The following is a 56,918-nucleotide window of genomic DNA, read 5'->3' as shown; positions in this document are numbered from 1 at the left end:
CCGTCCGCGACAGCCCGCACGACCGCCGCCGTCTGCGCCGCCAGCGCCCTGTCGTCCGCGCCGTGCCAGGCGACGGCGCGTTCCTCGTGCCAGTGGACGAGACAGACGCTGCGCACTCCGTCGAGGCGGAGAACCTCCCGCATCTGCTGATCCAGGTCGATCACGGCGCTCCTTCGCACGCGCGGACGGGCGGAAGCGAAGACACGGGTGATTCCGTTCCTCGCACCACCGATGAGCATAAAGGGCGACACGTGATTCGCGCGGCTTTTCTGGCGATTCGCCGTTCCTAATCCGGCCACTCCGTGATCTTTCCGACCGAATGCGCCGATCCGCCGGATACGCAGTGCGAATACGAAAGACCAGCGAATCGCATTGGTCATGCCGATCGCCCGGATTCGATTTCCGTGCGCGATTAGGGACCTTGTTCGGCGATACCGGGCCCGAAGGCCCCGGTTTCGTCTGAGTCGGGCGGGGCATCGCGCACGCGTGCGCCGGAAGAGCGTTCGAGGGGCGCGCGGACCCGTGTGCGCGGGGGACGCCCGTGTGCGCGGGCGGGGACACAGGCGCGCATCCGCCGTGGAGCGGGGCCGACTCCCAGGAGATGCGGGACCCGCCGGCGCCCGCCGCTGCGGGAGGCAGGGGTCGGAGCCCGCCGCGGCGCCGGCGACCGGGCTGCCGGCAGCGGGGGCCGGGCAGCCTCGGCGCCTCACGGCTTCAGTGCTGCAGCACCTCAGGCCCTCCGGGCCTCCGTGCCTGAGCCCGGGTGAACCGGCACACAGCATGACGCGAGGGCCGCCTCCGTGTCCCCCCTCAAAATCACGGATGCGGCCCTCGCCTTGGGAACGGTCGCCGACTCCTCCCCCCTGGAGTCGCGACCTTGAAAGCTCTATGTTGTGGCGGGAGAGCGGCGCCGATCGGCTTCGCCTCTCGCTCTGTTCCACAGACTACCGATGATGACCTGCCGTAACAACCCTCTGTCACAGTGAACTACTTAAAGTAATCTCCATCTCCACTCAACCCGCGAACCAAGGCACGGCGCCCAAGGTCAAGTCGGCGCTGTTCCGGGGGCGCAGCGAGTCCGCCGCAAGGCGGACATAGCCTGGGGTCGTGCGCTCCGACTTGGTCAAACCCCGCTGGCTCGGCACCCATCTGCTGGCCCTGCTCGCCGTGGCCGTATGCCTCGGCGCGGGGTACTGGCAGTTCGAGCGAGCCCAGGAGCCTTCGCGCGAGGTCGTGGACAGCCCTATCGAGCGGCTGTCCCGGGCCCGACCGCTGGAGAGCGTGTTGCAGCCGGGCGCCTACATGTCCGAGGACGAGGGCAACCAGGCGGTGCGGGTCACCGGCGTCTACGCGCCCGAGCGGCAGCGACTGGCGCCGGCGCTCTCCCCTGAGGGGGAGAAGGGCTACTACGTCGTCGTGCCGCTGGTCACCGGCGAGGACACCGCCGTCGCCGTCAGCCGCGGGTGGATACCCGAAAGCGCCGCCGACTCCGCGGACCGGCCGGCCGACGTGCCCGAGGGCGAGGTCTCGGTGACGGGATGGCTGCAGCCCCCGGACAAGGCCGAGGACGGATACATCCCCGTCGACACGCCCGAGGGCCACGTGGCCCGGATCGCGCCCTCGCTACTGGTCAACGAATGGCCCTACCGGCTCTACGAGGGCTACATCATCCTCGGCGAGCAGCGGCCCGCCGACGCGGCCGCCGGTTCCGGCCCGGGGCTGCGGCAGATTCCGCCGCCGGAGCCGCCCAAGGGCATCGTGTGGAACTGGCGCAATGTGAGCTACGCCGCGCAGTGGGGGGTCTTCGGCAGCGCGGTGGTCGTCTTCTGGCTGTCACTCATGCGCCGTGAGCTGCGGGAAAGCGGCTCAGCAAGCGGACAGGGCGGCCAGGAGGGGCCTGAGGGCGAGAACGGGCGGCCGGAGCCGGGAGGCGGCGGGGCGCCCTCCGCCGACGCGGGCGGCGGCGATCAGGAATCGGTGGCGCGGACCTGACCGGCGCCGCGCCCGTCCGCCGACGGCGCGGCCCCGCCGGAACCCGCCTTCTCCGCTGCCGCCAGCCGGTGCTCGATGATAAGCCCGGCGAAGGGGATCGTCCCGGCCAGGGCCACCCCCACCGTCCGCGGGGCGCTCCAGCGCCGGTCCAGAGCCAGCCACAGCACGACGAGAACGTAGGCCATGTAGACGTAGCCGTGCGGGATGGCCACGAGCGGCATCAGCACCGACTCGTCACCGAACAGGCTCTCGGCCCCCGCGGGCGCTGCGGCCAGCGAGAAGCGCGCGGTCTCGCCGATGAGGTACTTGGCCGGCATCGCAACGAACGTGAGCAGCAGAAGCAGGACACCCGTCACATAGGCCAGGACGCGGTACAGGACGAACGACAGACGCTTCTTCTCCACGGGGCACCTCGTGCTGTCGGCGGCGGACGGCGACCCGGAGGGCGCCGCGCGAGCGGCCGCGGGGCCCGCGGCCGCGCTGGACTTTCTGTGGTTCCGGTCCCTGCGGAGCCTGACCGCGGTAGGGACCTGAACCGAGCCTAATCGCCGCCGCGGGCACCCCGGATGCGGGTCGCCGCACACCGGTGCCGCCCGTCACCGGGGCGCGGACGCGCAGGTCGCAGCGCTCGCCTACAGCCGCCCCGACGCGCGGGTGGGGCTCTGCCAGCGGCCGTCGGACCGGGTGGTCCACGCCTGGGGAACGGTGCGCAGGGTGAGGTAGGCGTCGAGGAGCCGCATCGGCAGGAAGAACACCCCGTAGACCAGGTAGCTGGGCCGGCGCCGGACGGTCGCCAGCACGCAGGTCAGGATGTAGTCGGGCACGAACAGCCCGATCAGGATCGTGGTGAGCGGCAGCACCGAGGTGACGGCGGCGTACCCCGTCGCATAGGCGTCCACGTCCAGCACCGCGCCGCCGGTGGCCAGCGGGACGAGCGTGAAAAGGCCCAGCGCGGCGGTGGCCAGCAGCAGCACCGAGACGACCACCACCTCCAGGATGTAGAAGAACAGCGCGAACCAGAACAGGCTGGGCCACACGCCGTGCCGGCGCACCGTCTGCCAGAACCCCAGGGTCCAGCGCCGCACCTGCTTGACGTAGTCGCCCAGGGTGAACGGGTCCTGGCAGTAGGCCTTGGTGTCGGGCCGCATCGAGATCCGCCCGAGGCGCTTGTGGTGCACCTCGAAGGTCATGTTGAAGTCCTCGATCACCAGGCCCTTGGGGTTGATGTCGATGCTCTTCAGCGCGCTTGTGCGGTACACGCTGGCGAAGCCGGGGACGATGAACGAGGTGCTGGTGTGCCGCCAGGTCTGGCCGAAGCGCAGCAGGTACTGCAGCAGCCAGTAGAGGCGGTCGCGGTAGGCCGAGATGGTCCGGCCGGTGATGGTGCGCTCCTTGGGCTTCCACTCGGCGACCACGAAGCCCGCCACGGCGGCGACGGAGGGATCGCCGAGCTGGCGGCGGGCGCCCTCGACGTAGCCGCTGTCGAGTTCGGTGTCGGCGTCGAGGATCACCACCCCGGCGTAGTTCTCGGCCAGCTCGAACTCCTCGATGACCGCCTCGATCGCGCCGGCCTTGCCGCGGTTGGTCAGCAGTTCGAGGACGTTGACTCCGGTCTCGGCGGCGATGTCGGCGGTGGCGTCGTGCGAGCTGTCGGAGACCACGTAGATGTCCCAGCGGTTGAACAGGCGCAGCGCCGAGGTGATGGCGCCGTCGATCACCGGCTCCTCGTTGTGGGCGGGAATGACCACCGCCAGGTCGAGCCGCTCGGGGGCCTCGGGGCCGCGGGCGGCCGGGTCCGCCGGCGCCGCACTCGCGGGAACCGGCTGCGCGGCGGTGGGCGCCGTGTCGTCGGGTCCCGGAGCGACCGGCACCGTGCCGGCGTCTGCGCCGGGCGCCGCGGCACGCGAGCGCACCAGCACCCGGTCGCCGTCCGCCTCCGCGGCACCGACCGGGGCGGCGGCCTCGGCGCCGCCGCCGGCGGCGAGGGCCCGGCGCCGGGCCGCGGCGACGCGCCGCTCGCGCACCGACCGCGCGGAGTCGTCGCCCAGGCGCGCGACGCCCACCAGGCTCCACACGAACAGGTTGACGCCGAACGCCATGCCGAGCAGGAGCGGTAGCGGGGTGGTCTCGGCCGCGGAGTCGAGCGCGAACCTGAGCCACTGTACGAAGAGCGTCACGGCGAGCGCGAGGGCGATCGCCCCGGCGAGCCAACTTCCGATGAAACGTGCCGTACGCACGGGTTGTCCTCCTGGCGAGGTTCGAGAGGTTCGACCGATGTCGGCGCAAGAACCGGCGATAAGTTGACGCTCCCAGGAGGCGAGAAGTTCACCTGGTCGCGCGTCCTATCTAGGCCACACGAATCCTATGTATGTACTTGCGGTCGGGGGTGCCCGTTGATGCAATACCTTAGGTAGCCGTGGCCCGCGCGGCCGACGGCAGCACGCCCGATGTCCGTAGATTCTTCGTAATTCTGCACGCTCGAATCAGTCGATATCAGTCTTCCGACCCACACCCATGACCGGACCGGCCCAGCATCCGTGAGCAGGGCCGACGCCGCGGAATCCGTGCTGGTCACCAGCACTCCACGTGCCCCAGCCGCCTCGGAGAGGAACCGCAGTGCGCGTCGCCATGCACCAGCCGCATTATCTGCCGTGGTTGGGACTCATCGACAAGGCAGACCGGAGCGACCTCTTTGTCGTACTTGATCATGTTCAATACGAGCGCCGCGGCTGGCAAAACCGTAACTACGTCGCCACGAAGAGCGGTCCCGTCCTACTGACCGTTCCGGTAATACAACGCAACCGCGACGAACGAATCCTGGACAAAGAGCTCGACAACTCCCGTACCTGGCGCGAAAAACACCGCAGGACGCTGGAGGAACACTGCTACCGCGGGGCTCCGTTCTGGGCAGAGCTCCGCGAGCGCTTTCTCGGCGTCTACGACCGGGATTGGAACAGTCTGGCCGACCTCGCCCTGGCCACGATGCGCGACGCCCTCGACGGTTTCGGCGTCGCGACCCCGGTGGTGCGCGCAAGCGAGCTCGGCGAGTTCCCCGGCCAGAAGAGCGAGCTGCTCGCCCAGCTCGCGGCCAAGGTCGGCGCCACCACGATGCTCTCGGGCGAGGGCGCGCGCGACTACATCGACACCGAGGTCTTCCGCCGCTACGGAATCGCGGTGGAGTGGCAGCGCTTCCGGCACCCCCGGTATCCGCAGCACAACCGGGCCGAGGAGGACTTCCTTCCTCGGATGGCCGCGCTCGACCTGCTCGCCAACGTCGGCCCGGCCGCCGCGCTGCGCGCGCTACGGAGCACCCGAGCCCGGGACTCGGGCGGCTGACCGCCCGCGCACGGCCGGCTCCGGCCGCGCCGGCCGGGCACCGGGCCTTCGGCTCCCGACTCGGCGGAGCATCCCAGCACAGCCGAACCAGACCGCCGGTCTGCGCCTCGCGACACACCCGCTGCCGTCCGCAGACGCGTCGGCCCGCGCTACCCGCGCACCATCCGGATCCCCCCGCGAAGGACGCCGCATCATGTTCGACTGGTCCCAGCAGCGCCTCCTGGTCATCGCCCCGCACCCCGACGACGAAGTCCTGGGCTGCGGCGGGCTTCTCCACAAAGCCAAGTCCGCCGGCGCCGAGGTGTACGTGCAGTTCCTGACCGTCGGCGACACCGCCGACGTCTCCGACAAGGGGTTCTCCACTGCGAGCGAGCGCGTAGGCGAGATCAAGGAGGTGGCCGACCACTACCGCTGGGACGACTGGCACATCGCGTTCCCCGGCGACGACTACCACCTGCGGCTCGACACCCTCCCGCGCTTCGAGGTCGCCAACATCATCGAGCGGCAGAGCCCGATCTCCGTCACGTCGGTCCGGCCCACCGCGGTGCTCGCGCCGCACCGCCTCAGCTACAACCAGGACCACCAGGTCGCGGCCGAAGCGGTGCACACCGCGCTGCGTCCGTCCGACGCGCGGCGGCGCCACCACCCCTGCCTCGTGCTCTCCTACGAGGAGGCCGCCGACCAGTGGCGCCAGGAGCCGGCGCCCGCACCGAACATGCTGGTCGAGCTCGACGAGGCCGCGATCGAAGCGAAGATCGCCGCAATGCGCCTGTACGGCAGCCAGTTCCACGATCACCCGCACACGCGGTCAGAGCTCACTCTGCAGAGCCTGGCCGTGCTGCGCGGGATGCAGGGCGGGGTTGCGTTCGCAGAGGGCTATCACGCGACACGCATGCTGGCCTGAGTACGTCCTCCGGCCGGCACCGCCCCCGCCACACGGAATACCGCGTATCCCAGACCCTGATAGAGGGGGAGGCACCTTGAAAGCCGTTGTGACCGGCGGAGCCGGATTCATCGGGTCGCACCTGTGCGACCACCTGATCGCCGAGGGGCACCAGGTCGTGGCCCTGGACGACTTGTCGACCGGTTCCGAGTCCAACCTGGAGCAGCTCAGCGGGCACCCCGACTTCGAGCTGGTGAAAGGCTCGGTGCTGGACGAAGTGCTCGTGGACGATGTCGTCGCCGCCGGCGACACCGTCTTCCACCTGGCCGCGGCGGTGGGTGTGCACACCATTGTGGACAAGCCGCTGGAGTCGCTGCGCACCAACCTGCACGGCACCGAGAACGTCGTCGAGGCCGCCGTCCGGCGGCGGGCACGCTACCTCGTCGCCTCCACGAGCGAGGTCTACGGCAAGAACGACGCCGAAGGACTCACCGAGGACGCGGACAGGATCCTCGGCTCGCCCCTGAAGAGCCGATGGTCCTACGCCGCCGCCAAGGGGCTCGACGAGCTCGTCGCCTACGTCCACGGCGGAGCCTCGGGCCTGCCCTGCGTCATCACGAGGTTCTTCAACATCGTCGGGCCCCGCCAGACGGGCCGCTACGGCATGGTCGTGCCGCGGTTCGTCGACCAGGCGCTGGCCGGCGAGCCGGTCACCGTCTACGGCGAGGGAACCCAGCGCCGGTGCTTCGGCTCGGTCTTCGACGTCGTTCCGGCAATGGTGCGCCTGCTGGAGACCCCCGCCGCCTACAACCGCGCCGTGAACCTCGGCGGCAAGGAGGAGGTCTCCATCTCCGAACTCGCCCAGCGGGTGATCGATCTCACCGGATCGGACAGCGCGGTGCGCCACGTGCCCTACGAGGAGGCCTACGGCGAAGGCTACGAGGACATGCGGCGGCGCATGCCCGACACCTCGCTGGCTGCGGGCCTGATCGACTACGAGCCCCGGTGGAGGCTCGACGACATCGTCACATCCGTCCTCGACGACAAGCGGGCGGGCTCACCGGCCGCGCACGCCGCCCTGGCGTCCTGATTCCCGGGCGCTGATCCCGATCCTGCTGGGCGAAGGGCCGGATTCCCGCTGTCCGGCCCCGGGGCGCCCACCGTGAGCGGGCACGCGCGTCACGCCACCAGACCACCCACGGCGACCGCGATCGCCAGAAGGCAGGAGGAGGCGCTGACCAGCACCAGCGCCCACGGCCGGGCCACCGGCGCGGGCGGGCGGCCGGTCCGGTCGTCGTGCAGCCCGTGCTCCGTGGCGCGCCAGCGCCGGCGCAGGTGCACGATGAGCACACCCAGTGCCGCCAGCACGCCCAGGACAGGGAACAGCCGGTACAGCGGGTCGCCGCCGTGCTGCGCTCCGCCCGGTTCCAGCGGGTCGCGCAGGTAGAGCATCGCCACGACGATGACCACGATCACGGTCCGCTGCCAGGCGAGCAGCGTGCGCTCGGCCTGCAGGCCGGCGGAGCGCGGCTCGCGCTCGGGCCGCGGCGGTCGGGGCGGTCGGGGCCCGGTTCCGGAGCCGCCCTCGGAAGGTGCGCTCACGACCAGTAGTTCCCGAACAGCACGACCGCACAGACCAGGGCGACCCCGACCGCGGTCAGCACGGGCAGTGCGCTCATGGGCAGCGGCTGGTCGCGGCGCATCGCCTTCTGCACGTGCAGCCAGCGCAGCGGCGCGTAGACGGTGATCACGACGGCCAGGCCGGTGAGCGCGAACCCGACCGCCAGCTTCACTCCGGAGTGCCAGTCCAGCGGGACCAGGTGCAGCACGGCCACCGCCCCGGCGATGAGCGCGAGGGCCGTGCGGATCCAGGCCAGGAAGGTGCGCTCGTTGGCCAGCGTGAAGCGGTAGTCCGGTTCGGCGCCCCGCGAACCGCCGGAACGCCCTCCGCTCGAACCCGCCTCCCCCTCGCCCGAGGGGTCTCTACCCGCGGCCATTCCCGCCCTTCCGTCGGCGACCGCCCTCCGGGCGGCCGGTGCCGTTCCGATCATCCTGTCGCAATGACCCTAGTGACCTCGGCATATTCCTCCCAAACCGGTATTGAACCGGTGTTTTGTAGGGATCTGCGAGGGTGAACGGGCGGACCTTCGCGGGTAGCGGGCAACACGCGGCGCCGGGCCCGGCCGCCGATATGACGGCCGGCAAGGGGAGGGCATAGCGTCGCCCCCGGGCCCTGGAGGCTCGACACCGCGGGTGTGCCCTGATCTGTGGCCACGGCGAGGCTTGTGGAACAAAACAGCGGGCACGACCGCTCTACGAGGCAGCACGTAACCGACCCGTCAGCAGGAGACTTCGTGGCCACGAAAGAACTCACCAAGGACAACTTCAACGAGACCCTGACGGAGAACGAGTTCGTTCTCATCGACTTCTGGGCGTCCTGGTGCGGACCGTGCAAGCAGTTCGCCCCGGTCTACGAAGAGGCCTCGGAGAAGCACGACGACCTGCTCTTCGCCAAGGTCGACACCGAGGACCAGCAGGAGTTGGCCGCCAGCTTCGACATCCAGTCCATCCCCACGCTGATGGTGGTCCGGGACAAGACCGTGATCTACGCCCAGCCGGGCGCGCTGCCGAAGGAGAGCCTGGAAGACCTCATCCGCCAGGCCCGCGAGCTCGACATGGAAGAGGTCCGCAAGGAGATCGAGAAGCAGCAGGCCGACGGCGAGGCACCGGCCGAGTGAACGCACGCCGTGCCAGGGGGCGTACCCGTACGGGTGCGCCTCCTTCGTCGTATGGTCAGGCCGCGGGCGCGGGCCCCGTCCGCGCGAGATAGACCACGTCGGGCTCCCCCGCCCGTGCGGGGACCTCGATGGTCTCGACCGCGCCGAACTCGCGTTCCAGCAGTCCGGCGAAGTCCGGCGCGCGCATGGCGCTCCAGAAGGCCACGGCGCCGCCCGGCCGGAGCAGCCTCCGCAGCCGCTCGAGCGCGGCGGGCTCGTACAGCCGACCGTTGCCCTCGACCACTGTCCAGTCCGGCCCGTTGTCGGTGTCCAGGCAGACCACGTCGACCCAGGGCCCGGCGTCTTCGGCCTCCTCGGCGGCAGCGGCGAGCCACGCGCCGAAGTCGGCGCAGACCACCGCGCACCGCGGATCGGCGAGGACACCGCCCGCGGCGTCGCCCAGCGGGCCGCGGTGCCATTCGACGACCGCGGGTTCCAGCTCGACCACCCGTACACGCTCCACGCGCGGGTCGTCCAGCGCCTCGCGGACCGAGAAGCCCACGCCCAGACCGGCGATCAGCACCCGCGCGCCCGGTGCGCCGCGGCCGCCGTCGGGCAGCGCCGCAAGGCAGGCCCGCACCATCTCCCGCTCGGACGCGCCGTCGCGGGTGTCCATCAGGAACACCCCGTTGCTGATGATCTCGAAGTGGTCCCCGGAGCGCCGCAGCACCAGCTCCCCGCCGGTGGCCCCGACGGTGCGTTCGACGACCGCCGGTTCGGGCCCGAAGCCCGCGGGCGGTGCCGTTGCGCGGTCCACCGGTCCTCCTCGGCGTCGGCTGCTCCCGGGGTCGGAGGATCCGCCCCGGCCGCCGAGTCGGATCCTACCCACCTCGCCGCGAGCCGCCCTAGCCGGCGGGCCGCCCCGTCAGGACGCGCGCGCGTCGATCGCGTCGAGGGTCGTCGAGTCCAGCGACGGCAGAGGCGCGGTGGAGGCGAAGTCCTCCGGCGGCCCCTTCCGCACGCCCGACGCCCCGATCTGGAAGTAGATCTGGGTGGTGTGGACGCCGTTGCCCCGCTCGTACATCAACAGCAGGGGCTCGTATGGAGCGGGGAGGTCGGGCAGCTGCGCCGCGGACGCCTTGAGCGCCTCGAAGTGCAACGCGTTCAGGCAGGAGTCGACGACCTCCTTCGACTGGTCGAGCGGGAGCGCCTCGTCCACCCGCCGTACCAGCGCGTCGTCCGCGCGCACGGACGGGGCCAGGGCGGCGGCGAGGTCGCCGAACGGCCATGCCGCCCCGGGAACGGCGCGGAACCACAGCGCGGAGCGGCGGAGGTACTCCTCGAACAGCGCGATCTGCGACCGCTGCTTGCGCGGGTCCTCCACGAACGTGAACCCCGCGATCCGCTCCGCGAGTGCGCCGACGGTGTCACTCATGGCCGATCTCCCGCAGCACGTGGTCGACAAGCTGGTCGAGGTTCGACAGGTCCTCGCTGATCTCGAAGTCCGGCCGCCGGACGCCGATCCTATCCGTCACCGCCCACATGTTCCCGTTCTCGCCCGGAGCCAGGTCGTGGGCGCCGAAGTGGTGGGGACCGGCGTTCGGGCGTCCGTCGTCGTAGTAGCCGGGATGGGTCGAACGGTAGGGGATGTCGCGCTCCATCAGCGCACTCTCCACACCTTCGTGGATCATCAGCCTGCGGAACCGCACCGCCTCGCGAGGCGACAGCTCCCCCGAAGCGGCCTTCTGCCAGAGGGTGCCGACGTGGTCGACGGGGCTGAACAGCCCGGACCGGTGCTGTCCGGGGTCGGTGGCGATCACGTGCTCGCGGGTGAACAGGTGCTCCTTGATGCGGTCGAGGACCGACCGGTCGAAGCCGGTGTTGTCGGCGATCTGCGCGGTGTCGCCGTCGGTGCCGCGGATCTCCTGGTATCTGCGCAGCGCATCCAGGGAGTCGGGGGGCTCCACATAGGTGTTGCCCTGGCCGTCGTGGTAGTAGCCGTTGTCGTCCGTCCAGCCCACCCGGTACATGTCGCCGGTGCTGGTTCCGAGGAACCCCTTGCTGCGGTCTCCCCCCGGAGGCTGGTACGTCTCATCGAGCGGCGGGTCCGGTTGCGGGTCGGGTCGAGGGGAGTCGTCGGGAGGCGGGGAGTCGGAGCCGTCGGGTTCCGCGTCGGCGTCACCGTCGAGCGGCGGCCCCTCGCTTCCGCCCAGGCGCGGGCGCTGGGGTGTCGAGGGGGCGTCCTCGGACGGGTCGGAGTCGGCGTCGCCCGCCGGTTCGGTGTCGGCCGGATCCTCGGGCGCGCGGGATTCGCCGTCGGGCACGCCGTCGCCGTCGGGCGTGGAGTCGCCGCCCGAGCCGCCGCCCGAACCGCCTCCGCCGCCACCGGGCGCGTCGCCGCCGGTGTCGATCGGGTCGCCGCCGCCGACGGGGGCCGGCTGGGACTCGAAGCCCCTGGCCTCGTCCAGCGCGTCGTCGATGCCATCCATCCGGCTCTCGTCGACGCCGACGCCGTCCAACCTGTCCTGCAGGGCCTGGGTGTTCCCGGGACGGTCGCCGACCTGCTGGAACCCCTCCATGTCGACGTCCTGCCGAGAGCCGTCGGAATCGCCGTTGGAGCCGTCCGAGCCGTCGCCGCCGACCTTGCGCGCCCCCTTGGCCAGGGCCTTGACGATCCCGACGCCGCCCACCGCCATGCTGCCGATGTTGAGAACGCTCTGCGTGATCACGTAGCCCGGCCGGTCGCCCCATTCACGCCAGGGCACGATCGCGTGGGCGAACTCCTTCCAGCCGTTGCCGAGGTTGCCGCCCCACTCGCTCCACGAGCTGACGCCCCAGCCGTCCTCGCCGTAGAGCCCGACCAGGCTGCCCAGGCCGGCGAGGGTGTCGCCCCAGTTGGTCTTGAGGTTGTCCCACCACGTGCCCCAGTCGTTGAGGCCTTCCCAGCCGTTCTCACCGTAGAACCCCGCCATAGCGCCGAGGTCCTCGACGATGCCGACGCCGAAGTCCTTCACGCCGTTCCAGGCGTCCTCGTACCAGGGCGCGTCGTACTCCTGCGGCTTCGCCCACGGGGTCTCCACGCCCTCGGGGACCTCGGTGTAGCCGTGGGCCTGCTCGTCGGGGCCGAGCGACCCCTCCTCGCCCGGTGCCGCGGCCACGAACGCGGTGCCGCCGAACAGCGCCGTGATCTTGTTGGCGCATTCCCGCTCGGCGGCCATGTACTCGTTGAGGGCGGCGAGCACGTCGTCGTTCATGCCGTTGTGCTCGTTGACCTTGCCCTCGTCCTCGCGCCAGTCGTCGTCGTCCTCGACGTCGGCGACGAACGCCTCCGCGTCGGCCTTCAGCCCCTGCAGCCTGCCCTTGATCCGCTCGGCTTCGTCGGCGAAGGTCTCCAGCGCGTCGGCGGCCGTGGCGACCGCCTCGTCCACCTCGTCGCCCTTGGTCGCCACCGGGTCGATGGCCGAGAGGAGGAGGTCGTCCTCGGGGGCGGTGTAGATGCCCTCCAGGCCCTTCCACGAGGACTTGATGTCCTGGCCGAACTGGGAGATGTCGCCGCCGTCGGTTCTGAGCGCCGAAGCGGCTGTGCGCAGGTCCTCGGGCTTGACCTGCGGAATCGGAATCGCGCTCGGGTCGATCAGGCCTTCGGTCGCCACGGCACCACCTGGGGTCGGTCAGCGGTCCCGCCCACGGCCTCGGGGAGGCGGACCGATGAAGTCGTGCTCTGCCGGCTCGCCGCGCCGGCCGCGGACACGGTCTCCGCGGGGGCGGAGCGGGACCGGGACCGGCGGCCGGACAGGTGATCCGGGTTCCATGATGCGCGCGACCGGGCCGCTCGGCGAGCGCTTCGGCCCGTCCGGAACCGGACGCGGAGCGAGGACGCAGATGGGAGGTGTGTGACCGGAAGCGGAGGGAACCGCGGGCGGAGCGGGGGCGTCCGAACCGGGGGATGCGGGCGCGCCCGCCCGCGGACTCACCCGGACTCACGCGGACGGTGCAGGGGCCGGGTACGCGGGATATCGGCCGCGGCCGGGGACGTCGGCCGCCGGCCCTCCTTACAGGCGGCAGGCGTAGATGTCGGTGACCAGGATCGCGCGGGCGCCGAGCTCCCAGAGGTCGTCCATGATCCGCTGGGCGGACGAGCGGGGGACCATCGCGCGCACGGCCACCCACCCCTCGCGGTGCAGCGGCGAGACGGTGGGCCCCTCCATGCCGGGAGTCAGCGCCACCGCGTCGTCGAGCTGCTCGGCGTGGACGTCGTAGTCCATCATCACGTAGTCGCGCGCCACCAGCACGCCCCGCAGCCGGCGCAGCAGCTGCTCGATCTTGGGGTCCTCCGCGGCGCCGCGCGGGCGGATGACCACGCCTTCGGAGGTCAGGATCGGATCGCCGAACAGCTCCAGCCCGGCGTTGCGCAGCGTCGTCCCGGTCGAGACGACGTCGGCGACCGCGTCGGCCACGCCGAGCTGGATCGAGCTCTCGACCGCGCCGTCGAGGTGGATGACGCGCGCCTCGATCCCCTTCCCTTCGAGGTACTGCTCCAGCAGCCCCTCGAAGGACGTGGCGATCCGCTTGCCCTTGAGGTCGTCGACCGTCATCGCCGCGCCGCCCGGCGCGGCGAAGCGGAAGGTGGAGCCGCCGAAGCCGAGGGCGAGCGCCTCCTCCACCGGTGCACCGGAGTCGAGCAGCATGTCGCGGCCGGTGATGCCGGCCTGCAGGATGCCCTCGCCGACGTAGACGGCGATGTCCTTGGGGCGCAGGAAGAAGAACTCGGCGTCGTTCTCAGGGTCGACCATGACGAGGTCGCGGGAGTCCTTGCGCTGGCGGTAGCCGGCCTCGCGGAGCATGGCGCTGGCGGGTTCGGCGAGCTGGCCCTTGTTGGGCACGGCGATTCGGAGCTGGTCAGCCATGGTGCGGGTGTCCTCGTTGAGCATCGACTTTCGAGCAGGGGCACGGAGTCGGCCGATCGGGGGATGGCGTACCGCCCGGACCGGCCTACAGATGCCGGTAGACGTCTTCGAGGCGCAGCCCGCGGGCCAGCATCAGCACCTGGAGGTGGTAGAGCAGCTGGGAGATCTCCTCGGCCGCGGCGTCGTCCGACTCGTACTCGGCGGCCATCCACACCTCGGCGGCCTCTTCGACGACCTTCTTGCCGATGCCGTGCACGCCGGCGTCCAGCGCCGCGACCGTGCCCGAGCCCTCGGGACGCGTGCGCGCCTTCTCGGACAGCTCGGTGAACAGCTCATCGAAGGTCTTCATGATCACTTTCCTCAGGCGGCGTGCCCTCCCAGCCTAGGCGCACGCCGCCCCCGCTCGTGACTGCGCACGGGCCAACAGCGGGTGAAGGCGGCCCCGCGGTGCGCGCGGCAGGCGGCGGACGCGGCACGCGGCGGACGCGGCCTCCGCCTCACTCCAGTTCGCGCTGGACCTCCCGGTAGGCGCTGCGGCGCGCGAACGTCTTGAACAGGCTGCGCGGGATGAGCCGCAGCAGCCCGTCGGCGGTCTTGTACTGCTGACCGGGCACGACCGACGTGCGGCCGGCGGCCCAGGCCCGCAGGGACTCGGAGACGATGCGCTCCTTGGCCACGAACGCGATGTCGGGCAGGCTCCTCCGCTGGACGCCGCGCGTCATCTCGGTGCGCACGAAGCCGGGAAGCACGGCGCTGACGTGCACCCCGTGCCCTGCGACCTCCAGGGCCACGCTCTCGCTCCACAGCCGGACGAAGGACTTCGTGGCACCGTAGACCGCGCCGCCGGGGTTGGCGGCCAGCTCTCCGGCCATCGAGGAGACGTTGATGACGCCCATGCGCGGAAGGTCGCCCTCCCCGAGCCCGGCGCGGCGGCGGCGCGCGATCTGCACGGGCAGCACCGCGCGGGCGAGCCGCACGACGGCGCGGATGTTCAGGTCGAGCATGGCGTCGACGCTGTCGGGGTCCTGGCGGACGAACTCGCCGCCCCCGCCCGTGCCCGCGTTGTTGACGAGCAGGTCGATCGGCGCAGCATCGCCGGTCCCGTCGGCGCGCAGCCGCTCCTCCAGGCGGGCGACGTCGCCGGAGTCGGACAGGTCGGCCGGCAGAGCGGCGGCGGACACTCCGCACTGCTCGGCCAGGTCGTCGGCCAGCTCCTCGATGAGCTGGGCACGGCGCGCGACCAGGACTAGGTCGTAGCCGCGGCGGGCCAGTTGGCGGGCGTACTCCTCGCCGATGCCGGAAGAGGCGCCGGTCACGAGCGCGGTGCGGCGCGAGTGACTGCGGGGAGCGGTTCGCGCGGATTCGGTCGAAGGCTCGGTCTCGCTCACGTCTGTTCCTCTCCACCGGGCGGCGCGGCCCGGGATTCGCTGGGCTCCAGGGGCGGCGGCCCTGCCGTGCCCCTACCCGCAGCGGCGGCCGCCTGACGGCTTCGCGCCGATCCCGTCCGAACGTGCGCGCAACCGACCCCCGGATACGGATCGAGTCGCATTCGCCCCGCTCAGCCGCGGAGAGCGTCCACGGAGACCGGCGCTGCGTCCCATCCTGTCCGTTGCACAGCGTGTCCGCCGCCACACACGCCCACCGGCTAACCTGCGGCTTACGGTGATAAGCACTACCGTTCAGGCATGGCAGCGCCACAGAAACCACTGCAGTCAACCGGAATCGATTCGCGGCTCCGCGACGCCGGGCTCTTCGTCCGCCAAGCGGTCCGCACTTTTCGCGCGACGGGGGCGGTGGCTCCCAGCAGCCGCGCTCTCGGACACGCGCTGGCACGGTTCGTCGACGAACGCGAGGACCCCACCGCCCCCCTGACCATCCTGGAGGCGGGCGCAGGCACAGGGGCCGTCTCGCGGGTGATCGCCCAGCACATGCGCGCGGGCGACACCATCGACCTGGTCGAGTCCAACCCGGAGTTCGCCGGCCGCCTGGCCGAGCAGCTCACCTCCGACCCCGATCTCAGCGGGATCGCCGACAGCGCGACGGTGCACCAGAAGCTGGTCACCGACATGGGGCCGGACGTCAGCTACGACGTCATCATCTCGGGGCTCCCCTTCGCCAACTTCACGGCCGAAGAGGTCCGCGAGATCATGGAGTACTACTTCTCCGTGCTCCGCCCCGGCGGCCGCCTGTCCCTCTTCGGCTACCTCTACACCAAGCAGGTCAAGGCGGTCATCGCCCCTCGCGAGGACTTCCTGCGCCAGGCGCGGTCCGGCTGGGTGGTCGAGGAGTGGGTCAACCGCTACGGGGTCGGCACCGAGCGCGTGCTGGCCAACCTGCCCCCGGCCTGGATCCAGCACCTGCGCAGGCCCACGGAGGACTGACGCCCTTGCGCACGCATCCGCAGTCGGCGGCCCGGTTCCGCGGTCATCCGCTCCCGGAGCCGCCGACCGCGGCGGAGAGCGCGTCGGCGCCGGCCGCGGGCGCCCGCACGGCCGCCGGCTCCACCGCGCCCGCGGCGGCCGCCAGCTCGTCCAGCATCGCCGCGACGGCCGGGGGCTGCGGCCCCGCCGACACCGCAGCGTAGATCCGGCGCGCACCGAGTTCGGGCAGCGCGATCCGGGCAACGCCGGGCTCGCTGTGGCAGGCGAACGCCAGGTCCGGCAGCGCCGACACGGCCAGACCGCGGGCCACCAGCCGCTGCACGGCCACGTACTGGTCGGTCGCGAAGTCGACACGGGGCTCGAAGCCCGCGACCCGGCATCGGAACTCCAGGTGGTCGCGGCACCGCCGGCATCCCGAGGCCCACGCTTCGCCGGACAGGTCGGCCAGGCGCGGCGGCTCGCCGCGTGCCGCCGGGTGGTCATCGGGGACCGCGAGCACGACGGGGTCGCGCGTGAGCGGCACGAAGCGCAGCCGTGTGTCGGTGTCGCCGGAGGTCTCGGCGTAGTCGAAGGCGACCGCGATGTCGGTCTCACCGGCCCGCAGCGCCGCGAGGGCCTCGGCGGGCTCGGCCTCGGAGAGCGCGCCGCGCACGTCGCCGGTCCGGCTGCGCAGAGCCGCCAGCGCATCGGGCACGAACGAGGAAACGGCGGTCGGGAACGCGGCCAGGCGCACCCGCCCGGCGCGAAGGCCGGCGATGGCGGCGACCTTCTCGTCGGCTTCGGCCAGCGCCGCGAGCGCGCTGTCGGCGTGCTCCGCCAGGATCCGGCCCGCCTCGGTGAGCCGCACCCCTCGCGCGTGCCGGGCGACCAGCGGGGTCCCGGCCTCGGCCTCCAGCCGCGAGATGTGGTGGGAGATCGCGGGCTGGCTATAGGAGAGGGACGCGGCGGCCGCACTCATCGAGCCGAGGCGGGCGACCTCGCGCAGCACGCGCAACCGGTGGAGTTCGAACATACGGGCAAGGTATCAACCTCTTCTTGGGCTCCTGCGGAAAACCTCTGATTGTCCTTGGGGTCCACCGGGACCAGGATCGGTGGCATGGACACACACGACGCCGCCGACCCGGGCGGCTCCGCTGAGGACCTCCTGCCCGCGCACATCGCCGAGCACTTCGGTACGGCCGGCACCGGGACCGCCTTTCTGAACACCGGCACCTACGGCCTGCCGCCGCTCGCCGCACACGAGGAGGTCCTTCGGGCCGAGCGCGACCGGGCCGCGGGGCGGCTGGACCTGTCCGTTCTGGACGAGGCGGTGAGCGCCTCGCGCTCCGCGTTCGCCGAGCTGATGGGACTGACGCCCGAGCGCGTAGCGGTGGGATCGCAGGCCTCCCAGTTCGTCGGCCTGGCCGCCGCCTCCCTGCCCGACGGCGCCGAGGTGGTCGCGGTGGAGGGGGACTTCTCGTCGCTGCTGTTCCCGCTGCTGGCCCAGCGGGAGCGCGGGGTCAGCGTGCGCCTGGTGCCGCTGGCGGACCTGGCCGCCGCGGTGCGGCCGACGACGGACCTGGTCGCGGTCTCGGCGGTGCAGTCGGCCGACGGCGCCGTCGCACCGCTGGAGGACGTCCTCGCCGCCGCCGCTGCCAACGGCGCCCGGGCCCTGGTCGACGCCACCCAGGCCGCCGGCTGGCTGCCGATGCCGGCCGACCGGATCGACCTGCTGGTCTCCTGCGGCTATAAGTGGCTGCTCGCGCCCCGCGGCACGTGCTTCCTCGCGGGCACCCCGGAAGCCCTGGCCGATCTTCCTCCGCTGGCGGCGGGCTGGTACGCCGGGGCCGAGGTCTGGGACTCGGTCTACGGCGGCCCCCTGCGCCTGGCCGCCGACGCGCGGCGGCTGGACGTCTCGCCGGTGTGGACGTCGTGGGTCGGGCAGGCGCCGGCGCTGGAGTTCATCGCCGAGGTCGGCGTCGCGGCCGTCCACCGCCACAACCTGGCACTGGCGGCGCGCTTCAGGGCCGGACTCGGTCTGGAACGCGGTGACTCGGCGATCGTCTCCCTGGCGCTGCCGCCCGGAAGCGCAGAGCGGCTCGCCCGCGCCGGCGTCATCACCTCCGAGCGGGCCGGGCGCGTGCGGTTCTGCTTCCACCTGTCCACCACGTCTGCCGACGTGGACAAGGCGGTGGAGGCCGTGGAGGAGGTGAAGGCCTCGGGGGATGCGGGGGCCGGGGAGGCTGACGAGTCCGCCGAGGCCGTTTAGGGGGTTGGGCGCTGTCGGCGGATCAGGCGCGCGGTGCGACGAGGGGCGCGGGAGGCGGGGCGAGAAACTTAGGAGCATCCGCTTGTCAACTTCCATTGACACCGCGGTGGCGTCAACGTATGTTGACAACCGGGCGGGCGACACGGCCCGCCGAACCACGGTGTTGGAAAGGCAGGCGGAGGAGATGTTCGAGCGCTTCACCCGAGACGCACGGGACGTCGTGATACAGAGCCAGGAAGAGGTCCGGGCGGCCGGTTGCGACCGCATCGGCACAGAGCACCTCCTGCTTGGGATCCTCGCCGAGCCCACCGGAGCCGGACACCGCGCCCTGCACGAGCACGGTGCCGACTCGGAGTCTCTGCGCGGCGCCGTCCGACTCCTCGCCACACCGAAAGCGGACGGCACGGCGGCGACGCCCGGGGCGGGTTCCGGCCGGCGCGGGCGGGGGCTGCTCCGACGGCTGCGCGACAGCGTGAGCGGCGGGCACCTGCCGCTCTCCCAGCGGGCGAAGCAGGCCCTGGAGCAGTCGCTGCGCGCCGCCTTGGAGAACGACGCCAAGTCCATCAACAGCGGCCACATCCTCCTCGGAGTCCTCCGCGTCCCCGACGCGACCGCCCACCGCGTCCTCGCCGACGCCGCTATAGACCCGGGAGCCCTGCGCACCACGGCAACCGCGTTCGCCAGCGGAAGCGACTCGACGTCCTGAGCGGGATGTGGGGCGCGGGGATGTGGGGAGCAGGCATGTGGGGCGCGGGGATGTGGGGAGTGTGGGGGACGTGGGGGTGGACGGCGGGGAAGTCTCGGCAAGGAGTACGACCACCCCAACGAGAGGTCGGCGGGGTTGCCGACGGCTGCACACACGACGGGGGCGGCGACAGCGGTGGGCGGGGAGGTCTGCAGATTTCGGACCCCGTGTCCGCCGGTGACCCTGAATAACGAGGGCAGCGACGGCAGCGGACGGCCGAGACCCGCGATCACCGGTTCGGGTGCTCGCCGGTGGGGCGTCCGACGGGGGCGGCGAGGGCGGCGGATGGCGGGGCCTGCGGTATCGGTTGGGGTGAGCGCTGGTCGGCCACCCGACGGGGGCGGCGACGGCGGTGGGCGGCCGGGCAAGCGGTCATCGGTTCGGGTGTCCGCCGGTGGGGCGGCGACGGCGGTGGGCGGCCGGGCAAGCGGTCATCGGTTCGGGTGTCCGCCGGTGGGGCGTCCGACGGGGGCGGCGAGGGCGGCGGATGGCGGGGCCTGCGGTATCGGTTGGGGTGAGCGCTGGTCGGCCACCCGACGGGGGCGGCGAGGGCGGCGGACGGCCGGGCAAGCGGTCACCGGTCCCGGCGCCCGCCGGTTGGCCGCCCCGACGAGGGCGGCGAGGGCGGCGGATGGCGGGGCGCGCGGTCATCGGTTCGGGTGCTCGCCGGTGGGGCGTCCGACGGGGGCGGCGAGGGCGGTGGATGGCGGGGCCTGCGGTATCGGTTGGGGTGAGCGCTGGTCGGCCACCCGACGAGGGCGGCGAAGGCAGCGGACGGCCGGGCCAGCGGTCACCGGTCCCGGCGCCTGGCGGTTGGCCGCCCTGACGATGGCGGCGAGGGCGGCGGACGGCCGGGCAAGCGGTCACCGGTCCCGGCGCCCGCCGGTTGGCCGCCCCGACGAGGGCGGCGAGGGCGGCGGATGGCGGGGCGCGCGGCCATCGGATCGGGTGCTCGCCGGTGGGGCGTCCGACGGGGGCGGCGAGGGCAGCGGGTGGCCGGGGTGGCGGTGATGAAGGGGGCGGTTGCCTGTGATCGCAGGGCCGTGAGGCGGAGAATCGGGTATTTCGGGCAGGTGTGGGGGTTAGGGGCGGTGACGAGACCGCCTGATGCATTCGGCGGCGCCGCCAAGTGCCGCACCACCTCTCCACGCGGGGCGATTCCTCCCCAACTGTCCGGATTGTGCCCGGGTTCGAGGGCCCTCGGGGGCGCCGGTGGCGACGAGACCCGCCGAATGCACCTCTGGGGCGGCTCTGGCTGCGGTTTTCGGCGGTCTCGTGGTCCCGGCGGCGATCACACCGCCCGAAGAAACGGGCAAACCGGGGCGAAGCAACCCCATGTCTTCCGTATGGCGAAAGCTAGATGGGGTGGCGGCTCCGTCGCGCTGGTTCAAGCGGGACTCGTGCTCCCGCAGTGGTTCCCGCAAGGACGATCTGCCCGAAATGCCCTCCTTTGGGACGGGCCAACCTGTGGGCAGCCGGACCGACCGGCGCGAACTCGGGTGTCCGCTGCTGTTGCTAGCCTCGTCGCAATGCGTAACCGGCGGGCACAAGATCCGATGGGCGCGGGCTCGGTCGCCTGCTGCCGTCGCCGCCCCGTCAGGGCGGCCAACCGACAGGCATCCGATCCGACATCCGCGGGCTCAACCATCCACCGCCGTTGCTGTCCTCGTCGGGTGCCGCACCGGCGGGCACCCGGACCGACATCCGGGGGCCCGGCCATCCGCCGTCCTTGCTGTCCTCGTCGGGTGCCGCACCGGCGGGCACCCGGACCGACATCCGCGGGTCCAACCACCCGCCGCCCTCGCCGCCCTCGTCGCGGGCGTAACCGGCGGGCACAAGATCCGACGTCCGCGGGATCCTGCCGGTGCTGTTCGCGTCGGCTCGGTTCAGCTCTCGGTGTGGCGGCCGCCACCCGGTGGTGCTGTTGCTGTCCCGCGGCGGTGCCGGGCTGCGCGCACGGGTGCGCTCGGCGCAGCGCGGCGCCGCTGGAACGAGTCTGCACCGACTCCTCGGGGACATGCATGCGGGTGGCGGCCGCCGGGCGGCGGCGTGGTCAGCCGGTCTCGACGCCCGGACGCACGGCGCCGGGCGGAGTCTCAGGCGACTCGGCGCGCTCCCACGAAGTGCCGGTTGTAGTAGCCGGCCATCTTGGTGATCTGGACCCTTTTACCGGAACCCGGAGCGTGGATCATACGGCCCTTTCCGAGGTACATTCCCACGTGTCCGGGGCCGGGATAGAAGAAGACGAGGTCTCCGGGCTGGAGGTTCGACCGGGAAACCGAGCGCCCTTGGTCGAACTGGCTGTAGGTGGTGCGGCTGATGCTCTTTCCGGCCTTCTTGTAGGCGTACTGAACGAGTCCGGAGCAGTCGAAGGCCCGTGGGCCTTCGGCGCCGTATCGGTAAGGCTTTCCTTTCTGGTCCTTTGCGTGCTGGACCGCTGACCTGGCGACACTCGACGCTTGGTGCACCCTTTCTTCGGCCACCGCCACCGCGGCGGAACCGAGACCGAATGCGGCGAGTACCGCCAGGGACGATAAGGTCAGCGCCGCCCGGGTCATCGTCCCCGGTCTGCTTCCGCGCTTCGCCGACTCGAATCCTGCTGTCGCGTTCATCGTTCCCCCGTATTCTCGCTTCCCCGAATCGTCTGATCCGGGGCACAGTTCCACAGGGAAACACAGGGATCATCCGGGTTTGCTCTTATCCGTGCATTGGCGTGTCGCTGCGAATTCGCCTGCGGTGCAAGCGGACAGGGCACTCGGCGCGGCCGTTCGAACAGCGATTCCGGGCGGTACGCGAAGTTTGGCGGTTGCTGTCAGGACAATTCCGGTTCGCAGCCCGCTCTCCCCTCTCCCCGCGCCCCGCTCTCCCCGCTCCCTCCGGCCTACGCCCCTGCGAACGTGTGGCGGGGCGGTGGCCGCGGCCACCGCCCCGCTGTGGGACGCCGGAATTATCGGAGTCCCCCCGCTCGCCGGGCCGGCGCGGACCAGCGGACCGGCTTACCGTGGGTGCCTGTAGAACAGGCAATATGCAATGAACAGGAAATATCTTCGGAAAGGGCGTACCTGCAGAGGGGATGAGCCCCTCCCGCACCGCCTCTACAGTGCGCCGCTGCCCCAGGGCCCGGTGACCGCGTAGGTGACGCCCGGGCTCTGCACGTTGAAGAACAGCACCCTGCCGTCCGGGCTGAAGGTGGCGCCCGCCAGCTCACTGGTGTTGCTGCTGTTCAGCGCCGCGAAGTCGAAGATCTCTCCGCGGTCGGTGACGCCGCGCAGCATGTCGCCGCCCGAGCCGTCCTCGCACAGCACCAGCCCGCCGCTGTTGGGCGAGACGCAGATGTTGTCGGGACTCTGGAGCAGGTCCGGGTCCACCGACTCGTACACCAGGATGAGCTGGCCGCCCGAGCGCCCGCGCGGCCGGTACTCCCACACCTGGCCCAGCCCGGCGTCGCCGCCGCTGGTGGAGTTGACGTAGATGGCGCCGTCGCCGTACCAGGCGCCCTCCAGGCGGGCGAAGACCGCGCCGCCCTTCGCGCGGCCCTGGTTGAACACGGCCAGCGAGTCGCCGCTGTCGGGGTCGGGGTCGTCGATGTCCACCCACTCGACGGCCAGGGGCCTGCCGGCGCGCTGACCGGTGCGGGTGTCGTAGCGGGGGCTGTCCTTGATCGCGAGCATCTGCAGCCTGCCGCCCTCGCCCAGGCGCCCGGGGGTTTGCGGGACGAACCGGTAGAGGCCGGAGCTGCCGCGGTCCTCGGTCTCGTAGACGATGCCGGTGGCGGGGTCGACCGCGACCGCCTCGTGGGTGAAGCGGCCCATCGCCTTGTACGGCACGGGCTCCACCGGTCCGTCGGCGTCGACGGGCACCTCGAAGATGTAGCCGTGGGGGTTCTCGGTGTCCAGCCCGGTGAAGGTCTCCTCGCAGGTCAGCCAGCTGCCCCAGGGGGTCGGCCCGCCTGCGCAGTTGCGGATGGTCCCCGCGAGGCTGGGGAAGGAGTCGACCAGGCGCATCGCCTCGGGGTCGAAGGCCATGGTCGTGGTGCCGCCGGCCGCCTGCGGGTCGTAGCTGGGCGCGGCGAACGCTTCGCCGCCGCTCTGCTCGTGGTTGCGGACCAGGCGCAGCGTGCCGTCCTCGTCCTCGAACGCCGCCATGCCGTCGTGGCGGCCGGGGGTCGGCGAACCGTCGCGCATGGGAGTTCCGGTCTGGCCGAACGCGGTGTAGGTGAAGCCGGCGGGCAGCAGCAGCTCCCCGTCGGGGCCGGCCGGCTGCAGCGGTCCGTAGCCCCCGTTGTCGGGGGCGACGGTGCCGCGGTTGTTGCCGCGGCCGGGGCCGGCGGCGTGGGCGGCGGTCTGGCCCATGAGTCCCTGAAGGGCGGTCGCGGCGCCCACCAGGCCGGTCCCGGCCAGGAAGCGCCTGCGGTTCACGCCGGGCGTAGGTGCATCGGTTCTGTCGGGCATCTGCCCCTCCTTCGACGAGCGTGCGGGCAGGCTGAGCCAACCCGGTCGAAGTGACCCGCGCGTGATGTCCGCATCTCCGGCGGTTGACCTGGCAGGCAATACGCGTTGCCTGCGGAGCCGGCACAGGCTCGGCGACCGCCGCCCGGCTGGTAACTCGTCGGTCACTCGTCCAGGCAGCGCTCGATGATGCCCGTGAGACGCCGGGTCAGCGCCTCCGGATCCTCCTCGATCAGGGAGTCGGCACCGCCCATTCGGCGGACGTTGCCGATGCCGATCACGAGGCCGGCCACGAGCGTGGCGCGGGTGCGGGCGTCGGCGCCGCCGATGCAGTCGGTCAGTGGACCGATGATGGCGCTCTGCAGCCGCTCCTCGAACACCGACCGCAGGTCCGGGTCGCCGATCGAATGCATCAGCGCACGCTGCAGCGGCGTGCCCTCGCCCAGGGTGCGGTGGACGACGTGTTCGGCGACGCGCCGCGGCAGGGTGGCGCGGTCGCCCTCGAAGACCCCGGGGAAGGCGGCGTCCTCGGCGACGATCTCGGCGAGCAGGCCGCGCTTGGCCCCGAAGTAGCGGTTGATCAGGGCGACGTTGACCCCGGCCTCGGCGGCGATGCGCCGCGAGGACACCTGCGCGTAGCCCTCCTGGGTGAACAGTTCGCGGGCGCTGTCGAGGATGCGCTGGCGCGTTGCCTCGCGGTCGCGCACCCGCCCCGGGCAGGTGCCGTCGGCGGCGTCCGTGCGGTTCATCGGGCTCCCCTGCTGTAGCCGCGGAGTCCCTGCTCAGCGCGGCTGCTCGTGCGCGGTTCACCGCACTATAACGTTTCCGCTTGACAAGTCAACACTGTTTACTTATACCTGTAAGGGATTCCCAGCGGACCGCCCCGAACCTGTAGGGCGGTCCGTCGTGTCCGGTCCCGGTCGGCTTACGCGCGCACCTCGGTTCCCACGCGCCTGCGCCGGGGCCGCCGCAGCAGCACAAAACGGGGCGACGGACAGGAGATCCCGAACGTGGAGCAACGCTTAGGCGCAGTGGACCGGCGAACCGCGGACGTGCCGGGGGAGCACGACGCGGATGAGGCCGCCGAGGAGGCGCCGGCTAATTACTCGCGGCGCCAGATCATCGAGATCCTCGTCGGCTTGATGCTGGCCATGCTCACGTCGATGCTCACCACCTCGATCGTGGGCACCGCGCTGCCCACCATCGTCGGCTAGCTCGGCGGCCAGGACCGGCTGTCCTGGGTGGCCAGCGCCACCCTGCTCACGATGACCGCCTCCACACCCGTCTGGGGCAAGCTCTCCGACGTCTGGGGCCGCAAGCTGCTGTTCCAGATCGCGCTGGTGATCTTCATCGGCTCATCGGTCGCGGCCGGGTTCGCCGACGGCATGACGTGGCTGCTCGTCGCGCGGTTCTTCCAGGGCATCGGCACGGGCGGACTGGCCGCGCTGCCCCAAATCATCCTCGGCGACGTGGTGGCCCCGCGCGAGCGCGGCCGCTACTCCGGCTTTCTGGGCTCGGTGTTCGGCGTGGCCACGGTCGGCGGCCCACTGCTCGGCGGGTTCCTTGTCGACAGCCCGCTGGGCTGGCGCTGGTGCTTCTTCATCACCGTGCCGCTGGCGGTGGTGGCGTTCATCGTCATCCAGCGCCTGCTCAAGCTGCCCGCGCGGCCCCGCTCGGAGAACCGCATCGACTGGTGGGGCGCCACCTGCATCGTCGGCGCCGCCAGCGCGGTCATGCTGCTGCTGAGCCTGGGCGGGCAGGAGTTCGAGTGGCTGTCGACGCCCTCCTACGTGCTGGTCGCCGCCGCGGCGGTGCTGTTCCTCGGGGCCGTGCTGGTCGAGCGGCGCGCGCAGGCCCCCATCCTGCCGCCGCACCTGTTCCGCAACGGCACGTTCGTCCTCGGCTCGCTCGCCTCCGCCGCGGTGGGCATGAGCATGTTCGGCGTGATGATCTACCTGCCGCAGTACCTGCAGATCGTGCAGGGTCTCAGCCCCACGGCCTCGGGCCTGATGACGCTGCCGATGGTGCTCGGCCTGCTGACGGCCTCGGTCACCTCGGGCTTCCTCGTCAGCCGCACCGGCAAGTGGAAGATCTTCCCCGTCACCGGCACCGTGCTGATCGGTACCGGGTTCTTCACCCTGACGTTCCTGGATACCGGGTCCAGCCTGGTCCTGGTCGGCGTCGGCGTCTGCCAGATCGGCCTGGGCCTGGGGATGTGCATGCAGATCCTGATCCTGGCGACGCAGAACGCGGTCAAGCGGGCCGACCTGGCCTCGGCCACCTCGGCGGTCTCCTTCTTCCGCAACCTCGGCGGCGCCATGGGCGTGGCCGCCTTCGGCGCGGTGATGACCAACCGGCTGCATGACGAGATCGCCGAGCGCGCCGGCGGCTCCTCCGGCTTGTCGGACCTGTCGAGCGGGGTCAGCGGTTCGCCCGAGGCGATCCACGCGCTCCCGCCCGCGGTGCAGGACGCGGTGATCACCGCCTTCAGCAACGCCATGCACACCGTGTTCACATTGGGGATGCCGATCGCGGTGGTGGCCTTCGTGACCGTGCTCTTCTTCAGGCAGATCCCGCTGCGCTCGGGCCGCTGAGCCGGGCTCGGGCGCCGGCCGGCCTTGGGACGCTGAGCCGGTCTCGGGGCGCTGAAACCCGGCCACGGGCCGAACGCGCCGCAGCGGACGGAGGGCCGCGCCGCCCCCGCTTTCCGGGTGGAGGCACGATCCGCTTGCCCTACCTTCGCCCGGCGGCGCGCCGCGCGGCCGCCTGCCGGACGATCCGAGCGGCCTCCGGCGGGCGACCAGGCAGCAAGAGGCGGGGTCAGCGGGGAGGGGACTCAGAGGTAGCGCCGGAAGCCCTCAGCCGAGTTCTCGAAGCCGATCGCGGAGTAGAACGCATGCGCGCCGGTGCGGCTCTCGTGGGAGAGCAGTTCGACCTTGTAGCAGCCGGCCCGGGCGGCGCGGTCCACCGCCTCGTCCATCAGCGCCCGCCCTACGCCGCCGCGGCGGCACGCCGGGTCCACCACCAGGTTGTCGGCCACCGCCCAGGACTGCGCGTCGTGCGTGAGGTTGGCGACCACCAGTAAGTCCACGGTCCCGATGATCTGGCCGCGGCGCTCGGCGACCAGGACCTGGCGGTCGGGGTCGTTCTCCATCCGGGTCCATGCGCGTACGGCTGCGGAGGACATGCGGACGGTGCTGCTCTGCGTGGCGGTCGTGTCGCCCAGTTCGCGTAGAAGCCGCAGAATCGCACCGAGGTCAGACCGGATGGCCGAGCGGATAATCATGGCTTCCGGCATCGTAGCCGACACTCGGTCGAAGACCGACGTCGCCCCTCAGGCCTGGACAAACGGCACGGAGCGGGACGCTCTGGGCGCCCCGCTCCGGTTACGACATGAGCGAGTCCAGTCCGGTCCGGCCGACGTCGCGGTCCGCGCGGGCCGCGTGCGCACGCGATGGACACTCCGCCGGGTGCGCGGACCGCACCGGGTCACGGCCTGATGATGCGCACGCCCTCAGTGCCATCGGCGTCGTCGGGCTGGGCCGGCGCCGCGTCGGACCGCTGGTGCATCGCCGTGATACCCGGGTCGTGGGCCGGCTGCACAGGCTGCGCCTGCTGGGGCTGGCCGCTCTGGTTCGGTTGCTGTTGCGGTGGCTGCTGCTGTTGCGGCGGCTGCTGCACCTGCGGCTGGTGCTGCTGAGGTGCGGGGCCCGCATAGGGCGCCCCCTGCGGCCGCGGGGCCTGGCGCACCGGCTGCGAGGCTGCCGCCTCGCCCTGCTTTCCGGCCGGGGGCCCCGGGTTGAGACGGACGGTTGACTCGTCGGCCACGTCCAGCTGCTGCACAGCCGGCTCGGACTTTGCGGTGGCGTCGTCCGGCGCGGCCTGCGCGGACCCGGAATAGGCGGCCTGGGGCCCCGAAACCGGGGCCTGGGCCCCGGAGTCGCTGCGGGCCTCCGCCGGAGGCTGCTGCGGCGATGCGGCCTTGGCCTGCTGGTCGGCGGGCTGGCGGCCCTGCTTCTGCTGACCCTGACCCTGCTGCCCGGCCTGGGCCTGCTGCGGCTGACGACCCTGCTGACCCTGCGAGGGCTGCTGCCCCTGCTGCGCCTGTTGCCCCTTCTGGGCCGGCTGGGCCGGTTGGCCCTGCCGGTTCGGCTGCCCCTGCTGCGACTGCTTCGCCGCCTCGGTCGCCTCCTGGTCGGCCGCGACCTCGGCCTGGGACAGCCCGGCCTCCAGCGGCCCCGACTTCTTCTCGGCGTCGAGGAGCTCGGCCAGTGTGCCGTGCATGTCGTTGAGCCTGCGGACCGCCTCGTTGTGCGTGGCCGTCAGCGTGGCCAGGCGGCGGTCGGCGGTGTCGTTGATCTTCTGTGCCCGGGCCTCGGCGTCGGTGACGCGGCGCTGGGTCTCGTCCTCGACCTGCGCCCGGAGCTGCTCGCTCTCCTGCTTGGCCGCGGCGACCATCTCCTGGGCCTCGGAGCGCGCGCTGGAGACCACGCGCTCGGCGTGCTCCTCGGCGTCCTTGACCCGCTTGGCCGCCTCTTCCTCGGCCTTGCCCCGGATGGCGTCGACCTCGCTGTCGACCTTGCTGCGCTTCTCCTTCGCCTCTTCCTCTGCTATGCGAAGGATCGTGGACATGCGTTCGCTGATCTGTTCGTGCTCGGGCTTGACCGCGGCCTGCTCCTTGGCCTCGGCCAGCTCGCGGCGGAGCTGCTCCAGCTCGTCGTGGGCGCGCGCCAGCCGCTCCTGCAGATCGCGGGTCTGGTTGTGAGTGCGCACCACGTAGTCGTCGACCTGGCGCTTGCTGTAGCCCCGCTTCTCGGTCGGGAAGGCTTCCTCGCGTAGGAAGTTCGGCAAGATCTCTGCGCTGTGCTCGTTCATGTCCTAATCAACCAGGTTGGCTGCCAATGGGATGGTGGCCGGACTCCCTGCCTATCATTCCCATAACACCCGGAAAACACGTCAATGACATTCATTCCTCAAGCTTGGCGGTGTGATGGGAAACCGCAACAGAGACCCGTTTCGCGTGCGAAGTGTGACGTAGTGAACACGAGGGGAGGCGACTACGGTAATGCCGAGTACACCTCCTGCTCAATAGCCTGGGCGGATCGTGCGCGTGGGGGCGTGCCGCTGCGGCCGCCGTGCTCACCGCACTACTAAGGTATGCCCGTTCACGGCGGCGCGGGGCCGGTGTCCGCCTTTTCCGGCGCGCCTCGCCGGTCGGCCCGCGTCCAGGGAGGTGCATGTGTCCGCTCCGCTCGTCGGAGACGCCCCGTTCGGTGAGCCCGACATCCATCCCGACTCCTGGATCGCGCCGGGCGCCGTCGTCGTCGGGCGCGTCCGCCTCGGAGCTCGAAGCAGCGTCTGGTACGGGTCGGTCGTCCGCGCCGACACCGAGGACATCGTCATCGGCCGGATGTGCAACATCCAGGACCAGTGCGGGCTGCACTCCGACCCCGGGGAGCCCGCGGTGCTGGCCGACCGTGTGAGCCTCGGGCACAAGGCCATGGTGCACGGCGCGGAGATCGGTGAGGGCGCGCTGATCGGCATCGGCGCGATCGTGCTGGGCGGCGCCCGCGTGGGCGAGGGGGCCCTGGTGGCGGCTGGAGCGCTGGTACCGCCGGGCAAGGAGGTCCCGGCGGGAACCCTGTGGGCCGGGTTGCCGGGCAAGGTCGTGCGCGAGCTCACCGACGAGGACCGCGCGGGCTTCGCCGAGACGCCCGAGAAGTACGCCCGCTACGCCGACCGCCACCGCGAGGTCACCTGGCTCAGCGCCCCCCAGGGCGGCAGACGGGCTTGAACCTCTGATGACCTGAGCCGCCCTCGTCCGAGCGTCCTGCTCCAAGCTCCCGCGCCGCACTCGTCACCGCCGCTCGTGACCGGAGTCCGACACCTCCGCGCGGCTCCGGCGGCGCCGCGGCCGGCCGGCTCCGCCGCGTGCCGCCGCGACCGGCGCGCACACGCGCGCCCGGATTCCTTGCGCAGAACGCACATGCGCGACCGCATTCGGGTTAAGGGCGGAGGGAGGAACGAAGGGGGCGAGGCGTGATGCGGCCGTCGGAGAGGTCCGGGAGGCGCCCCGCGCCGCAGGGGCGCTGGGCTCGTATGGGGCAGTGGCTGCGCCGCGCCCGCCATGAGGGCCACGAGCGCAACACCCTGCTGCTCATCGCCAAGAGCACCCTGGCCGCGACCGTCGCCTGGATCATCTCCCACAGCCTCCTGCAGGCGGCGGCTCCCGCGTTCGCGCCGTTCTCGGCCGTGCTGATGATCCAGGTGACGATCTACCAGTCGGTCGCCCAGTCGGTGCGCTACCTCGGCGCGGTGGGGGCGGGCGTGGCCGTGCAGGGGCTGATCGGGTTCCTGGCCGGTCCGGGCCTGGTGACGTTCGCGGTCGTCACGATGGTCGCGCTGGTCATCGGGCGCTGGCCCCGGCTGGGATCGCAGGGCTCCCAGGTGGTCACGGCGGCGTTCTTCGCCTTCGCCATGTACGTCACGGCGACGAGCACCCTCGAGCGCGCCTCCCAGCTCGGCTGGATCCTCCTGCTGGTCCTCATCGGCTGCACCATCGGTGTGCTGGTCAACCTGGTCGTCGTACCACCCATGCGGTTCCGCAGCGCCGAGCACGGCGTCCGCGCGCTGGCCCACGCGATGTGCGACCTGCTTTCGGACATGCACCCCCCGCTGCGCGAAGGCGACCTGGACCAGGAGCGGACCGGCCAGTGGCGCCGGCGCGCGAGCCGGCTGGACTCCACCGTCGCCCAGGCGCACAGCTCGGTGCGAACGGCCGAGGAGAGCACCTACTACAACCCGCGGCGCTTTCTCCTGCGTCGCGGGATCCCCACGTTCTCCGGCTATGCGGGCGCCGTGGAAGCCCTGGACCGCATCACCTACCAGCTGGCCGCCGTCACCCGCACCCTCGACAAGGCCGCGTCCTCGGACGGCGAGCGGCCGGGGAACTCCGAATTCCTCGGGCGCTACGCGGACTTCCTCGCCGCGCTCGCCGAGATCACCGCGAAGCTGAGCGAGCTCGACGAAAACAGCCTCGCCGAACAGACCGAGGAGCTGACCTCCCTGGCCCGGCAGTCCCGGGAGTACGCCAACCTGCTGACCGAGGACGCCGAGGGCCACGAGTCCGTCAGGGTCAGCGTCACCGGCCGTTCGAGTCCTTACGCCACCCTCCTGGTCGAGGCCTCCCGCCTCCAGGAGGAGTTCGAGCACGCGTGCGACCTCCTCAAGCGCTCCGTGGAGCAGGACCCGTCGCAGTGACCGGGGCCGCCAGCGAGCCACCGGCGCCGACCGCGGGTCCGGCACGGAGGGGCCCGCCCGCCGCCGGTGCGGCCGCCGGCGTGAACGGAACGGACGTCGGCCCCGCCGGGTTCAGCCCCGGCGTCCGCCGCCAGGCGACCGGTCGGGCGTCGCACGCAGATGGGTGCGCGCCCCTTGGGGACCGAACAGGATGAGAAGCTCCACCACGCCCCCGTCGGAGCTGCCAAGCCAGTGCGGCAGGGACGTGTCGAACTCGGCCGCCTCGCCCGGCGACAGCACGAGGTCGCGGTCGCCGAGCAGCAGCCGCAGGCGCCCGCTGAGCACATAGAGCCATTCGAAGCCCGCGTGAGTCCGCGGATCCGGTTCGAGCGGCTCGGGCCGAGCGGGGATGACCATCTTGAACGCCTGCATGCCGCCCGGCCACCGGGACAGCGGAACCAGGACCATCCCGAACCGCCGCATGGGCTTCAGGTGGATCCGCGGGTCGCCGGTGCGCGGGGCGCCGACGAGGTCGTCCAGCGGAACGTTGTAGGTGCGGGCCAGCGGCAGCAGCAGCTCCAGGGTCGCCCGGCGCTGCCCGCTCTCCAGCCGGGACAGGGTGCTCTCCGAGACCCCGGTCACCGCGGCGAGGTCGGCGAGGGTGATACCGCGCTCGCGACGCAGCGCACGCAGGCGGGGCCCCACCGAGTCGAGTACCTCTTCGGATTCGCGGTCCACTCGGGCATCTTGCCAGAACCGCAAGATCGCGTGCCGGAACGCGGGGGGCGGGCCATTATCGGACCCGTACCCCGGATGAACCCGGCCGAAGGAGCCCCTGATGAGCACCGCCGATGCGGCCGCGTTCTGGGACGGAGCCCGCACGGCCCCGATCCGCACCCGGCGATCCGCGGCGGCCGCCGGTCGTCGGCCACGGACCGACCGGACCCGGCGGCGTGGACGGCATAGCGGGCCGGCGCTCCGTGCCGGATCGCGACCGGGCGGGGCGGGCTCGCCGCCGAGGTCGCCGGCCACGTCCAGCTCATCCGCCGCGCCGCTCGGCCCGGCACCGCCGCGAGGGCGTGCCGGATGGGTCGCTGTCCCCCTGTGCAGCCTGTGCAGCGCCCCGGCACCACTCCCGCTGCTTTCCGTCAGTCTCGTCGGTCAGCAGGGGACCCGACCCCGACTCCTTCCCGGCCGTGCGCGAGCGGCACCGGTCCCTGCCGCAGCGCCCCGCGCCGGAAAGGCGGCGCTTCGCGCCTGGGGCGCGCGGAGCGTACCCGGGTGCAGCGCTACGGACGGACCCATCAGCACGCCTTAGGAGGCACCATGTCCACCGCGCCCCGCCGCAACCGTCGCGGCGACACCCCGCCGCCCAGGACCGGAGGCAGCGAGACGGAAGTTCTGCGCGGCTTCCTCGACTACCTCCGGGACTCGGTCTCCGCGAAGGTCGAGGGCGCTCCCGAACCGCAGGTCCGAACGGCCGGCGTGCCGTCGGGCACGAACCTGCTCGGCCTGCTCAACCACCTCGCCTTCGTCGAGCGAGCGGTCTTCCTCGGGGACCGCGTCGCCGACTGGCAGGCGACCTTCCGCGCCGAACCGGCCGACGCCGCGGCCGATGTCGTCGCCCGTTACCGGCAGGCGGTCGCCCAGGCCAACGACGTACTCGACGGGTGCGGCGACCTCGGCGCGCCGGTGCCCCGACCGCGGCCGGACAGCCCGGCGCCCAGCGTCCGCTGGGCGCTCACCCACATGATCGAGGAGACCGGCCGCCACGCCGGCCACGCGGACATCCTCCGCGAGCTGATCGACGGCGCGACCGGACGCTGACGCCACCGCGCGCTCCGCAAGCGGGCACGCAGCATCCCGCCGCCGCGGCGCTCGTCGCACCGCTTGCTCCGTCTGCTCCGTGCGAGGCGGCCGCCGCCCTCCGCCTTCCTTCCGGCCGAGCGGCTCTCGGCCGCGCACGGCCGCGGGGCAGCGCCGCCGATCGGCGCGCTAGCCGCGCGTGCCGTCGAGGGGGCAGGGAGCCTCGCGGTCCCATTCGTTGGGGGAGCAGGCGACGACCGAGACGAAGGCGCGCTCGTCGCCGCCGACCTGGTACTGCCAGGTGACGTCGCGGCCGTCGGCGATGTCGCGCAGGGCCGCCGCGTAGCGGCTGTCATCGGGCGTCCAGTGGGCGGCGGTGTCGTCGATCTCGCGGCTCACCCGCTCGTACTGCGCGAGCATCCACTTCGCGGCGCCTTCGGGGTCGTCCCAGGTGCCCGAGACCATGTCGGCCGGTTTGCGCAGCCACCAGCACATCTTGGCGGGGGGCACCTCGGCGGTGGCGAACCGGGGGCCGTCGACGTGGGCGTCACGCGCCCGGCGCGAGCGCTCGTCGTCGGACCCGCGCCAGAAGTAGCCGTGGTAGTGCACGTGCCGATGTTCGCACGCGGTGGTCGGCGTGACCAGCGGGACACTCTGCGGCGCGCTCATCCGAGCGCGGCGGCGGAGTGAGGGGCCGGTGGACCGCGCCGCCCACCCCGCCCGTGCGGTCCGCGCGGGCGGCCGGGATCGGGGTGCCGAAGTGCCGGTCCTAGTCCTCCCGGCGCCCGGGGAGCGTGCGTGTATACCGCCGGATGACTACTCGAACGTGGTTCTGAGAATGGCCCGTCTGGGTCATGCGGCGGCGGCCTACCCGGACGTAACCTTCATCCAGCGGGATGTCTCCGGCGGGATCCCACGTAGGTCGGCGGTCCGACCCGGGGATACGTGTCGCCGGACGGTCGCCTCCCGCGTTCCTCTTGTCCCGGGCGGGGCGCGCCCCTGCGGTGTTCTCGATGGAGGTGGGCGCGGATGGATCCCGACGTACGCCTCCATGACCACGTGGCGCTGGCGGAGATCGAACTCTATTCCGAGCTGCTCACCGCGGTCGCCGGTGCGGACCGGCGGCTGACCTATGAGGAGATCGACCTCGTGCTCGGCGTGCGCGCGCCGGTACCCGAGCAGGCCAGGCGCTGCGTGTGCGGGCCCGCCGCCGAACCGAACCGCGCGGGCTGATCCGAAGCCGTGCCCCGACCGCCGCGCCGGCGGTCCGGCCGGCGCAGCGGGGCCGCGCCCCGGGCGGCGGCCTGCCCGGAGCGCGGTCCGGCCGTTCCGGCGGACCCGCGGCGCGGCGGGGACGGTCGGGCGGTCAGGCCTTCTCCTTCTCCTCCTCGCCCGCCGGGGCGGTCCCGCCCTTGACGGAGCGCAGCAGCAGCTGGGAGACGTCGACGACCTCCAGCGTCTCCTTGGCCTCGCCCGCCGACTTCTTCTCGTTGATGGCGTCGCCCAGCATCACCTGGCAGAAGGGGCAGGCGGTCGAGACGGTGTCGGGGTCGGTGGTCAGCGCCTCGTCCACGCGCTCGGTGTTGATGCGCTTGCCGATGCGCTCCTCCATCCACATGCGCGCGCCGCCGGCGCCGCAGCAGAAGCCCCGCTCCTTGTGCCGGTGCATCTCCTTGGTGGTGATGCCGGGCACCTGCGCCATGATGTCGCGCGGCGGCGTGTAGACCTTGTTGTGCCGGCCGAGGAAGCACGGGTCGTGGTAGGTGATGTTCTCCTCGATCGGCTGAACGGGGGTGAGCCGGCCGTCCTCGACCAGCTGGGCCAGCAGCTGGCTGTGGTGGACCACGTCGTACTCGCCGCCCAGCTGGGGGTACTCGTTGCCCAGGGTGTTGAAGCAGTGCGGGCAGCTGGCCACGATCTTGGTGACCCCGGCCTCGTTGAGGGTCTCGACGTTCTGCTGGGCGAGCATCTGGAAGACGTACTCCATGCCCAGCCGCCGCGCGGGGTCGCCGGTGCAGGCCTCCATGCCGCCCAGGACCGCGAACTTCACGCCGGCGGTGTGCAGCAGCTCGGCGATGGCCTTGGTGGTCTTCTTCGCGCGGTCCTCCAGGGCCCCGGCGCAGCCGACCCAGAACAGGTACTCGGTGCCCTCGGGCAGCGTGTCCTCGACCACCGGGACCTCGAAGTCGAGCTCGCCGATCCAGTCCATGCGCCGGTCCTCGGCCATGCCCCACGGGTTGCCCTTGTTCTCCAGGTTCTTCAGCAGCGAGTTGGCCTCGGAGGGGAAGCTCGACTCGATCATCACCTGGTAGCGGCGCATGTCCATGATGTGGTCGATGTGCTCGATGTCGACCGGGCACTGCTCGACGCAGGCGCCGCAGTTGGTGCAGGACCACAGCACGTCGGGGTGGATGACGCCGCCCTCCTCCTCGGTGCCCACCAGCGGCCGCTGCAGGAGCGTGAGCACGTCGGTGTCGGCGTGCGCGGCGTCCTCCTTGGCCTTCTCCTCCAGCGTCTCGGCGGTCAGGCCCTGCATGAGGTAGGGCGCCTTGGCGTAGGCGTGCTCGCGCAGGTCCATGACCAGCTTCTTGGGCGAGAGCGGCTTGCCGGTGTTCCAGGCGGGGCACTGCGACTGGCAGCGGCCGCACTCCGTGCAGGTGGAGAAGTCGAGCAGGCCCTTCCAGGTGAAGTCCTCGACCTTGCCGACGCCGAAGGGGTCCTCGTCGGGGTCGGCCTCCTCGAAGTCCAGCGGCTGCTTGCCGGTCTTGTCCATCATCGGCTTGACGGCGCCCAGCGCCGGAGCGCCCTCGGGGTCGCGCTTGAAGTAGATGTTGAACGGCGCGGTGAAGCGGTGCCAGCCGATGCCCATGGTCAGCACCGCGGCCAGGACCATGAAGAACATCCAGGAGATGACCAGCTTGAACGCGGCGACCAGGGCGAGGGCCGGTTCGCTCGCCGGAAGCACTGCGCCCAGCGCGTGCGAGACCGGCGTCGCCCAGACCGGGAACGGGAAGTCGTCCATGGCGACCTTGATCCCGCGGATCACGAAGATGGCGGCCAGCAGCGCGATGATGTAGGCCTCGACGTAGTAGGCCGTCCAGTGCACGGAGTTGGCGAAGCGGGAGTCGCGCCCGATCCGGCGGGGGCTCTTGATCTGGCGGTAGACGGCCAGCCCCGCGATGGAGACCAGGCCCAGCGCCGCGATGAGCTCGATGGCCAGGCCGTAGACGGTCCAGTCGTGGATCAGCGGCAGGTGGAAGTGGGGGTCCCACACCTCGCCGTGCGCCTCGGCCACGGTGAACACCAGCAGGGGGAAGGACACCATCACGAACCAGTGGGCCACTCCCACCCAGGGCCGCTTGAGCATCCGGTTGTGCCCGAGCACCTCGATCAGCGTGGTCGTCAGTCGCCGGCCGAAGGGCCCGGTGCGCCCGCTCTCCACCGGGCGGCCCAGACGCACGGTCTGCACCATCCGGCGGATGCCGTAGGCGAACACGGCGACCCCGACCACGGCGACGAGGGTCGTGATGATCCCCAGAACGATGTAGAGCATCGCCTGCGGCCTCCCATCCTGCTGTCCTGCTCCGATGCGCCACACACCGGCGGTCCACCAAATGTTACTAGCCAGTAATGCCGGGCGGGTCCATCACCCCCGGCTCAGGCGCATCGACGGCCGCGGGCTCCAACGGTAGAGGCCCGCGCGCCGCCGCGAATCGGCGGGTTCGCCTGCGCCGCCGTGCCGAGCTGCGGTGGGGCCCTCGTTCCCATCATCGCCCGCGCGCGGGGGCCCGCGGCCCGGGCGCGCCGGTGCGTGATGCGCGCGGGCCGCCGCGCGGCCGCGTCCGTCCGCGTTCGCGGAGATGCTGCGCACACTCGGCGGTCGGCCGCCCCCGCTCGTCCCCGGTGCGCCCCTGACGCGCCCCTGAGACCTGCCCGGGGCCCGCCCGGACTTCCCTCGGCGAGGTCCCGCCGCGGGAACAAAGGGCGCGCCCCCAGCCGTTATAGGGGCGGAACCAAGGATTGAGTCCGAGCGACTCAAGTGATTTGACAGCAGACGAACCGCGAAGCAAACTTACGTCTGTAAGACTCAACTCTGACGGAGGAACGAACTCATGGCACGTGCGGTCGGTATCGACCTGGGGACGACGAACTCGGTCGTCTCGGTCTTGGAGGGCGGCGAGCCCACGGTCATCGCCAACGCCGAAGGCGCCCGGACCACCCCGTCCGTCGTTGCCTTCGCCAAGAACGGCGAGGTGCTCGTCGGCGAGGTCGCCAAGCGCCAGGCGGTCACCAACGTTGACCGGACCATCCGCTCGGTGAAGCGCCACATCGGCACCGACTGGAAGACCGAGATCGACGAGAAGACGTTCAACTCGCAGCAGATCAGCGCGTTCGTGCTGCAGAAGCTCAAGCGCGACGCCGAGGCCTACCTGGGCGAGGAGGTCACCGACGCCGTCATCACGGTGCCGGCCTACTTCAGCGACTCCCAGCGCCAGTCCACCAAGGAAGCGGGCACGATCGCGGGCCTCAACGTCCTGCGCATCATCAACGAGCCCACCTCCGCGGCGCTGGCCTACCACCTGGAGAAGGAGGACGAGGCCACCATCCTGGTCTACGACCTCGGCGGCGGCACCTTCGACGTGTCCCTGCTGGAGGTCGGCGACGGCGTGGTCGAGGTGAAGGCCACCAACGGCGACAACCACCTCGGCGGCGACGACTGGGACCAGGCCGTCGTCGACTGGCTGGTCGAGCGCTTCAAGAACTCCAACGGCGTCGACCTGTCCAAGGACAAGATGGCGCTGCAGCGTCTGCGCGAGGCCGCCGAGAAGGCCAAGATCGAGCTGTCCAGCTCCAGCGAGTCGGCCATCAACCTGCCCTACATCACCGCCTCGTCCGAGGGCCCTCTGCACCTGGACGAGAAGCTGAGCCGGGCCGAGTTCCAGCGCCTGACCTCCGACCTGCTGGACCGCACCAAGTCGCCCTTCCACCAGGTCATCAAGGACGCCGGTATCAGCGTCGACAAGATCGACCACGTGGTCATGGTCGGCGGTTCCACCCGCATGCCCGCGGTCGTGGAGCTGGTCAAGGAGCTCACCGGGGGCAAGGAGCCCAACAAGGGCGTCAACCCCGACGAGGTCGTGGCCATCGGTGCCGCGCTCCAGGCCGGCGTGCTCAAGGGCGAGGTCAAGGACGTCCTGCTGCTGGACGTCACCCCGCTGTCGCTGGGCATCGAGACCAAGGGCGGCGTGTTCACCAAGCTGATCGAGAAGAACACGACCATCCCGACCAAGCGCTCGGAGATCTTCACCACCGCCGACGACAACCAGCCCTCGGTGCAGATCCAGGTCTACCAGGGCGAGCGCGAGATCGCGCAGTACAACAAGAAGCTCGGCGTCTTCGACCTGAGCGGCATCCCGCCGGCGCCCCGCGGCGTGCCCCAGATCGAGGTCACCTTCGACATCGACGCCAACGGCATCGTGAACGTGACCGCGAAGGACATGGGCACGGGCAAGGAGCAGTCGGTCACCATCTCCGGCGGCTCGGCCATGAGCAAGGACGACATCGACAAGATGGTCCGCGAGGCCGAGGAGTACGCCGAGGAGGACCGCAAGCGCCGCGAGGAGGCCGAGGTCCGCAACAACGCGGAGTCCCTCGTCTACCAGACCGAGAAGGTCATCAAGGACAACGAGGACAAGATCCCCGACGACGTCAAGTCCGAGACCGAGGGTGCCGTCGGCGAGCTGAAGACGGCGCTGGAGGGCACCGACATCGAGGCCATCCGGCAGGCGAGCGAGAAGGTCGCGCTGGCCAGCCAGAAGATCGGCTCCTCCATCTACGGCCAGGGCCAGCAGGGCGGCGGTGAGGACGCCTCGGCCGACGCCCAGGACCGGTCCGACGACGATGGAGACGTCGTGGACGCCGAGATCGTCGACGAGGACAAGAAGGACGGCAACGCCTGATCGGCCGAGAGGCAAGGCAAGGGAGGCGCAGCCAATGGCGCTGCCGGAGAACGAGAACGGCGAGGAGCAGCAGGGGCCGGTGATCCGCGACAAGCGGCGCATAGATCCCGAAACAGGTGAGCTCCGTACGCCCGAGGGGGCCGAGGGTGCCGCTCCCGACTCCCCCGAGGCCGCGGTCGAGGCCGAAGAGGAGCCCGTCGTCATCGACGGGACCGTCGAGGGGGGCGAGCTTCTCAAGGCCCGCGAGCAGGTCGTGGAACTGACCAACGACCTCAAGCGGATCCAGGCGGAGTACGCCAACTACCGCAAGCGCGTCGAGCGCGACCGGGTGGCCTTGCGCGAGCAGGCGACCGCCCAGGTGGTGGGCGACCTGCTGCCGATCCTGGACGACATCGGCCGGGCGCGTGAGCACGACGAGCTCGCGGGCGGGTTCAAGTCCGTGGGTGAGGCGCTGGAGGCGCTGGTCACCAGGCTGGGGCTGCAGAAGTACGGCGAATCGGGCGAGGAGTTCGACCCGAACGTCCACGAGGCCCTGACCATGGTGCCGTCGCCCGACGCCGAGGTGCCCACGGTAATCGAGGTCTTCCAGCCCGGCTACCTCATCGGCGAACGGGTCCTGCGCCCGGCACGCGTGGTGGTGGCCGGTCCCGGGGAGGATGCCGCTGAGGCTCCGGAGTCCGCCGGAACCGAACAGGAGGCCGAGCCGGGCGCCTCCGCAGAGGAGCCCGGCCCCGAGTCCTCCGGCGGGGCCGGTGAGGACAGGCAGTAGACCGTCGAGCCCCGGGCGCCGCGCGGCGCCCGGGGCACGCGGCCACCGGGCCGCACCCCCGCCGAATGCGGGGAAGCGGTCCCGGGGACAATCCGACTCACAGCGCGAAGCGGGAGAAGGCAGACGTCGATGAGCACGAAGGACTACCTGGAGAAGGACTATTACAAGGTCCTCGGAGTCTCAAAGACCGCCTCGCAGGACGAGATCAAGCAGTCCTATCGCAAGCTCGCGCGCGAGAACCACCCCGACGCCAACACCGGCGACGCGCAGGCCGAGGAGCGCTTCAAGGAGATCTCCGAGGCCTACAACGTGCTCAGTGACGAGAAGCGGCGCAAGGAGTACGACGACGCCCGCTCCCTCTTCGGCGGTTCCTACCGCCCCGGCGGGAACACCGGCGCGGGCGGGTTCGACCTGGGCGACCTGTTCGGCCAGGGCGGCGGCACCCAGACCAGCGGGGGCGGCGAGCGGCTGAGCGACCTGTTCGGCGGCCTGTTCGGCGGGCGCGGCCGGACCACGACCCAGCCCCGGCGCGGGGCCGACATCGAGACCGAGACCCGGCTGACGTTCAGCGAGGCGTCCGCCGGACTGACCCGGTCCTTCCAGCTCAGCAGCGACGCCGCGTGCCCCACCTGCAAGGGCACCGGCGCCCGCGCCGGCACCGCTCCCCGCGTGTGCCCGAACTGCTCGGGCACCGGTCACGAGAACCGCAACCTGGGCGGATTCTCGCTTTCCGAGCCGTGCGGCGAGTGCAAGGGGCGCGGCCTGGTGGTCGACGACCCCTGCCTGACGTGCAGCGGCAGCGGGCGCGGCAAGAGCACCCGAACGATCCAGGCCCGGATCCCCGCGGGTGTCTCCGACGGCCAGCGGATCCGGCTCAAGGGCAAAGGCGCGCCGGGCGAGCACGGTGGACCGGCCGGAGACCTCTATGTGGTGGTACATGTGCAGCCGCACCCCGTGTTCGGCAAGTCCGGCGACAACCTGACGATCACCGTTCCGGTGACCTTCCCCGAGGCCGCGCTCGGCGCCGACGTGCGGGTGCCCACCCTCAACGGCCTGCCCGTCACGGTCAAGATCCCACCGGGCACGCCCAACGGCCGGACCTTCCGGGTCCGCGGCAAGGGCACGGCCCGGCGCGACGGGACCGCGGGCGACATGCTGGTCACCGTCGAAGTGGCGGTACCCGACCGCCTCAACGAGGAGGCGCGCGAGGCGCTTGAGAAGTTCCGCGCCGCGACCGCGGACCAGGACCCGCGCAGCGGTCTGGAGACTCGCGCGAAGGGGATGTGAATGTCATGACCGATCCCGGACTGGGCGACGACATCCCGGTCTATGTGATCTCGGTGGCCGCTGAGCTGTCCGGACTGCATCCGCAGACGCTGCGCCAGTACGACCGGCTGGGCCTGGTCTCGCCGGGCCGGGCCTCCGGCCGGGGCAGGCGCTACTCGATGCGCGACATCCGGACGCTGCGCGAGGTGCAGCGGCTCTCCCAGGAGGAGGGGATCAACCTCGCCGGGATCAAGCGCATCCTGGAACTGGAGATCGAGGTGGAGAAGCTGCGCGAGCACCTGTTCCACCTGCGCAACGAGCTGGACGCGGCCCGCTCTGCGGTGGCGCGGCGCTCGGCGGGCGAGACCGGCGGCGGCGAGCTGCTGCCGGTGCGGCGCGCCCGGGTGACGATCTTCAACACCTCCCCTCCGCCCGAGCAGGACCAGTAGCCGGTCCGGCCGGGCCGCGACGGCCGACCGGCACCGGGCGGGCGCCGAGGCGGCCGGCGGGGGCCGCCTGTGCCCGGAACGGGTGCGCGCCCCGCCGCTGATCCGGCGGGCCCACCACACACAACCGCATAGCGATCACGCGCGAAGGGGGCGGCGACGCATGAACTACAAACTCACCACGAAGAGCCAGGAAGCCGTGGCGGCGGCGATGCGGCGGGCCACCACGGACGGCAACCCGCAGGTCGAGCCGGTCCATCTGCTCGCCGCACTGCTCGACCAGGGCGAGGGGATCATCCGCCCGCTGCTCAAGGAGGTCGGTGCGGCGCCCGACGACCTCTCCGCCAAGCTCGGGCAGACGCTGACCGGCCTGCCCAAGGCCGCCGGCAGCACGGTGGGCGCTCCGCAGAGCTCCCGACAGCTGATCGTCTCGCTGAACACCGCGGCCCAGCGCGCCCAGAAGATGGAGGACGAGTTCGTCTCGACCGAGCACCTGCTGGTGGGGCTGGCCGCCGACGGCGGCGAGGCCAGTCGGCTGCTCAAGGACGCCGGCGCCACTCCCGAGGCGCTGCTCGAAGCGTTCGATCGGGTGCGCGGCCCCGGCCGGGTCACCACCGAGAACCCCGAGGACACCTACCAGGCGCTGGACAAGTACGGCGTCGACCTCACCGGCCGGGCGCGCTCGGGAGCGCTGGACCCGGTGATCGGCCGCGACTCCGAGATCCGCCGGGTGGTGCAGGTGCTCTCCCGGCGCACCAAGAACAACCCGGTGCTGATCGGCGAGCCCGGCGTCGGCAAGACCGCCGTGGTCGAAGGGCTCGCGCAGCGCATCGTGGCCGGCGACGTGCCCGAGTCCCTGCGCGACAAGCGGCTGATCGCCCTCGACCTGTCGTCGATGGTGGCCGGAGCCAAGTACCGCGGCGAGTTCGAGGAGCGCCTCAAAGCCGTGCTCACCGAGATCAAGGAGAGCGACGGCCAGATCATCACCTTCATCGACGAGCTGCACACCATGGTCGGCGCCGGCGCCGCCGAGGGCGCCATGGACGCGGGCAACATGCTCAAGCCGATGCTGGCCCGCGGCGAGCTGCGCATGGTCGGCGCCACCACGCTGGACGAGTACCGTGAGCGCATCGAGAAGGACCCGGCGCTGGAGCGCCGCTTCCAGCAGGTGCTGGTGGGCGAGCCGTCGGCCGCCGACACCATCGCGATCCTGCGCGGTCTCAAGGGCCGCTACGAGGCGCACCACAAGGTGCAGATCGCCGACGCGGCGCTGGTGGCCGCGGCCACGCTGTCGGACCGCTACATCACCGCCCGGTTCCTGCCGGACAAGGCCATCGACCTGATCGACGAGGCCGCCTCGCGCCTGCGCATGGAGATCGACTCCCGCCCGGTGGAGATCGACGAGCTGCAGCGCACCGTCGACCGGCTGAAGATGGAGGAGATGGCGCTGGAGAAGGAGTCCGACGCCGCCTCCCTGCAGCGGCTGGAGCGGCTGCGCGCCGACCTCGCCGACCGGCAGGAGGAGCTCAACGCGCTGGTAGCCCGCTGGGAGCAGGAGAAGGCCGGGCTGAACCGGGTCGGCGAGCTCAAGGAGCGCCTGGACGGGCTGCGCACGCAGGCCGAGCGCGCCCAGCGCGACGGGGACTTCACCGAGGCCTCCCGGCTCATGTACGGCGAGATTCCGCAGCTGGAGAAGCAGCTGGAGGAGGCGTCCCACGCCGAGGAGGAGCAGGGGTCGGCCTCCGCCGCGGAGCCGACGATGGTCAAGGAGGAGGTGGGCGCCGACGACGTCGCCGACGTGGTCTCCTCGTGGACGGGCATCCCCGTCGGTCGGCTGCTGGAGGGCGAGACCGCCAAGCTGCTGCGCATGGAGGAGGAGCTGGGCAAGCGGCTGGTCGGCCAGCACAAGGCGGTGGCCGCGGTCTCCGACGCGGTGCGCCGCGCGCGCACCGGCATCTCCGACCCGGACCGCCCCACCGGCTCGTTCCTGTTCCTGGGCCCCACGGGCGTCGGCAAGACCGAGCTGGCCAAGGCGCTGGCCGAGCTGCTGTTCGACGACGAGCGGGCGATCGTGCGCATCGACATGAGCGAGTACTCCGAGAAGCACTCGGTCTCGCGGCTGGTGGGCGCGCCCCCCGGCTACGTCGGCTACGAGGAGGGCGGCCAGCTCACCGAGGCGGTGCGCCGTCGGCCCTACACGGTGGTGCTGCTGGACGAGGTGGAGAAGGCGCACATCGAGGTCTTCGACACGCTGCTGCAGGTTCTCGACGACGGGCGGCTCACCGACGGCCAGGGGCGCAGCGTCGACTTCCGCAACACGCTGCTGGTCCTGACGTCCAACCTCGGCTCGCAGTTCCTCGTCGACCCCGCGCTGGCGAGCGAGGACCGGCGGGAGAAGGTGATGTCGGTCGTGCGCAGCACCTTCAAGCCGGAGTTCTTGAACCGGCTGGACGACCTGATCGTGTTCGAGGCGCTGTCCACCGACGAGCTGACCCGCATCGTCGACCTGCAGGTCGACCGCCTTGCCGCCCGGCTGAGCGAGCGGCGGCTGGAGCTGGAGGTCACACCGGCCGCCCGCGAGTGGCTGGCGCTGACCGGCTACGACCCGGTCTACGGTGCCCGGCCGCTGCGCCGGCTGGTGCAGGCCGCGATCGGCGACCCGCTGGCCAAGGCGATGCTGGCGGGGGAGCTCACCGAGGGCGACACGGTGGTCGTCGACCTCGACGAGGACGCCGACGCCCTCAGCGTCCGCCCCGCGGCCCGGCCCGAGCCCGCCTCGGCCTGACGCCGCGGCGCGGCGCCTCGACCCAAGCGCCGGCCCCGGCACCGTGTTCGCGGTGCCGGGGCCGTCGCCGTGTCAGGGGACGAGGGGGCGAGAGGCGCCGCCGCGCGGTGCCGCCGGGGGTGCCCGTTCGCGTCAGAGCACGTCGGAGTCGTCCTGGATCGACTGCCGGGTGCGGTCGCGGCGGACCATCATGAGGATGATGGTCAGGACGACCACCGCCACACCGGCGACCATGAAGATCATGCCGATGGCGTCCAGGTTGAGTCCGGCGATTTCCGCGGTGATGCCGTACGCGAGCACGGCCCCGATGACCACCAGGAAGATGCCGAGTCCGATTCCCATTCGCTGCCTCCGCGCCGCGTCTTTTGCGATCCCGTTGCCTACTACTACCCGTTCGTCGACGTGCCATCCCGCGCGCCCGGCCACGTATCGGCGGCGGTCGGGCGAGCGGGCAGCCGGCGGGGTGGCGCGGGTCGCGCGGCGCACGGCCCGGCGACGGGCGCTCAGCTGATCGCGGCCTTGCCGCGGCCGACCACGAGCCGGTATCCGGCCGCGCCGGCGGCGCTGAAGCCGGGGACGCCGATGCTCAGCAGGCCGCACGGGATGGCGGAGCACCGTGGGCCGTGGGCCGCGTGTCGGCGGGCTCCGGGCCGGGGGAGCCGAGGCTCTCGGCCCTAGCCGGTCGGGCGGCTCGCGGAGCCGGCGCGCCGCACCGGTCGGCGGTCGGCGGCGCTTCGGTGCGACCGCCGCAGGACGCGCGACGGCCCGGTGCGCAGGGGTCGTGCGCACCGGGCCCGAAGTCCGGGGCGGGCGTGCCGCTCCCGGGGCGGGTTCGGGGCGGGCCTCTAGAAGGCCGACTCCGGGAGCTCCATCAGGTCCAGGCCGACGTTCTCGGCCAGCGCGCGCTCGGTCGCCAGGCGCGGCAGCACCTGGTCGGCGAAGAAGCGGGCGGCGGCGACCTTGCCGGTGTAGAAGTCGCGGTCGGCCCCTTCGGCGCCGTCGAGGGCGGCCAGCGCCACCTCGGCCTGGCGCAGCAGCAACCAGCCGAGCACCAGATCGCCGGCGCTCATCAGCAGCCGGGTGGTGTTCAGCCCGACCTTGTAGAGCTCGTCGGTCTGCTCGGCGGAGCGCATCAGGTCGCCGACCATGGTCTCGACCATCTTCTCGACGTGCCCGGCGGCGTCGGCGAGCGCGCCGCGCTCCTCCTTGAGCCGGCCGTTGCCGGCCTCGCCCGCGGCGAACTCCTTGATCCCGCCGACGAGCCGGCCGAAGGCCTCGCCGTTGTTCTTGACGATCTTGCGGAAGAAGAAGTCCTGCGCCTGGATCGCGGTGGTGCCCTCGTAGAGGGTGTCGATCTTGGCGTCGCGGATGTACTGCTCGATCGGGTAGTCCTGCAGGTAGCCCGACCCGCCCAGGGTCTGCAGCGACTCGGCCAGCAGCGAGTAGGAGCGCTCGGAGCCCACGCCCTTGACGATGGGCAGCAGCAGGTCGTTGAGCGCGTCGGTCTCGCTGTAGTCGGCGCCCTCGTGCTGGGCGATCTGGACGGCGTCCTGCTGACTGGCGGTGTAGATGACCAGCGCGCGCAGCCCTTCGGCGTACGCCTTCTGGGTCATCAGGCTGCGCCGGACGTCGGGGTGGCGCGTGATGGGCACGCGCGGGGCGGTCTTGTCGGCCATCTGGGTGAGGTCGGCGCCCTGCTTGCGCTCCTTGGCGTACTCCAGCGCGTTGAGGTAGCCGGTCGAGAGCGTGGCGATGGCCTTGGTGCCCACCATCATCCGGGCGTGCTCGATGACGAGGAACATCTGCCGGATGCCGTCGTGCTTGTCGCCGACGAGGTAGCCCACGGCGGGGTGCTTGGCGCCGAAGGTCAGCTCGCAGGTGGTGGAGGCCTTCAGCCCCATCTTGTGCTCGACGTTGGTGGCGTAGACGCCGTTGCGCTCGCCGGGCGAGCCGTCCTCGTTGATGAGGAACTTGGGTACCAGGAACAGCGAGAGGCCCTTCGTGCCGGGCTTGGCGCCTTCGGGGCGCGCCAGGACCAGGTGGAAGATGTTCTCGGTCATGTCCTGCTCGCCGGAGGTGATGAAGCGCTTCACCCCGTCGATGTGCCAGGTGCCGTCGCCCTGGTCGACGGCCCGGGTGCGCCCGGCGCCGACGTCGGAGCCCGCGTCGGGCTCGGTGAGCACCATGGTGGCGCCCCAGCCCCGCTCGATCGCCTGGTGGGCGATGCGCTTCTGGGCGTCGTTGCCCTCCTGGTAGAGGACGTTGGCGAAGCCCGGGCCGGCGGCGTACATGTGCACGGCGGGGTTGGCGCCCAGGATCAGCTCGGAGGCGGCCCAGGCCAGCGAGCGGGGCGCGTTGAGGCCGCCGAGCTCCGGGGGCAGGTCGAGGTTGTACCAGCCGGCGTCGATGAAGGCCCGGTAGGACTTCTTCAGGCTCTCGGGCAGGGCGACGCTGTTGGTAGCCGGGTCGAACACCGGCGGGTTGCGGTCGGCGTCCTCGAAGGACTCGGCGACGACGCCGGTGGCGAGGCGGTTGACCTCGTCGAGGATGGTCCGGGCCGTGTCCTCGTCCAGCTCCTCGAACGGGCCGCCGCCCAGCACGTCCTGGCGCTTGAAGACCTCGAAGAGGTTGAACTCGAGGTCACGGAGATTGCTCTTGTAATGCGACATGGGCGCGCTCCGCTTGTCCGGGCCGCTGTGTGTCCACACGCGATCTACTGACTGGTAACAAATATAGGTTACTACCCAGTAGTAGAGATCTGCCAGCGGGAGGCCGCACTCGGCCGGAGAGAGTCCCGTCACCCCACCGAACCGCCGCCTCGGGACCTGCCGGATCCGCACGGCAACGGGGGCGCGGCGCTGTGCGCCGGGCCCCCGCCGAGCAGGAGGCCCGCCCTCAGCCGCCTCCGGCCCGCATGCGGTCGGCCGCGCGCTCGATGGCGGTCTCGACGGCCCCGACGCGGTCGGCCAGCAGGCCCATGGCGCCCACCGCCCGGTTCAGCGGGTCGTCGCCGTCACCGCCCAGCGCCTTGCCGCGCAGGGAAGGCTTTGACGCCCTCCCAGCGCCCGGCCTCCTCGGGCGTGAGCGTGCCGCGCAGCTCGCCCAGCTTGGGCAGGTCGGCCTCGGCCCCGAGGGGAGCGTCCGCGCCTCGCCCGGACAGGACGTTGCCTGTGCAGCGCCGGTGCCCCGCGGCACCCGGGCAGCGAGGGGACGGCGGCAGCCGTCGCAGGTCGTGGTTGTGGCCTGCGGCAGCGGTACCGCGGAGGCGGCGGTCGGATTCAGGCCTTCAGGCCGAGGACCCGTGGTCGGACGCGGAGTCGAACGGAGTGACGCGGTAGACGCCGGACTCGGAGTCGTAGTCGAAGATGAGCGCGGTGCTGCCCGCGCTCAGCCGCTCCTCGCCGATGGTGCGTACCTCGATCAGCGACGACGAGCCGTCGCCGCCGGAGATCTCGGCCTGGCCGAACGCGCTGTCGACCCTGCCGGTGCGCACGACGCAGGTCCGGCCGACGACGTCGGCGCCTCTGCTCCGCCGCTCCGCGGGCAGCAGCCTGCGCAGCCCCATGACGATCGCACTGGTTACACCCCAGGCGATGATCACCGCCGCCACCAGTATCACCAGTGCCAGGGCGATCATCAGGGGAGAGGAGCCGGCCGGCGAGCCGATCAGCACGGTTCCCACCAGGCTCACGAACCAGGCCACCGCGATCAGCAGCGACAGCGCCACGGTCACGGGCACGCCGCCGAGGCCGACGGCTCCGAGGGCGCCGCCGAACCCGCCGGCGGAGCGGGAGTCGGGACCGGCGGCGCCGTCGAGGACGTCGGCTTCGACAGCGCCGAGGATCACGAACAGCCAGTAGCCCGCGACCACCAGCAGCAGAACGCTGAACAGGACCGTGGGAAAGGACAGCGAGGCTTCGAGCAGACCACGCATAGCTCGCTGGAGCCCCCCGTCGCACACCGGACCGACCGCGCCAGCGGCATCCGGCACGTGCGCACCGACTTTACCGAAGGGGGTGCGCGCCCCTGCAGCCCCGGCCGGTGCATTGTCCTCAACCGGTCAGCAGGCCGCCCGCCCCGGCACCGGCGGTCGCGAAAGGGCCACCGGGCAGGGGGTTCGCCTGTCCCGCACGGCCGGGAGCCGGAGGCCGCCGACGCGCCGCTGCGGCCCCTCGGCGCCCCTCCCCGACCGCTTGCGTCGTCACCCGGGCCCGCCCCCTGGCGCGGTTCCCTCGCCAGTGGGCTCAGCCGTCGGCGACCGGGCGGGGCGGGCGCCTCCAGAGCATGGTCACGAGCGCGCCGCCCGCCAGTGCGGTGGTCACCGTCAGCGGCACGAACGCGGCCTGGAACCCGGCACCGGTCTCCAGCACCACGCCCGCCGCCACGGTCACCACGACCGTGGTGAGGAAGCCGCTCATGTTCACCAGCCCCGAGGCCACGCCGGTGCGCTCGGCGGGCAGGCCGTCGCGGGCGAAGTCGAACGACAGCGCGGGTGCCGCGACGGCCCCGGCCGCGCTGACCATGAGCACCGCCAGTACCACCCCGGTGGGCGGGAGGCCGCCGGGCCAGCCGACCACGGCCAGCCAGCCGACCGCGAACAGGCTCGCCAGGGTCGTGGCCAGCGGGCGCCGCACCCCCGGGTGGCGTCCGGCGAGCGCGCCGATGAGCGGGGAGACCCACAGCACGGCGGCGCCGATTCCGGAGAGCAGGGTGCCGGCCACGCCCGGGGCGAAGCCGACCCCCTCCACGAGGAAGGGGTAGCCCCACAGCACGCCGAGCGTCGTGTACGGAGGCATGATCGCGGCGTGGTGGACCATACCCAGCCGCGGTCCGCGGGTGCGCAGCGCCTCGGCGATGCTCTCCAGGGCGCGGACGCGGGGCCGCGTACCCGCGGGCAGCGGCCCGGTGGGGCGGTCGCGCACCACCAGCAGCACGAGCAGCGACATCACCAGGGTGACCGCGGAGAAGGCGAGGAAGGCGCCGGTCCAGCCCAGGCCGTGCAGCGCGAAGGACAGCGGGGCGACGCTGGCGGCCTGGCCGATGCCTCCGGCCACCCCGGTGAGCCCGCTGACGAGCGCGTAGCGGGAGCGGGGGAACCACAGCGCGGCGAGGCGGATGACGTTGAGGAAGGTGACGGCGTCGCCCATGCCGATCAGCACCCGGCCGGCAATGGCGGTTCCGAGGGAGGGCGCGACCGCGAAGAGCGCCACGCCCACCGCCATCAGCACCGCGCCCGCCGTAAGCGAGACCCGCGGGCCGACCCTGTCGGCGAGCAGGCCGGTGGGCACCTGCAGCACCACGTACACCAGCAGCTGCAGCATCGGGAGCATGGACAGCAGCGCCGGGCCCGCGTCGAAGCGCTCCTGGGCCTCCAGCGCGGCGGCGCCCAGCCCGTTGCGGTGGAACATCGCCAGGAAGTAGACGCTCACGCCGATTCCCCACACCAGCCAGGCGCGGGCGCCGCCGGCGGGTCCGGCGGGGACGGTGCGGGCCGCGGACGCGGCGGGGCCGGCCGGTGCGGTCGTGGTTGTCGCGGTGTGCGCGGCGGTTTCGGTCATGGCGGCAGCGGAGGCGGTCGACGGTGCGGAGGACGTCGCAGGTCGCGAGGACGAGGAGACGTCGGTCACCCGGTCACCGGATGAATCACGGCGCACCGGGCCCACCCGGCCCGGACGTCGCCCCCTCCGCGGGCCCGCCCTGCGGAAGGCGCCGCGAGTACCGGTGCCGGCGGAGGTGGAATCGCGCCCGGCGCCGCTCACGTTCGCGCCCCCAGCAGCTGTGCGGCCCCGTCCAGGTGGACCTGGACGGCGCGGCCCGCGGAAGGCGCGTCGCCCGCCTCGACGGCCGCGAGGATCGCGGCGTGCTCGTCGATGTTCCTGCACATCCGCGCCACGGTGCGGACCCCCTCTTCCATCATGCGCAGCTGCCGGTCCCGCAGTGAGTCGTACAGGCCGACCAGGATCGCGTTGCCTCCGGCGGTGACGATCTCGCGGTGGAAGCCGCGGTCGGCCAGGACGAACGCCTGGCGGTCGCCGTCGACCTCGGTGCGCATCCGGTCGAGCAGTTCGTTCAGCCGCACTGCGAGCGCGCCGCGTTCCCCGGCCTCGGCGGCGGCCGCCTTCTGCGCCGTGTGCCCTTCGACGAGCCGCCGCGTCTCGATCACGTCGTCGATCTCGTCCTGGGAGACGGGCACGACCAGGGCGCCCCGCTTGGGGTAGAGGCGCACGAGGCCTTCGGCCTCCAGGCGCAAGAGCGCTTCGCGGACGGGGGTGCGGGACACGCCCACCCCGGCGGCGATGTCGCCTTCGCTGATCAGATCGCCGCCGGCGTAGCGGCGGTCGAGGATCGCGTCCTTGGTGTGGCGGTAGGCGCGGTCGGTCGCCGAGGTCTTTGTATGCATCTTGTATCTATGCTAGCGGCGGCCTGCGGCTCTGTGGCGGCATACGCGGGAAGAAGAGGGGTGTGACCGGCCACGTCCGGCGGTGGCGCGGAGCACGCCGCGCCGGGGGCCCGGCGCAGCGGAAGCGGAGAAGGGGCGGGCCGCCGCAGTGAGCGGGCCGTAGCCTGAGCGGCTCCGCCGGCTCCGCGCGCGGATGAATGCGGATGAATGTAGGGACCGCGTGAGTCTCTGAGGGCCCCTCGCCCCCTCGCGCTCGCTCTCGCGTCCACGCGGGGGCTTGCAGGGAAGCGCGACGGCGTGCCGGACGGTGGGGAAGGCCTCTCGCACGCGCGCGAGGGGCGTCAGGAGGCGCACACCGGCGAGCGCGGGGCCGGCGCTCGGCCGCGGCTCCCGCGCCGCCCTGCGGGCGACCTGAGCGGCGCGGCGGGCCGGCCGCCCCGTCTTTCCCGGGCGCCGGGTGCACCGCCGGTGCGGAGGAGTCGAGTGGTCGCGAGGATCCTGTTGGTCCGGTTGGTCCCATGGGGGCGCAAAGACACGGTGATTCCGTCGCAAACCGGGGTCGAAACGCCGGGTCGGTACGAATGCGACGCGGCTCCAAGCACCTCTCCCGGATACCACGTTGGGTGACTGCTCGGGTACTCGGCGCCTACAGAACGGGGGGTGCGGCACCCGCTTCGCAGTCGACCGGCAGATTTGTACGGTTCAACAGGTTTTGAGCGGCGCGGAGCGCTCGAGGGGACCCCTTCCGGCCCCGGGATTGCCGCTCTTAGCTGGGATGACGCGATCGGTGCCCCTCCGTCGCGCCGGGTGACCCACCTGACGTCCCTGGGGGGTGGCGGGCGGCCAGCTGTGGCCACGAAACGCCGAAGAAGCTGTCGTGACCTGCAAAAACTTCCCGTCCACCCGCATGTCACCCCGTGCTTGCCTGTGGCATGGGTCACATTTTCGAGGGTCGACCCCTAGGGGGCGATTGCTGCTACTATCCGGAGCGCAAAGAATAACCAGGAGGTAACGACAGAGTTCGCTGCCTACCAACTTTGCGAAGATCGTGGATCTTTGACTGCCCGGCCCATGCTCGGACCGCGGTCGCGCCCCCTTGCGGATGGCGTTCCACGGCAACCGGACTGATCAGGAGACGTCGAAGTGAGTCACTGGCGGTTGAACAACCCGCGGGCCAACCGCGCGAAGGCGGCGCTGGCCAACCGCGTGAAGCACAGACCCCGGCACGCGTTCTGCGCCGAACGGGCCGTCACCGCACTCTGGGACGAACTCGTGGCGATCGCGGCAAGCCCGATGTACCGGGCCGGCACGTCGGAACTCGCGGTCATCTCGGTCATGCGCGGTATCAACGTCTGGTGCCGCGACGGCAAGTTCTTCTGGAACGACCTCTTCGGCAGCACCGTCACCCACCCGGCGAACGACCCCGCCGGCGCGGCGGCCCTGCTGAACTCCCTCTCCTTTCCCTTCACCAGCCCCTTCCAACGCGGCCGGCACCACGCTTCCTCCCTCTCGGCCGCTTGAAGAGGCGACGGCGTCGCTGAGCCTGCGTCAGAGCGCCCACTCGGCACCGGTCCGACGGTTCCCCCGCCCAGGTCGGCGAGTGCCGCTCCTACCCACTCAGACGCCGCATCGGCCCGTTGAGTTCCCCCCTTCCCGCGAAAATCTCGCACCATCCCGTCTGCTTCCCGACACTCCTGCGGCACAGGTGTGTCCGCATCACGCGCGGCGGCGCCCGCCGCCACCTCAGTCGGCGCCGCCGCGCTCCCTCATGAGGCCCTCGACGCCGTCGAGCATGCGCCGCAGGCCGAACTCGAAGACCTCGTCCGCACCCGGCGGCGCGCCGACGCCGAGCGCCGCGGCGAAATGCGGGTAGCGGCCGAAGTCCACATGCTCTTCCAGAAACGCGTCGCGCGTCGCACGCCAGGTCTTCGCGCTCTCGCCCGGCCCCTCGTCCGAGGCCGGATCGGTGGCGTTGCGCGCCATGCCGCGAACGAGGCCGTCGATCCCCTCGACCACGGTGAACCGCTCCGCGTCGGTGAGGCCGGTGCCTTCCAGCACGCTCAGCGCCGAGTCGAACCAGGCCATCAAGTTCGGTCCCGGCAGCGGGCGGTCCGAGGCGAGCTGCAGGATCCACGGGTGCCGGCGGAAGCCCTCCCAGTCTGAGCGGGCCGCGGCCTCCAGCTGCTCGCGCCATCCGCCCGGAAGGGTGTGCGGCAGCACGCCGTCGCCGATCATCGCGTCGAGCATGAGTGCGAGCAGTTCCGGCTTGCCCGGGACATAGGTGTACAGCGACGCCGTGCCCACCTCCAGGCGCTGGGCCACCCTGCGCATGGACAGCGCGGCAAGCCCCTCGGCCTCGGCGACCTCGATCGCGGCCTGTACCACCCGCTCGCGGGTGAGCCCCTGTCTCGGCCCGCGGCTGGGGTGCGGCTCGTCCACGCCCCACAGCAGCTTCAGCGCGGGCGTGGGGTCGTTGTCCGGCACGGCGGCGGCGTTGTCGTGAGTAGTCATCTTGCAGACAGCATAGAACTCCGTATACCGTTCGGAGAAATAATATCGAATGGTGTTCGGAGTTTCTGGCCATGGATGTCCGCACACGCCCCGCCGCGCGGGGCGGAGTACGCACCGGCGAGCGCGCTCTCGCCCCCGATCTGGCGCGCGGCGCCATGCTGCTGATGATCGTTCTGTCCAACACCGCCTTCTTCCTCTACGCCGCCGAGCACGGGCCGTCGGGCTGGCACCCCGTCGACGGCTCCGCGGCCGACCGGGCCGTGCAGTTCGCGATGATCACGGGCCTGGACCTGCGCGTGTTCCCGCTCTTCGCGTTCCTCTTCGGCTACGGCATGATGCAGGTCATGCAGCGGCAGACCGCCGCCGGCGGCACCGAGCGCGGCGCCGTCCGGGTGCTGCGCCGCCGCAGCCTGTGGCTGCTCGCCTTCGGCCTCCTGCACGGCGCGCTGCTGCTGGGCGGCGACATCCTCGGCGCCTACGGTGTGGCGAGCCTCGTGATCGGCGCGCTGTTCCTGCGCCGCCGCGACACCACCCTGCTGGTGTGGGCGGGGATCGCGGTCGCTCTCCTCGTGTTGGGCGAGGTCGGATCCGCGCTCGACGTCCTCGACGCCGGGAACGCCGCCGCCCGGGCTGTGGACCCCTCGACGCTCTACTACGCCTCCGGTGAGGAGAGCTATCCCGCCTCGGTCGCCACGCGGTTCTCCACGTGGCTGTTCGTCGCCTTCGGGGGCGGGCTGCTCGGCTTCTCCTTCCACGCGGCGATGCTGCTCGGGTTCTGGTGCGCTCGACGGCGCGTGCTGGAGGATCCGGGCCGGCACCTGCCGCTGCTGCGCACCACCGCGGTCGCCGGCCTGGCGATCGGATGGCTCGGCGGACTGCCCGCCGCCCTCGCCCACATCAACGCGGTGGACGCCCCGCCCGCGGTGCTGGCGGAGGCCGGGCCGCTGTACGCGGCGCAGTCGATCACGGGCCTGGCGGGCGGACTCGGCTACGTCGCGGTGTTCGCGCTCGTCGCCCGCGCCCTCTCCGCCCGTGCGCGGCGCAGCCTCCCGGTCGTCGCCGTGGCCGCGGTCGGCAGGCGGTCGCTGTCCTGCTACCTGGCGCACTCGCTGATCTTCGCCCCGCTGCTGGCGGCCTGGGGCCTGGGTTGGGGCGCGCATCTGACCAGCTGGAGCATGGCCCTCTTCGCGGTCGGCGTCTGGCTGGTCACCGTCGTCGGCGCCTGCGCCCTCGACCGCGCCCACCGCCGCGGCCCCGCGGAGGCGGTCCTACGACGGCTCATGTACGGCCGCCCCCCGGCGTCAGCGGAGGACAGGGAGGGCGGCACGCCCTGAGCCGGAGCCACCGGATCAGCGCTCCGGGCTGATTCCCCGGATGGCCAGGTCGAGCAGGCGGCGCAGTTGAGCCTCCCCAGTCGACTCAGTGGGAATGGTGGACGCACCGGGCGGCGTCGAAGGTCGTGTTCTCCACCGCGGTCAGTAGCGGTCGGGAATGCGTCCAATCGGGGTTGATCTGCCGCGCGAGCACGAGGACCGCGACCGTGGCCGCTCCTGCCTGCTTCAATCGATAGGCCGCCGACTGGGCCCGCGCGCCGGTCACCCAAGTGTCATCCACCAGCAGCACTGCAGGGGCCCCCGCGCCGCTCGCAGCCAGCGGGTCGGCGGTGAACCAATGGGGAGCGAATTCCCGGCTGTCAGGGGAGACACCGGCATTGACGCCTAAACGCACCAGAGAAAGCCTGGGAACCACTGGGGCGAGCAAGTCCTGCAGCGGATGGCTCTTCCTCGCGGTTTTCGTGCTGGGCACGAAGGCCACGTGGGTGAATCCGCCGACGCCCGCCTGCGCCTGCACGCATCGTGCGTGGTATTTGCTGAAGTGCCAGAAGAGGCAAAGCAGTCGCGTCTTGGCTGCTTCGGACGCATAGGCCGCTTTGTAGACCCGCAGATCATGGTCATGCTGATTACCGCGGACCCGATAAGTGACCGCTGTGACCACATCTGCGATTCCACCGTCCGCTGCAGCGCGGGTCTCTGCGCACTTGCTGCATTCTTCGCCGTCCGAATGCGGGACCGCGCCGAAGCAGACGTGACACATGCCCGGGACGCCGACACGGACAGGGCGGAGGTACCGGCTTTGGTTGGCGACTGTGCGCTCGACGAAATCCCAATCGGGTTTACCAGTCAACCTCGGCTGCCCTGGCCAGTTGGTCCGCCGAAGTCTCGGCTTCGCTGATGCGTTCGTTCACCACGTTCAGCAACTCGTCCATATGCGTGACGACGTATACACCCGGACGTCCGGCGAAGCCGCTGGCCCAGCCCGTGGTTTCGACCAGGCGGCCGAGCAGGATCAGGGGGCGACCATGCTCTAGAGCCATACGCGCCTGGATCCGGGCTCCGCTGTGCTCACCTGCCTCCACCACGACAGTGGCCGCGGCATACCCGCTCATCACCGCATTGCGCATCGGAAAGCTCTGTCGGGTGGGGGCGGAATCCGGCAAGAACTGGGAAAGCACCATGCCCCGATCGGCGATGGTCTCCTGCAGCTCATGATTCTGCGGCGGGTAGGTGCGGTTGATGCCTGTACCGAGCACCGCAACGGTACGCCCGCCGGCCTCTAGAGCCGCGGTGTGCGCTGCCGTGTCGATCCCGGAAGCCAAGCCGCTGACCACCGTGACGTGTTCTTTGGCGAGATTCGCCGCGATTTCGGAAGCGGCCGAGATACCCCGGTGAGAGGCGGAACGCGAGCCGACGACGGCGATTGCGCGCCGGTCGTGCGCCGATCGGCCTCGCGTCCACACCAGCAGCGGCATCTCGTGGATCTCTCGCAGCTGCTCCGGATACTCCTCGTCGAGGAAGCAGAACAGCCGACTGCCGCGCAGACCGCCCTCGGTGACGATAGCCCTCGCGTGTTCCACCTCGGACAGCTCATCGATCGTCTGCGGAAAAAGGGTGTCCTCACCGGCGGCCTGTCGCTGCAGGACGGTACGAGCGCTGCCCGCGTCCATCACGGCTTCTCTGATCGCGGACCGTTCAGCGCCGCTGCGCAGGACGAGAGCGAGCATGGCGGTCCGCTCGTCGATCGGCAGCATGCCCTCGATGGTAGGACCGGGGCCTCCGCCCGCCAACCCTGACATGACATCCCCCCTGCGGCGGTCGTCCTGCTCACACCCAGGATAGAACAAACGTTCGAACTAGGCTACCGTGGTGCAGCCGGATGCGAGGGTGCCCCTCTCGGCGCGCCTTCGAGCGTGAGCACGTACCGGCGTACGCGCGGGGGTCGGGAGGCTCGCGGCGTGCGGCGCTCACCGGGGAGGGGCGGCAGCCGCCACTGCTCGGCGAGCGGGTGTCCGCAGAAGCCGCAGATCCCGCCGAGGTTGGGACGGGTGCACAGGCGGCACGTCCATTTCCGTGTGGTCACCGGGCACCGCCTTCGTCGAGCGGGAAGCCGAACGGGTAGATGCAGGGGTCCCACGAGGCGCGGATGCGGTTGAACAGCCGGAGCTGGAAGTCCTCCGGATCGAGCGCCGCCGACCAGCAGCGTCGGCGGCAGCGGAGAGCGCGGCGCACGTAGACGTCGACGTGCTCGCCGCCGGGCGCCGTGCGCCACTCCATGACCACTGTCCCGGCCTCGGCGCCGACGGCGAAGACCGCACCGGAGCCGGGGATCTCCCGCCAGGACCGGGGGTGCTCGACGAGCCCCTTCGCGCCCCTCACGACGCCACCGGTCCCGGCTCGAACCGGACCCACCGGACCTGCGCGGCGTGCAGTCCGCGGGAAGGGCGTACCAATCGGGCGATAAGCGCCACGGGATCGAGCAGCGCCAGTTGGAAGATGAGGGATGAACTCTAATACCAAGTGGCACAAGAGCAGCTACAGTGGGAAGCGGGAGCCGAACTGCGTCGAGGTGGCTGAGTGACTGTTGGGTATGCGGGTAGCGGCGTTGGGTGACCAGCCATGCCGGATGCCCGAACATGACGCAGCCCCGGAATGATCGCGTGGTGTGTGCCAATGCAACGATTCCGGGGCCGCTGGTGCCCGATGCTACCCCTCCGACCTCTCCGACGCCGCCTGGGCGGTGAT

The 56,918-nt window shown here is 71.7% G+C and carries 49 protein-coding genes and 2 pseudogenes (1 of these 51 running past the window's edge); 21 read left to right on the top strand and 30 right to left on the bottom strand.

Features of this window, described 5'->3' with window-relative positions; genetic code table 11:
* A protein-coding gene (locus ABD284_RS23175) for a hypothetical protein (RefSeq protein ID WP_344147596.1) crosses the window boundary here: on the bottom strand, positions 1–164 show its 5' portion. The gene continues 322 nt to the left of window position 1, outside the view; 164 of the gene's 486 nt are visible here — the first part of the coding sequence; the start codon lies at positions 162–164; its stop codon lies off the left edge, out of view.
* Positions 165–1,107: 943 nt separating this feature from the next.
* Between ABD284_RS23175 and ABD284_RS23170 the strand changes: the two genes are divergently transcribed.
* The gene (locus ABD284_RS23170) at positions 1,108–1,992 is read left to right on the top strand and encodes an SURF1 family protein (protein ID WP_344147593.1); all 885 of its coding nucleotides are present in this window, start codon (positions 1,108–1,110) and stop codon (positions 1,990–1,992) included.
* Here ABD284_RS23170 and ABD284_RS23165 read toward each other — a convergent pair.
* Together ABD284_RS23165 and ABD284_RS23160 are read right to left on the bottom strand one after the other, a co-directional pair.
* Positions 1,968–2,396 carry a DUF3817 domain-containing protein gene (locus tag ABD284_RS23165; RefSeq protein ID WP_344147590.1) on the bottom strand — a complete coding sequence of 143 codons (429 nt, stop codon included), beginning with the start codon at positions 2,394–2,396 and terminating at the stop codon, positions 1,968–1,970. The genes ABD284_RS23170 and ABD284_RS23165 overlap by 25 nt on opposite strands.
* Positions 2,397–2,624: 228 nt before the next feature.
* Positions 2,625–4,229, bottom strand: coding sequence for a glycosyltransferase family 2 protein (locus ABD284_RS23160; protein ID WP_344147587.1), 1,605 nt, complete (start codon positions 4,227–4,229; stop codon positions 2,625–2,627).
* 379 nt (positions 4,230–4,608) lie between these two features.
* Here ABD284_RS23160 and ABD284_RS23155 point away from each other — a divergent pair, with 379 nt between their 5' ends.
* The 3 genes from ABD284_RS23155 to ABD284_RS23145 all read left to right on the top strand — a co-directional run bounded on the left by ABD284_RS23155 (position 4,609) and on the right by ABD284_RS23145 (position 7,301).
* Positions 4,609–5,328 carry a WbqC family protein gene (locus ABD284_RS23155; protein ID WP_344147584.1) on the top strand — a complete coding sequence of 240 codons (720 nt, stop codon included), beginning with the start codon at positions 4,609–4,611 and terminating at the stop codon, positions 5,326–5,328.
* Between the two features lie 190 nt (positions 5,329–5,518).
* Positions 5,519–6,232 carry a PIG-L deacetylase family protein gene (locus tag ABD284_RS23150; RefSeq protein WP_344147659.1) on the top strand — a complete coding sequence of 238 codons (714 nt, stop codon included), beginning with the start codon at positions 5,519–5,521 and terminating at the stop codon, positions 6,230–6,232.
* Positions 6,233–6,308: 76 nt separating this feature from the next.
* Positions 6,309–7,301 carry an NAD-dependent epimerase/dehydratase family protein gene (locus ABD284_RS23145; protein WP_344147581.1) on the top strand — a complete coding sequence of 331 codons (993 nt, stop codon included), beginning with the start codon at positions 6,309–6,311 and terminating at the stop codon, positions 7,299–7,301.
* 89 nt (positions 7,302–7,390) lie between these two features.
* On the opposite strand, the gene ABD284_RS23140 is transcribed toward ABD284_RS23145, so the two are convergent.
* Both ABD284_RS23140 and ABD284_RS23135 read right to left on the bottom strand, forming a co-directional pair.
* Entirely contained in the window at positions 7,391–7,813 is a 423-nt protein-coding gene (locus tag ABD284_RS23140) for a DUF202 domain-containing protein (RefSeq protein ID WP_344147578.1), read from the bottom strand.
* The gene (locus ABD284_RS23135) at positions 7,810–8,208 is read right to left on the bottom strand and encodes a YidH family protein (protein WP_344147575.1); all 399 of its coding nucleotides are present in this window, start codon (positions 8,206–8,208) and stop codon (positions 7,810–7,812) included. Before ABD284_RS23135 ends, ABD284_RS23140 begins: the two co-directional genes overlap by 4 nt.
* A gap of 357 nt (positions 8,209–8,565) precedes the next feature.
* Between ABD284_RS23135 and trxA the strand changes: the two genes are divergently transcribed.
* Positions 8,566–8,949, top strand: coding sequence for a thioredoxin (gene trxA / locus ABD284_RS23130; RefSeq protein WP_344147572.1), 384 nt, complete (start codon positions 8,566–8,568; stop codon positions 8,947–8,949).
* A gap of 55 nt (positions 8,950–9,004) precedes the next feature.
* Here trxA and ABD284_RS23125 read toward each other — a convergent pair whose 3' ends face one another.
* The 6 genes from ABD284_RS23125 to ABD284_RS23100 form a co-directional block, all read right to left on the bottom strand.
* Entirely contained in the window at positions 9,005–9,745 is a 741-nt protein-coding gene (locus ABD284_RS23125; RefSeq protein ID WP_344147569.1) for a spermine/spermidine synthase domain-containing protein, read from the bottom strand.
* Positions 9,746–9,853: 108 nt separating this feature from the next.
* Positions 9,854–10,363 carry a hypothetical protein gene (locus tag ABD284_RS23120; RefSeq protein WP_344147566.1) on the bottom strand — a complete coding sequence of 170 codons (510 nt, stop codon included), beginning with the start codon at positions 10,361–10,363 and terminating at the stop codon, positions 9,854–9,856.
* Positions 10,356–12,581, bottom strand: a complete 2,226-nt coding sequence (locus ABD284_RS23115; protein WP_344147564.1) for a hypothetical protein — start codon at positions 12,579–12,581, stop codon at positions 10,356–10,358. The genes ABD284_RS23120 and ABD284_RS23115 overlap by 8 nt, the downstream gene beginning before the upstream one ends.
* Before the next feature lie 399 nt (positions 12,582–12,980).
* Positions 12,981–13,835, bottom strand: a complete 855-nt coding sequence (gene hisG, locus ABD284_RS23110; protein ID WP_344147561.1) for an ATP phosphoribosyltransferase — start codon at positions 13,833–13,835, stop codon at positions 12,981–12,983.
* 85 nt (positions 13,836–13,920) lie between these two features.
* Positions 13,921–14,184 (bottom strand): phosphoribosyl-ATP diphosphatase, encoded by a 264-nt coding sequence (locus ABD284_RS23105; protein WP_425573292.1) that lies wholly within the window; start codon positions 14,182–14,184, stop codon positions 13,921–13,923.
* 148 nt (positions 14,185–14,332) lie between these two features.
* Positions 14,333–15,223, bottom strand: coding sequence for an SDR family NAD(P)-dependent oxidoreductase (locus ABD284_RS23100; RefSeq protein WP_344147555.1), 891 nt, complete (start codon positions 15,221–15,223; stop codon positions 14,333–14,335).
* A 297-nt stretch (positions 15,224–15,520) separates the two neighbouring features.
* Between ABD284_RS23100 and ABD284_RS23095 the strand changes: the two genes are divergently transcribed.
* Positions 15,521–16,216, top strand: a complete 696-nt coding sequence (locus ABD284_RS23095; protein ID WP_344147552.1) for a class I SAM-dependent methyltransferase — start codon at positions 15,521–15,523, stop codon at positions 16,214–16,216.
* A 43-nt stretch (positions 16,217–16,259) separates the two neighbouring features.
* On the opposite strand, the gene ABD284_RS23090 is transcribed toward ABD284_RS23095, so the two are convergent.
* Entirely contained in the window at positions 16,260–17,228 is a 969-nt protein-coding gene (locus ABD284_RS23090) for a LysR family transcriptional regulator (RefSeq protein WP_344147549.1), read from the bottom strand.
* 84 nt (positions 17,229–17,312) lie between these two features.
* On the opposite strand from ABD284_RS23090, the gene ABD284_RS23085 reads away from it, so the two are divergent.
* Positions 17,313–18,464, top strand: coding sequence for an aminotransferase class V-fold PLP-dependent enzyme (locus tag ABD284_RS23085; RefSeq protein ID WP_344147546.1), 1,152 nt, complete (start codon positions 17,313–17,315; stop codon positions 18,462–18,464).
* 82 nt (positions 18,465–18,546) lie between these two features.
* Positions 18,547–19,170, top strand: a complete 624-nt coding sequence (locus ABD284_RS23080) for a Clp protease N-terminal domain-containing protein (RefSeq protein ID WP_344147543.1) — start codon at positions 18,547–18,549, stop codon at positions 19,168–19,170.
* Positions 19,171–21,305: 2,135 nt separating this feature from the next.
* On the opposite strand, the gene ABD284_RS23075 is transcribed toward ABD284_RS23080, so the two are convergent.
* The 3 genes from ABD284_RS23075 to ABD284_RS23065 form a co-directional block, all read right to left on the bottom strand.
* On the bottom strand, positions 21,306–21,821 hold the full coding sequence (locus tag ABD284_RS23075; protein WP_344147540.1) for a C40 family peptidase: 516 nt from the start codon (positions 21,819–21,821) through the stop codon (positions 21,306–21,308).
* A gap of 483 nt (positions 21,822–22,304) precedes the next feature.
* Positions 22,305–23,660 (bottom strand): alkaline phosphatase PhoX, encoded by a 1,356-nt coding sequence (locus tag ABD284_RS23070; RefSeq protein WP_344147537.1) that lies wholly within the window; start codon positions 23,658–23,660, stop codon positions 22,305–22,307.
* Positions 23,661–23,821: 161 nt separating this feature from the next.
* Positions 23,822–24,406: a TetR/AcrR family transcriptional regulator gene (locus ABD284_RS23065; protein ID WP_344147534.1), complete on the bottom strand. Its 585-nt coding sequence runs from the start codon at positions 24,404–24,406 to the stop codon at positions 23,822–23,824.
* Positions 24,407–24,709: 303 nt separating this feature from the next.
* On the opposite strand from ABD284_RS23065, the pseudogene ABD284_RS23060 reads away from it, so the two are divergent.
* Positions 24,710–26,251: pseudogene (locus ABD284_RS23060) on the top strand (MDR family MFS transporter).
* A gap of 242 nt (positions 26,252–26,493) precedes the next feature.
* Here ABD284_RS23060 and ABD284_RS23055 read toward each other — a convergent pair.
* Positions 26,494–26,943: a GNAT family N-acetyltransferase gene (locus tag ABD284_RS23055; protein WP_344147531.1), complete on the bottom strand. Its 450-nt coding sequence runs from the start codon at positions 26,941–26,943 to the stop codon at positions 26,494–26,496.
* Positions 26,944–27,146: 203 nt separating this feature from the next.
* Positions 27,147–28,532 carry a hypothetical protein gene (locus tag ABD284_RS23050; RefSeq protein ID WP_344147528.1) on the bottom strand — a complete coding sequence of 462 codons (1,386 nt, stop codon included), beginning with the start codon at positions 28,530–28,532 and terminating at the stop codon, positions 27,147–27,149.
* A gap of 364 nt (positions 28,533–28,896) precedes the next feature.
* On the opposite strand from ABD284_RS23050, the gene ABD284_RS23045 reads away from it, so the two are divergent.
* Together ABD284_RS23045 and ABD284_RS23040 are read left to right on the top strand one after the other, a co-directional pair.
* The gene (locus ABD284_RS23045) at positions 28,897–29,451 is read left to right on the top strand and encodes a gamma carbonic anhydrase family protein (protein ID WP_344147525.1); all 555 of its coding nucleotides are present in this window, start codon (positions 28,897–28,899) and stop codon (positions 29,449–29,451) included.
* A 305-nt stretch (positions 29,452–29,756) separates the two neighbouring features.
* Positions 29,757–30,917, top strand: coding sequence for an aromatic acid exporter family protein (locus ABD284_RS23040; protein ID WP_344147522.1), 1,161 nt, complete (start codon positions 29,757–29,759; stop codon positions 30,915–30,917).
* A 111-nt stretch (positions 30,918–31,028) separates the two neighbouring features.
* Here the strand turns inward: ABD284_RS23040 and ABD284_RS23035 are convergent, their stop codons facing one another.
* Complete coding sequence (locus ABD284_RS23035; RefSeq protein ID WP_344147519.1) at positions 31,029–31,634, bottom strand: helix-turn-helix domain-containing protein; 606 nt, start codon at positions 31,632–31,634, stop codon at positions 31,029–31,031.
* Positions 31,635–32,222: 588 nt separating this feature from the next.
* Between ABD284_RS23035 and ABD284_RS23030 the strand changes: the two genes are divergently transcribed.
* A complete protein-coding gene (locus ABD284_RS23030; protein WP_344147516.1) occupies positions 32,223–32,723 on the top strand; it encodes a DinB family protein in 501 nt (166 codons plus the stop codon).
* Positions 32,724–32,891: 168 nt separating this feature from the next.
* Here ABD284_RS23030 and ABD284_RS23025 read toward each other — a convergent pair whose 3' ends face one another.
* Entirely contained in the window at positions 32,892–33,311 is a 420-nt protein-coding gene (locus ABD284_RS23025) for a hypothetical protein (protein ID WP_344147512.1), read from the bottom strand.
* A gap of 420 nt (positions 33,312–33,731) precedes the next feature.
* On the opposite strand from ABD284_RS23025, the gene ABD284_RS23020 reads away from it, so the two are divergent.
* The gene (locus ABD284_RS23020; RefSeq protein ID WP_344147509.1) at positions 33,732–33,935 is read left to right on the top strand and encodes a hypothetical protein; all 204 of its coding nucleotides are present in this window, start codon (positions 33,732–33,734) and stop codon (positions 33,933–33,935) included.
* 133 nt (positions 33,936–34,068) lie between these two features.
* Here ABD284_RS23020 and ABD284_RS23015 read toward each other — a convergent pair whose 3' ends face one another.
* Entirely contained in the window at positions 34,069–36,255 is a 2,187-nt protein-coding gene (locus ABD284_RS23015; protein WP_344147506.1) for a (Fe-S)-binding protein, read from the bottom strand.
* Between the two features lie 559 nt (positions 36,256–36,814).
* On the opposite strand from ABD284_RS23015, the gene dnaK reads away from it, so the two are divergent.
* The 5 genes from dnaK to clpB all read left to right on the top strand — a co-directional run bounded on the left by dnaK (position 36,815) and on the right by clpB (position 43,928).
* Entirely contained in the window at positions 36,815–38,662 is a 1,848-nt protein-coding gene (gene dnaK, locus ABD284_RS23010; protein WP_344147503.1) for a molecular chaperone DnaK, read from the top strand.
* 34 nt (positions 38,663–38,696) lie between these two features.
* Positions 38,697–39,431 (top strand): nucleotide exchange factor GrpE, encoded by a 735-nt coding sequence (gene grpE / locus ABD284_RS23005; RefSeq protein WP_344147500.1) that lies wholly within the window; start codon positions 38,697–38,699, stop codon positions 39,429–39,431.
* A gap of 129 nt (positions 39,432–39,560) precedes the next feature.
* Positions 39,561–40,718: a molecular chaperone DnaJ gene (gene dnaJ / locus ABD284_RS23000; RefSeq protein ID WP_344147497.1), complete on the top strand. Its 1,158-nt coding sequence runs from the start codon at positions 39,561–39,563 to the stop codon at positions 40,716–40,718.
* Between the two features lie 5 nt (positions 40,719–40,723).
* Positions 40,724–41,146, top strand: coding sequence for a heat shock protein transcriptional repressor HspR (locus ABD284_RS22995; protein ID WP_344147494.1), 423 nt, complete (start codon positions 40,724–40,726; stop codon positions 41,144–41,146).
* Between the two features lie 160 nt (positions 41,147–41,306).
* Positions 41,307–43,928 (top strand): ATP-dependent chaperone ClpB, encoded by a 2,622-nt coding sequence (gene clpB / locus ABD284_RS22990; protein ID WP_344147491.1) that lies wholly within the window; start codon positions 41,307–41,309, stop codon positions 43,926–43,928.
* 132 nt (positions 43,929–44,060) lie between these two features.
* On the opposite strand, the gene ABD284_RS22985 is transcribed toward clpB, so the two are convergent.
* The 6 genes and pseudogenes from ABD284_RS22985 to ABD284_RS22965 form a co-directional block, all read right to left on the bottom strand.
* Positions 44,061–44,270 (bottom strand): DUF6458 family protein, encoded by a 210-nt coding sequence (locus ABD284_RS22985; protein ID WP_344147488.1) that lies wholly within the window; start codon positions 44,268–44,270, stop codon positions 44,061–44,063.
* 503 nt (positions 44,271–44,773) lie between these two features.
* Positions 44,774–46,597 (bottom strand): acyl-CoA dehydrogenase, encoded by a 1,824-nt coding sequence (locus ABD284_RS22980; RefSeq protein WP_344147485.1) that lies wholly within the window; start codon positions 46,595–46,597, stop codon positions 44,774–44,776.
* Positions 46,598–46,823: 226 nt separating this feature from the next.
* Positions 46,824–47,081 (bottom strand): annotated as a pseudogene (locus ABD284_RS25850) (hypothetical protein); the annotation flags it as partial.
* 133 nt (positions 47,082–47,214) lie between these two features.
* Positions 47,215–47,862, bottom strand: coding sequence for a DUF1449 domain-containing protein (locus tag ABD284_RS22975; RefSeq protein WP_344147482.1), 648 nt, complete (start codon positions 47,860–47,862; stop codon positions 47,215–47,217).
* Positions 47,863–48,172: 310 nt separating this feature from the next.
* Positions 48,173–49,486, bottom strand: coding sequence for an MFS transporter (locus ABD284_RS22970; RefSeq protein ID WP_344147479.1), 1,314 nt, complete (start codon positions 49,484–49,486; stop codon positions 48,173–48,175).
* A 197-nt stretch (positions 49,487–49,683) separates the two neighbouring features.
* Entirely contained in the window at positions 49,684–50,328 is a 645-nt protein-coding gene (locus ABD284_RS22965) for a GntR family transcriptional regulator (protein WP_344147476.1), read from the bottom strand.
* A 1,143-nt stretch (positions 50,329–51,471) separates the two neighbouring features.
* Here ABD284_RS22965 and ABD284_RS22960 point away from each other — a divergent pair.
* On the top strand, positions 51,472–51,849 hold the full coding sequence (locus ABD284_RS22960; RefSeq protein WP_344147473.1) for a hypothetical protein: 378 nt from the start codon (positions 51,472–51,474) through the stop codon (positions 51,847–51,849).
* A gap of 222 nt (positions 51,850–52,071) precedes the next feature.
* Here the strand turns inward: ABD284_RS22960 and ABD284_RS22955 are convergent, their stop codons facing one another.
* Positions 52,072–52,839 carry a TetR/AcrR family transcriptional regulator gene (locus tag ABD284_RS22955; RefSeq protein ID WP_344147470.1) on the bottom strand — a complete coding sequence of 256 codons (768 nt, stop codon included), beginning with the start codon at positions 52,837–52,839 and terminating at the stop codon, positions 52,072–52,074.
* Positions 52,840–52,910: 71 nt separating this feature from the next.
* Here ABD284_RS22955 and ABD284_RS22950 point away from each other — a divergent pair, with 71 nt between their 5' ends.
* On the top strand, positions 52,911–54,173 hold the full coding sequence (locus ABD284_RS22950; protein ID WP_344147467.1) for a DUF418 domain-containing protein: 1,263 nt from the start codon (positions 52,911–52,913) through the stop codon (positions 54,171–54,173).
* Positions 54,174–54,258: 85 nt separating this feature from the next.
* Here ABD284_RS22950 and ABD284_RS22945 read toward each other — a convergent pair whose 3' ends face one another.
* From ABD284_RS22945 to ABD284_RS22935, 3 genes are all read right to left on the bottom strand, one after another.
* Complete coding sequence (locus ABD284_RS22945; protein ID WP_344147464.1) at positions 54,259–54,834, bottom strand: hypothetical protein; 576 nt, start codon at positions 54,832–54,834, stop codon at positions 54,259–54,261.
* Positions 54,835–55,012: 178 nt separating this feature from the next.
* Positions 55,013–55,927, bottom strand: coding sequence for a DNA-processing protein DprA (locus tag ABD284_RS22940; protein WP_344147461.1), 915 nt, complete (start codon positions 55,925–55,927; stop codon positions 55,013–55,015).
* A 325-nt stretch (positions 55,928–56,252) separates the two neighbouring features.
* Positions 56,253–56,552 (bottom strand): hypothetical protein, encoded by a 300-nt coding sequence (locus ABD284_RS22935; protein ID WP_344147457.1) that lies wholly within the window; start codon positions 56,550–56,552, stop codon positions 56,253–56,255.
* A 124-nt stretch (positions 56,553–56,676) separates the two neighbouring features.
* On the opposite strand from ABD284_RS22935, the gene ABD284_RS25845 reads away from it, so the two are divergent.
* Positions 56,677–56,754, top strand: a complete 78-nt coding sequence (locus ABD284_RS25845) for a DUF397 domain-containing protein (protein ID WP_386699707.1) — start codon at positions 56,677–56,679, stop codon at positions 56,752–56,754.
* The last annotated feature ends 164 nt before the right edge of the window (positions 56,755–56,918 follow it).

Origin of the sequence: Streptomonospora arabica, assembly GCF_039531585.1 — a bacterium.
GTDB lineage: Bacteria > Actinomycetota > Actinomycetes > Streptosporangiales > Streptosporangiaceae > Streptomonospora > Streptomonospora halophila.
The sequence above is the reverse complement of the archived record's forward strand: the minus strand, read 5'-3'. Positions and strand labels throughout refer to the sequence as shown.

What these genes read in the sequence shown, in the direction of transcription:
- ABD284_RS23135 (WP_344147575.1), bottom strand. Translation starts at nt 8,208, where the DNA reads ATGGCCGCGGGTAGAGACCCCTCGGGCGAGGGGGAGGCGGGTTCGAGC.
- hisG (WP_344147561.1), bottom strand. Translation starts at nt 13,835, where the DNA reads ATGGCTGACCAGCTCCGAATCGCCGTGCCCAACAAGGGCCAGCTCGCC.
- ABD284_RS25845 (WP_386699707.1), top strand. Translation starts at nt 56,677, where the DNA reads ATGAACTCTAATACCAAGTGGCACAAGAGCAGCTACAGTGGGAAGCGG.
- ABD284_RS23030 (WP_344147516.1), top strand. Translation starts at nt 32,223, where the DNA reads ATGTCCACCGCGCCCCGCCGCAACCGTCGCGGCGACACCCCGCCGCCC.
- ABD284_RS22985 (WP_344147488.1), bottom strand. Translation starts at nt 44,270, where the DNA reads ATGGGAATCGGACTCGGCATCTTCCTGGTGGTCATCGGGGCCGTGCTC.
- ABD284_RS23050 (WP_344147528.1), bottom strand. Translation starts at nt 28,532, where the DNA reads ATGAACGAGCACAGCGCAGAGATCTTGCCGAACTTCCTACGCGAGGAA.
- ABD284_RS22950 (WP_344147467.1), top strand. Translation starts at nt 52,911, where the DNA reads ATGGATGTCCGCACACGCCCCGCCGCGCGGGGCGGAGTACGCACCGGC.
- ABD284_RS22975 (WP_344147482.1), bottom strand. Translation starts at nt 47,862, where the DNA reads ATGCGTGGTCTGCTCGAAGCCTCGCTGTCCTTTCCCACGGTCCTGTTC.
- ABD284_RS23020 (WP_344147509.1), top strand. Translation starts at nt 33,732, where the DNA reads ATGGATCCCGACGTACGCCTCCATGACCACGTGGCGCTGGCGGAGATC.
- ABD284_RS23040 (WP_344147522.1), top strand. Translation starts at nt 29,757, where the DNA reads ATGGGGCAGTGGCTGCGCCGCGCCCGCCATGAGGGCCACGAGCGCAAC.
- ABD284_RS23085 (WP_344147546.1), top strand. Translation starts at nt 17,313, where the DNA reads ATGGACACACACGACGCCGCCGACCCGGGCGGCTCCGCTGAGGACCTC.
- dnaK (WP_344147503.1), top strand. Translation starts at nt 36,815, where the DNA reads ATGGCACGTGCGGTCGGTATCGACCTGGGGACGACGAACTCGGTCGTC.
- ABD284_RS22965 (WP_344147476.1), bottom strand. Translation starts at nt 50,328, where the DNA reads ATGCATACAAAGACCTCGGCGACCGACCGCGCCTACCGCCACACCAAG.
- ABD284_RS23075 (WP_344147540.1), bottom strand. Translation starts at nt 21,821, where the DNA reads ATGAACGCGACAGCAGGATTCGAGTCGGCGAAGCGCGGAAGCAGACCG.
- ABD284_RS23065 (WP_344147534.1), bottom strand. Translation starts at nt 24,406, where the DNA reads ATGAACCGCACGGACGCCGCCGACGGCACCTGCCCGGGGCGGGTGCGC.
- ABD284_RS23015 (WP_344147506.1), bottom strand. Translation starts at nt 36,255, where the DNA reads ATGCTCTACATCGTTCTGGGGATCATCACGACCCTCGTCGCCGTGGTC.
- ABD284_RS23105 (WP_425573292.1), bottom strand. Translation starts at nt 14,184, where the DNA reads ATGAAGACCTTCGATGAGCTGTTCACCGAGCTGTCCGAGAAGGCGCGC.
- ABD284_RS22940 (WP_344147461.1), bottom strand. Translation starts at nt 55,927, where the DNA reads ATGCTGCCGATCGACGAGCGGACCGCCATGCTCGCTCTCGTCCTGCGC.
- ABD284_RS22980 (WP_344147485.1), bottom strand. Translation starts at nt 46,597, where the DNA reads ATGTCGCATTACAAGAGCAATCTCCGTGACCTCGAGTTCAACCTCTTC.
- ABD284_RS23120 (WP_344147566.1), bottom strand. Translation starts at nt 10,363, where the DNA reads ATGAGTGACACCGTCGGCGCACTCGCGGAGCGGATCGCGGGGTTCACG.
- ABD284_RS23095 (WP_344147552.1), top strand. Translation starts at nt 15,521, where the DNA reads ATGGCAGCGCCACAGAAACCACTGCAGTCAACCGGAATCGATTCGCGG.
- dnaJ (WP_344147497.1), top strand. Translation starts at nt 39,561, where the DNA reads ATGAGCACGAAGGACTACCTGGAGAAGGACTATTACAAGGTCCTCGGA.
- ABD284_RS23090 (WP_344147549.1), bottom strand. Translation starts at nt 17,228, where the DNA reads ATGTTCGAACTCCACCGGTTGCGCGTGCTGCGCGAGGTCGCCCGCCTC.
- ABD284_RS22970 (WP_344147479.1), bottom strand. Translation starts at nt 49,486, where the DNA reads ATGACCGAAACCGCCGCGCACACCGCGACAACCACGACCGCACCGGCC.
- ABD284_RS23070 (WP_344147537.1), bottom strand. Translation starts at nt 23,660, where the DNA reads ATGCCCGACAGAACCGATGCACCTACGCCCGGCGTGAACCGCAGGCGC.
- grpE (WP_344147500.1), top strand. Translation starts at nt 38,697, where the DNA reads ATGGCGCTGCCGGAGAACGAGAACGGCGAGGAGCAGCAGGGGCCGGTG.
- clpB (WP_344147491.1), top strand. Translation starts at nt 41,307, where the DNA reads ATGAACTACAAACTCACCACGAAGAGCCAGGAAGCCGTGGCGGCGGCG.
- ABD284_RS22995 (WP_344147494.1), top strand. Translation starts at nt 40,724, where the DNA reads ATGACCGATCCCGGACTGGGCGACGACATCCCGGTCTATGTGATCTCG.
- ABD284_RS22955 (WP_344147470.1), bottom strand. Translation starts at nt 52,839, where the DNA reads ATGACTACTCACGACAACGCCGCCGCCGTGCCGGACAACGACCCCACG.
- ABD284_RS23055 (WP_344147531.1), bottom strand. Translation starts at nt 26,943, where the DNA reads ATGATTATCCGCTCGGCCATCCGGTCTGACCTCGGTGCGATTCTGCGG.